Source organism: Paenibacillus sp. NRS-1781 (assembly GCF_050467745.1).
GTDB lineage: Bacteria > Bacillota > Bacilli > Paenibacillales > Paenibacillaceae > Paenibacillus > Paenibacillus terrae_A.
Window position 1 is genome coordinate 1 of record NZ_JBITPI010000037.1, and the last position, 41,317, is coordinate 41,317.

Below are 41,317 nucleotides of genomic sequence, written 5' to 3' on the forward strand. Positions count from 1 at the left end.
GCCTGCGGAGGCGCACGCGTTACGCGAGGCGGACGCCGCCGGACAGCAGCGGCGTATTCGCGCAGCCGCCGAGCAAGAGGCGGCTGTCGCAGCGCTGACGCAGGCGCGGAGCAAGCGCGAGGCATGCACCACGCGCAGCGGGGCATTGCGTGCCGAATGGGCGGCGCAGCTGCCGAACGTGGCGCCGGGCGAAGCCGCGGAGCTTTATCGCGCCATGCAGGAGCGCGATACGCGTGCGGAAGAGCTGCGGTCCCGGCTGGAGACGAGCGTGACCTTCCTCGAAGAGAAGGCGGCCCGTGTTCAGCAGATCCAGCAGAGCATCATCGAGGAAGACAAAATCATTATTGCCCGTCGTACCGGACTCCAGAATAAAGATGACTTGCTGCGCGAAAAAATGGTCCAGCTTCGCAAGTGGGTTGGAGAAGACCCTGCGGCTTCCTTGCTGGAAGAAGCGAACTCGCGCCTTCGAGGGCTGAGAAACGGAGCCGAAGCCGCCGCACGCCGCCGCGCTGAAGCGGAGGAACGCAAGCAGCAAGCCGTTCATGCTTCGCTGATTGCCCGGCAGGCATCCGATTCGGCAGAAGAAAGACGGCAGATATCGGAGTCCCGCTGGAGCAGTCGTCTGGAGGCCTCTCCTTTTGCTACCGAAGCAGAGGTCGTGGAATGCTGTCTCGGGCCGGAGGAAGCTGCACGTTATGAACGTGAAGTGAGCCTGCACCGGGAACGTGAAAAGGAGCTGTCCTCCCGTTTAAAGCATGTGGAAGAACAGCTGGATGGAGCAACAGTGACCGAGGAACAGTGGGAAACGGCCGCAGCCCAGCTGCGTGATTGCCGTACACGTGATGAAGAGTCGCTTCAGAATCGTGCCAAGGCTGAGCGTGATTTGGAGGATTTGCAGCATCGGCATGTCCGCTGGATGGAGCTGGAATCCAATCGAACACATTTGCGCAGCGAGGCAGAAAAGATGTCCAAGCTCCAGTCCGTTTTCCGGGGCAACGCTTTCGTGGAATACATTGCCGAGGAGCAGTTAATGCAGGTCAGTCAGTCGGCTTCACGCCGTTTACGTTTTCTGACCAAGCAACGCTACGCGCTAGAGGTAGACTCCAGCGGTGGCTTTGTCATTAGTGACGATGCCAACGGCGGGGTCAAGCGTCCAGTATCCACCTTGTCCGGCGGTGAAACGTTCCTGACCTCCTTGTCGCTCGCACTCGCGCTGTCGGCCCAGATTCAATTGCGCGGCCAATACCCGCTGCAATTTTTCTTTCTGGATGAAGGCTTTGGAACGCTGGACCCTGAACTGCTGGACACGGTGATCACCTCGCTGGAAAAGCTGCATCACGATCAACTGTCGGTCGGCGTGATCAGCCATGTGCCCGAGCTGCGGGCCCGTCTGCCGCGCAAGCTGGTCGTTCTTCCCGCAGAGCAGGCTGGAGGCGGCTCCCGTGTGGTTATGGAAACATTTTGAAGCAACGTGACACAGATCACAGATACAGTTTCAAAGTGTTGTTATAATACAGCTAAGCCGACAAGTTAATCATACAGTACCCCGGCGGACGTATGCTGCGGAAGGAAACTTCCCGTCATACGTCCGTTCAGAGGGGCTCTACCAAGAGCCTCCGGGGTGCTTCTTTTTTTGTTTGCAAGCCGGAATTCGCCCAATTTGATGTAGCACATAGCCCATTTTTGAATAACATACGGTATACATGCAAGAGCCTAGGAGGAAACAACCATGGAAAAAAGTATGACCAACGAAAAAGGGACTGCACCAGAAAAAATGGATGCTAAAATGCTATGTCAACAGCATATGCACCGCTACGTATGCGTATGGGTGAAGGATGGAACGATGTATGATGGAATTGTGGAGCATGTGGATGATGAGAAATTATATTTGGCAGTTCCCGTGGGTGAAGCAGAGAACGTAAATCTCCCTTATCCGCCTAACAATTGCGGCTGCGGTTCCCGTGCTTATGGTGGCTTTGCTTCCTACCCTCCATATCCGTACCCAGCCCCGGTACCCGGCATAGGCTACGGATATGGTTTCCCATATGGACGTCGGCGCTTTAACCGTCTGATCCTGCCGCTTGCTGCGCTGACCGCAATCAGCCTGCTCCCTTATTATTAAACCCCTGTTTTTTAATCGCCATAGTAGGGTCATCATGACACACTTAAGGCTGCTTCTTCCGCTAAGAAGAAACAGCCTCTTTTTTTCTACCTATAACATGCCCTCAGCTATCTCAACAATCTTTCTTTTCCAGCTCACTTCTCTATAAGCGACTATGTTTTAGTAGAGTCTGCACGAAGCGATACTGTCTTTTTCCGGCCCAAATAATTGGTTCCGATCACCCCGGCTATGATCAGTAACGAGCCAATCAGATGGTACACTGTTATTTCTTCGCCAATAAACAAAGCCCCGGCTGCGATAGACACGATGGTCGACAGATTGGTAAATACGCTCATTTTCGACGCTTCTATTTTGGACAAGGCATAATTTGCGGTCAGTGAAGTGATAAGCGAGGCCACCACGCCAAGATATATAATGGACAGTACGAAAGTGCCGTTGCCGGACAATGCGACAAACTGGCTCAGCGTTCCACCTTGAATATGTTTCGTGAGCGATACGACCAGAAATGTAATAAATCCGATGCTCATCATAAAATAACTGATTTCCGCCGGACTAAAATGCTTCGACAGAGAGCGTGCCAAAACGCTGTATCCGGCAAAAGCTACACACGTCAGGAAGAGCATGGAGAGCCCGCCCAAATTGGACAAGTTAAAGCTGCTCCCTTTCATGATAAAGATGAACACAACGCCGAACACAGATAAAAAGATCGACAGCTTCTGTAAAAGGGTCGTTGTTTCTTTTAAAAATAGGGAAGCGATGATCATCGTAACAACGGGTGTGAAGGCATACATAATACCTCCCTCAGCGGAGGTTGCGTGTTGTAATCCAAATGCTTGTAGCGTGAAAAATCCCAACGGGTACATCAAAGCCAGCAGCAGCGCTTTAAATATGGGTTTGCCCCGATAAGATAACTTGATCCACCCCAAGGCCACCGGAATCGACAGAACTATAAAAGAAGCCGCAAACCGATAAGTCAGCGTATCGATGGGATGGGCATGCACCAGGGCCATTTTAGTAAATAAAAACGAAAATCCAATAATTGCAGCATTCAGCACCGCAAAGAAATAAGCCAGTTTTAATCCTTTTGTTTGGGTGTCCATAAGTTGCCTACCTTTCTTTCATGCTTTGGGACCATGTTCGCTAACGTCCTCTCCGATGAACTAAAGGTACAACAATGGACGAGCCTGTGGGATATCAAATTATCATAACTGTATCGGTACAATTTTATAAAATGGGGCATCCTTGTTATTCATAAAGCATGTTAATATCAACCGTATAAAGAAGTAGGAAGTGAAATAAACAGGCAGGAGGATCATTGTGAAAAAATATATTTCAATTCTATCGGATATAGAGCTTAAAATCCGCGAGGGGCAATACAGCTCGGGTCAGAAGCTGTCTTCGATCCGAGATGCTTCAGAGTTGTACGGGTGCAGCAAAAGCACGATTTTGCGGGCATACGCCGAACTTGAAAAAAAACACGCCATCTATTCCATTCCGCAAAGCGGATATTATGTGGTGGAGAACTCCGGCGATTTGCGTCATAGCCGTAGCCAAGGTCATATTCAGGAAACGATTGATTTTGCTTCGGCCTCCCCGGATTTAAACGTATTTCCGTATCTGGACTTTCAGCACTGTCTGAATCAGGCCATTGATACGTACAAATATCATTTGTTCACCTATGGAGATTCGCAAGGACTGGAGACATTGCGTCATACGCTTGTTTCTCACTTGGCCGATAATCAGGTATTTGCAAAAATGGAGCGGATTATCGTCACTTCTGGTGTTCAGCAGGCACTGGAAATCCTTGCTAAAATGCCGTTTCCGAACGGCAAAAAGACGGTTTTGGTAGAACAGCCGAGCTACGATATTTATTTGCGTTTTTTGGAGGGAGAGAGCATACCCGTCAGCACCATCGCCCGAACAGCGGCAGGTATGGATTTGCAGGAATTGGAGCATCAATTTAAGAACGGTAGCATCAAGTTTTTTTACACCATGTCAAGATATCATAATCCCCTTGGAACCTCCTACAACACAGAGGAACGCAAGGCTATAGCCGCATTAGCTGCCAAATACGATGTGTACATCGTAGAGGATGATTACATGGCTGATTTGGGGATCGATCACCTGTTTGATCCTATATATGCGTACGATCAGACAGACCGTGTTATTTATTTAAAAAGCTTCTCGAAAATCATTTTCCCCGGCTTGCGCTTAGGCGTGGCGGTTTTGCCGGAAACCCTGTTAAAGACGTTCAGCGCATACAAAAGATACGTCGACACCTCCATTTTATCTCAAGCCGCACTTGATATTTATATTAAAAATGGAATGTATGAACGCCACAAGCACACGATATGCAGCCTGTATGCGGAACGCATTCGCATTTTAAATCAGGCGGTGGAGCGATACAATCAGGATCGGGTGATTGAAGTGTCGGCTGTTAGCTCGGGAGTGTATATGCAGTTGAAGCTGCCCCGGACAGTGAACATGGAGCGTTTGGTGCAGCGTCTTGCCGTGAGAAAGATAGAGGTGGTATCTGGTAAAGGATTTTACTTATCCGATTACAAGGAACACGAAAAGTTTTTACGCATCAGTATTTCGCGTGCTCAGCCAGATCAAATTGATGAAGGGGTGAAAGCTATTATAGAAGAAGCGGGAAGAGGGAACTGGTATTAAGCCCCTTTTTCCGTTATGATACATATAGAAACATAGGTATAACAAACCATAACTGTATATGTTTAATTCGGTTGTGGGAAATACATAACTTTGAATGCCGATAGCAAAGGTTCTGTACTTTCGAATCTGATGATCGGCTCACTGCCAAAGGAGGGTTTTGAATGGACGATTTGTTTTTGAAAATTGTGGATGGAACCATCCCCAGCAAAAAAGTGCTGGAAACCGACAATGTGCTTGCATTTCATGACATCCAGCCTGCGGCGCCAGTACATGTGCTCATTATTCCGAAGAAATATATTCCTTCAATGAATGCTGTGACGGAAGAGGATCTTCCTCTGATTGCGGAGATTCATCGTGTTGCGGTTGAGGTGGCGAAAAAACTGGGTATCGCTGAATCGGGTTACCGGTTGATTAACAACTGCGGTCCGGATAGCGGGCAAGCGGTTGGACATCTGCATTATCATCTGTTGGGCGGTGCCCCATTGGGTGCCTTGACGGGTATTTCGGACTCACATTCTTAAAAATGACAGTGCTTGTCTTTCAGTAATACGGACGTAATGGAGAAATATGTATCCTTTATTTATTCATTTTTTCTTATAGGTTGACACCCGGTTTCCGTTTCACCTATAATAAAATTTGATGAACCGTGTTATTGCTCTTGGACGGTCTGGTCGGAGGGAGGGAAAACTGGTGTCTGAAACTAAAGTTCGCAAAAACGAGACAATTGATGCTGCACTTCGTCGCTTTAAACGTTCCATTGCTAAGGATGGCGTATTGGCTGAGGTGAAGAAACGCAAGCATTATGAAAAGCCAAGCGTAAAGCGCAAGAAAAAGTCCGAGGCTGCTCGTAAGAGAAAGTTCTAGGAGGATCTAAGCAATCATGAATTTGAGCGAACGATTGAACGAAGATATGAAGCAAGCAATGAAGAGTAAGGACAAGTTCAAACTCTCCACCATTCGAATGGTTCGTTCTACGATTAAAAATCTTGAAATAGATTTGAAACGGGATTTGGACGACAACGAAGTGCTTGATATTCTGAGTCGTGAGATCAAACAGCGAAAAGATGCCCTCCATGAATTCGAAAAAGCCGGTCGTGATGAACTTGCGACAAGCACTAAAGCAGAAATAGAGATCATCGCTCAGTACCTTCCCGAACAACTTTCTGAAGAAGAAATTAAAGTTATTGTACAGCAGACCATCCAGGAAACCGGTGCTTCTTCGAAAGCCGAGATGGGGAAAGTAATGACGGCCTTGATGCCTAAGGTAAAAGGCCGCGCTGACGGTAAGCTCGTGAACCAAGCGGTTCAGCAATTTCTGCAATAAACCTGCGACAAACAGGAAAGCGCAGCACCCTCTGTTTACAGAGGGTGCTGCGCTGGTTTTAGGCTGCTGTTATTATAAATAGTTCTTTTTTTGTAAGCGTTATCTATAATCATTTGAAACGTGATGTCCATCGGGTGCGTAAAGTACATGACAGCCATCAGGATAGCAGCATACTCAAGAATTTCACAATAAATCCTGAAAATTGTATGGTTTACCTGACAAAATTTGATATGCTATAACATAGAAAGATCGAAAGGGGGGAGAGTAATGCATAGAGAACATCACCACTCCAGCCGCAAAATGATCTTTTGGAGCATGTGGATCATGATATCTGTTTTGCTGTTGCCATTATTTCATTCGGGATCAGCGGCGGCCGCTGTGAAAGGCGGTGCTGTGTTTGTTATACCGGTGGATCAGGAAATTGAACAGGGACTGGGCAGCTTTATGGAACGCGGCTTTGCAGAAGCGGCGGAGTCCAAAGCGGGCCTCATTGTGCTGGATGTTAATACGCCAGGCGGACGTGTAGATACGGCGGAAAAGCTGGGCAAGCTGATTAAGGACAGTACGATTCCGACGGTTGCCTATGTAAGAGGCGAAGCGGCCTCTGCGGGGAGCTATATTGCGTTAAGCGCAAACAAAATTGTTATGAAGCCGGGCAGCATCATTGGAGCAGCAGCACTGGTGGACGGCAAAGGGCAAGCTATCACTGACCCAAAAACGGTGGCTTGGTGGAAGAGCAGCATGGCATCTGCTGCAGAATCCGGCGGACGTAACCCGGATATTGCGAGAGGTATGGTAGACTCCAAAATTACTGTAGCTATACCGGAGCTGAACTTTAATAAAGAAAAAGGACAGATCATTTCTTTAACCAGCGAGGAAGCGCTTAAACTGGGCTATGCGGATCACATCGCATCTTCAGAACAAGAAGTTATCCAGTGGATGGGCTATAGCACGGATGATGTATTTCACGTGGAGCGAACATGGGCTGAAAAAGCAGCCGAGATATTGACCAACCCGATTGTACAGACATTGCTTTTATTTATCGGTATCGCAGGTGTTGTCATTGAACTACTCGTACCGGGCTTTGGAGTGCCGGGAATTTTAGGTGTGCTCGGATTTGGTTTGTACTTTTTCGGCAATTATATTGCTGGCTTTGCAGGCTCCGAGACGTGGCTGTTGTTTATCATCGGTCTGGCTTTGCTTATACTTGAAATGTTCATTCCAAGCTTTGGCATTCTGGGTATTTTGGGTTCCATCAGTCTTGTGGCCGGAGTTGTTCGCGCGGCCTACAACATGCAGCATGCTTTTATATCATTGGGTATAGCCTTTGCTGCTGCCGTTGCTGTGGTGGCGATCATAGGGATTGCTTTCAAGGATCGGGGAATATGGAACCGTTTTATACTTAAAGAAAGTTTGACGGCTGACCAAGGCTTTTCTTCAGTAGTGAATCGGGAATTGCTATTGGGACAAAGAGGTGTGAGTCTGACACCGCTTCGTCCAGCAGGAACCGTGCTTATCGCTGACGAACGTGTGGACGTCGTGACGAACGGCGAGTTTATCGCTACGGATATGCCCATTATCGTATCCAAAGTAGAAGGTGGACGCATTGTGGTCAAGACGGACACCAGCGTCTAAAACGCGAAAACAAACGAAGAATTAGATTAATGGAGGATGATGCGAGTGTTCGAATCGGGTATTGTCAGCGTTTTGCTGATTGCCGTTGTAGTGATTATTGTGTTAAGTGTATTTTTCAGTTTTTTCCCGGTGATGCTGTGGATTTCAGCGTTGGCGTCAGGGGTGCGGATTAGCATCATTACACTGGTAGCTATGCGGTTACGTCGTGTAACGCCAAGCCGGATTGTGAATCCGCTGATTAAGGCAACCAAGGCTGGTCTGGGCTTAAATATCAACCAACTGGAAAGTCATTTTCTGGCGGGTGGTAATGTAGACCGAGTGATCAATGCGCTGATTGCTGCGCAGCGGGCCAACATTCCGCTCGAATTTGAACGCGCAGCTGCGATTGACCTTGCGGGTCGGGATGTTCTGCAAGCGGTCCAGATGAGCGTTAATCCGCGTGTCATCGAGACACCTACTGTCGCTGCGGTAGCCAAGGATGGTATCGAAGTGAAGGTTAAGGCTCGTGTTACAGTGCGTGCCAACATTGATCGACTCGTCGGGGGTGCCGGAGAAGAAACGATTATTGCGCGGGTCGGTGAAGGGATCGTTACGACTGTCGGCTCCAGTAATTCGCATAAGGACGTGCTGGAGAACCCGGATTCCATTTCGAGAACGGTACTATCCAAAGGTTTGGATGCTGGGACGGCGTTTGAAATCTTGTCTATTGATATTGCAGACATTGATGTAGGTAAAAACATTGGCGCCTTCCTGCAGACCGAGCAGGCGGAAGCTGATAAACGGATTGCGCAGGCGAAAGCGGAAGAACGGCGTGCAATGGCGGTGGCGCAGGAGCAGGAAATGAAGGCGCGCGTCGTAGAGATGAGAGCGCGTGTGGTTCAATCCGAATCCGAAGTTCCGCTGGCAATGGCTGAGGCGCTGCGTGGCGGAAAGCTTGGCGTTATGGACTATATGAATTTGAAAAACATTGAGGCAGATACGCAAATGCGTGGCTCTTTGGGGAAACCGAATGAAAACTCGGGAAATGACAACAAAAACCGGGACTAACCATAGGATATAGCCGTTAAATTGCGGCAGCAAGGCGGTGAGTTATGAACTTTATCAGCTGGATTTTTGAGCATTTGTATATCCTGATTGTGATCGGCTTTGCGTTGGTGTCTTTTTTGGGCAAAAGCATGAAAAGCACAGAGAGAAAAGCGCCGCCGGGAAAGGGTATGCCTACGTTTGGTGGCGACCACGGCTCTCGCGGACCTTCGTCACCCTCGGGACCTTTCTCTACGGAACACAGGCAGGAGCAGCGCCAGCCGCAAAGACAGGATACTGTCGGAGAATTGCAGCGTCAGTTTCCTGATGAACGGCGTGTAGTTGTGGAAGCTCGGCATATGGATGAACCAATGAATAATTGGACGGAAACAGAGCGGCAGACGGATCGGGATTCCCTCGATAACGGTCCGACTCTGGAGGATCGAATCCGGGTCATGGAAGAAGAGCGTAGATCGGTTTTAGCCCGTCTCGACCGCATATCCAATGCAAGGGAGTCAGGAGAGATTACAGATGCCTCAGAGGGGGCTTCGCAGGAGCGTAGTACAGTAACTGCGGCTGACCTGCGGAGAGGCGTGATCTGGGCAGAAATATTGGGTCCACCGCGTTCCAAGCGTTATATGGGTGGAGGAAGACGTTAAAAAGACATGAGTTGGTATCGTTTTATTTAAGCAGTTTGCATGAATGGTTTAGTCTGCCCCGGCTCTAGCTGGTGCGGACTATTTTTTGTGCTAATACATAGGCTAGTTCAGAATAAAAATCAGTTTAGCGATAGATCCTCTTTTAACCTGATATAAGATGTGATGAACCCTGTAATAGCAAGGGTTTATCACATTTTTTTGTAAGCTGAAATCCTGTCATTATGTCTACCTTAATGATGAATTTTGCTTGTTCAGAAAAAAGAGCATTGATCAGCTGCTTGCTGCAACGCGGGGTGAAAAAGCACTTAAGCATCCAGACTCTTGCTATGCAAAATCAGGGCTACGATGAATTGTTAGTTTCGTTTCATAAATATGGCGGCTGGATCATAAAGTGTACAGTACAGATATCTGTGGCGCTGCTGTAACGACGCCCATATCTAAGCGGCATCGGCAATTTATAAAAAAGCATCGTAGTTGCCATGAAAATGACTAAGATTATGATCTACTGGATGAACATAACAGAAAATGAAAATCAGCAGCGTAGCTGCCATAAAAGCAATGATTAGCCGTTGGGTAACAATTGTTTTTATGACAGGAAAGGAGATTCCCTCGTATGAGCCGGATGAGCCGCAAACTGCGAAAGTGGGCCAGTGAGACGCTGGAACTTCCGCAGGACATTCTATTTGACCTGCCGAGGTTAACTCTCATTGGCAGCCGCCAGCTTTATGTGGAGAATCACCGGGGCGTCGTGGACTTCACGCCAGATCGGCTTGTACTTGCGCTTGCGCAGGGCAGGCTGCGGGTGATGGGGCATGGGCTTGTCATTACGTCTATTGTGCCTGAGCAGGTAAGTGTGGAAGGACACATTACGGATATCCAATTGGAAGGAACGGAGGAGGGCTCATGAAACATCCCGCTTTAACAAAGTTGCGTGGCACGGTTACCCTTGCTGTCAAGGGCGAGAGCGTGGAAGCTTTCATTAATCTGCTCACTGAGCATCAAATACCTGTTTGGAACGTGCGGCCGATGGGTACAAAACATGCAGAAATGAACCTTCTGCTCCCGCACGTCTTCCTGTTGCGTCCGCTTTTGAGAAGGACAGGCTGCAAAATGCATATTTTGAAGCGACAGGGAATTCCCTTTACTGTTGCGCGGCTTGCAAAACGCAAATTTTTCCTGGTTGGACTTGCTGTATTCTGGGTAGGCCTGTTCCTGATGTCTTCGCTCATCTGGGACGTTGAAGTCAAGGGAAATGACAAGCTCTCAACGGAAGCTGTACTTAAGGCTGCCCGTCAGGAGGGGCTATATCCTTTTCAATGGAGCTTCCGTGTTTCCAGTCAGGACAAGCTTTCGCGTGCGCTCATGCAGAAGCTCCCTGAGGCGTCCTGGATCGGTGTGGAGAAACAGGGCACCTCGGTGACGATTCAGGTCGTTGAGGCCTCACAGCCAACTCCTGAGCCGCTCTACAATCCACGTCATCTCATCAGCAAGGCAGATGCGGTAGTCACTGAAATTTTTGCCGAGCAGGGTCGACCTGTCGTGCATAAAAATACACGTGTCAAAAAAGGAGCCATTCTTATCTCGGGAACGCTCGGAGATGAGGAGAATCAGCAGCAGGTTGTAGCCAAGGGGGAGATTAAGGGCCTCGTGTGGCATGAGTACGAAATCAGCAGTCCGACGGTGCGACGCAGCAGCACATATACTGGAAACCATCACGAACGCCTGTATCTGGTGCTGGGCAACCGCGCGGTGCAGCTATGGGGATATGGAAAAATCCCTTTTTCCACGCATAAAACCACAGTTGAGCATGACCCGCTGATGTGGCGCTCCTTCCGTCTTCCAGTCGGTTGGATGACCGAAAACGTGAGGGAGACAAAGATACATGAGGATAAGCTTACAGAAACGGAAGCCCAAAATAGGGGAATAGAAGGGGCGCGAGCCGATATTTTAGCCAAATACGGTAGAGGAACGAAAATAATGAGCCAAAAAATTTTGCATGAGAAGAGAGAGAATGGTAAAGTTTATATGAAAGTGCTTTTTGAAGTGGAACAGAATATTGCGGAAGAACTTCCGCTAGTTCATAACCAAGGAGAATGAGGCTATTTGGCAGAACAACAACGCAGCATACAAATTGCATTGAACAATGCGGGAGAAGGACAGGCGCTGTTCGGCCCGCAGGATTCCTTTTTAAAATTGATTGAAGCGGCTGTTCCTGCAAAAATGGATTCCCGTGAGGCGGAAATCAATATTTTTGGCAACGCCCATGAGGTGGAAGTACTCGAACAATTATTCGATGTACTACTTCAGTTAATTCGTAATGGATATATCCTGACCGAAAGAGACGTCCATTATGCGATTGAGTTGGCAAAAGATTTACGCGCCGATCAATTGCTTGATCTGTTCAAGGGAGAAATCACGACCACCTTCCGAGGCAAGCCGATCCGTGTCAAAACAATTGGACAAAAGCACTATGTAACCACGATAAAAAAACGTGATATCGTATTTGGAATTGGCCCGGCGGGTACGGGAAAAACGTATTTGGCCGTGGTACTGGCCGTAGCAGCCCTGAAGGAAGGTTCGGTCAAGCGTATTGTATTAACCCGTCCTGCGGTGGAAGCAGGCGAGAATCTAGGCTTTTTGCCAGGGGATTTGCAGGAAAAGGTTGATCCGTATCTGCGCCCGTTGTATGATGCGTTGTACGATGTTATGGGACCGGAGCAGACAGCAAAGGCACTGGAGCGCGGGTTGATTGAAATCGCGCCGCTGGCCTATATGCGGGGACGTACGCTGGATGATTCGTTCATTATTTTGGATGAAGCGCAAAACACCACGCCGGAGCAAATGAAAATGTTTTTGACCCGACTTGGCTTTGGCTCCAAAATGGTCATCACTGGTGATGTTACGCAAATTGATTTGCCTCGTGGCAAAAAATCCGGTCTGATTGAAGCAAATGCGATTTTACAGGGAATTGAGGAAATAGGCTTCGTACATTTTGCACAAGAGGATGTTGTCCGTCACTCCCTGGTTCAGAAAATCATCGTGGCTTACGACCAGGTTGCCGAAAATCAGGGATAAGCCTTCATATCACGGATGTGAAGCTATCAGAAGTATGAAAATAAGCAGCGTAGCTGTCTTGAAAAAGATGATGGAGAGGGATTGTTTCAGATGACCTCGAAGGAATTGTCTAAGGGCAAAACGTTCCAGCATAGAATGAGCGGATGGAAGTATAGCGTGGCAACACGCTATCTTCTGTTTTTATTTTTAGTGGTTCTTTTTTACATCGGTTTAGCCTCAAAGCTGCTTCCCGAGCGCTATGACATTCGGGTAAACCAGCCAAGTGAAAAGGAAATTGTTGCTCCGATGCAACTTCCCAACAGCAAAGCGACGTTAAAGGCTCAGGAAGAGTCTGCCGAACGGGTACAGCCCATGTATACGATTGTACCGATTCGCAACGATAACCTGATTACTGGTATTTTGGACCGAATTGAACGACTCAATCAGGATGACCAGGTTTCCAGATCTGATAAAATTTCCATTTACAAAGACGAGATTCCTCAGCGTGCGCGGGAATTTGTGCAAAATTTTGTGAACAATAGCCGTAATGCCGATGCCTATCCGGAAAAGCTATTGGACGAAGTGCTGAAAAAAACAAAAGAGCAAACTTACCGCATTCCGGAGGAAACCTTTATCAAAATTCCGCGTCTCACGTCTGAGGATATTGCAGAGATGCGGCCGGTTGCTCGTGAAATCGTGACCGGATTGATGAACGATCAGATTACAGATGCACAAACAGCCCGGGCCAAGGTGGCCGAGCGGGTCAGTACGAGTACGCTTACCAAGCGCACCTCTCGTGAAGTCGTTCAGGAGCTTGCAAGGCTTGTGATTACGGCCAACAAGTTTTATGATGATACAGCTACGAAGGACGCTAGGGTACAGGCCCGTGAAGATACACCGACAGTCTACATCAAACAGGGTGAAGTGCTCGTCAAGAAAGGCGAGATTATTACCCAGGAAATCTACACTTTACTGGATGAAAACGAGCTTCTAAAGGATAAGATCAACTATTGGCCGCAATTTGGCCTGTTGATGCTGTCTGCGATGCTGGCCTTGGGACTGTTTATGTATATTCGCCAGTTCCAATCACGAACACGCCGTTTCAAGTATAACAATGCACAGTTGCTCATGCTGGTGTTGATTTTTGTGATCACGGTAGGCGCAATGATGTTAACCGCCATATTGCAGGACAGTGAACGGTCTTATCTCGGCTATCTGGCGCCGATCGCGCTTGGAGCCATGCTCGTAACGTTGTTACTCGATATGTCGCTGGCCTTCGTTTGTGCCGTTATATTCAGTATATTGGCAAGTGTCATTTTGAATGTCCGACAAGGACAAATTTTTGATTTTAACTTCGGATTTTTTGCCCTTGTGGTTTGTCTTGCGTCGATTTTCTCGACGCATCGAGCCAGTCAGCGTTCAACGCTGTTCAAAGGAGCGATTATGGTATGCTTGTTCGGCGCCGTGTCGGTCTTCACTCTGGCTCTGATCGACCAAAGCAACTGGACTCAAACGACGACGCTCTATGCGGTAGCTTTTGCTTTTGCGGGCGGTTTGATTACAGCAGTACTTGTTATTGGTCTAATGCCATTTTTTGAGTCTACCTTTGGCATTTTGTCAGCGTTGAAGCTGGTTGAGCTGTCTAACCCGAATCATCCGCTTCTGCGCAAGCTGCTTACAGAGACGCCGGGTACGTATCACCACAGCGTAATGGTAGGTAATCTGTCAGAGGCAGCAGCGGAGGCTATAGGTGCTAACGGCTTGTTGTGCCGTGTCGGTTCGTATTATCATGACATCGGTAAAACAAAGCGGCCTTCATACTTCATTGAAAATCAGAACGGTATGGATAATCCGCATGATACGATAGAGCCGAAGCTAAGTAAGTCCATCATTATTGCCCATGCCCGTGATGGTGTGGAAATGCAATTGGATTACAAGCTACCCAAGCCGATTCGCGATATTGCCGAGCAGCATCACGGAACGACATTTCTGCACTATTTTTATCATAAGGCGCTGCGTGAGGCGGAAGAACAGGGCGTAGAGCCGGACTTTACCGAGGATGATTTTCGCTATCCTGGGCCAAAAGCCCAGTCTAAGGAGGCTGCTGTAATCGGGATTGCTGATAGTGTGGAAGCAGCCGTCCGTTCCCTGCGGAAACCAACAGTGGATCAGGTGGAGTCGATGATTGAAAAAATTATTAAAAGTCGTCTTGATGATCACCAATTCAACGATTGTGAGCTAACGATGCGGGAGCTTGATATTGTTGCTCGAACTCTTAAAGAAACCGTGATGGGAACTTTCCATTCCCGTATTGAGTATCCCGAAGAAAGACCAAAGCCTGAGAACGGGAAAGCGTAACATCATAGGCTTGTGCATGAAGTGTGGCGGAGCATTAGAATTAAAAGGAGCGGTTGGCATGAGCCTTCAATTAGCTTGGAATAATGAACAAAACGATATGGTAATCCATGAATCCTTGATTGCTTTGCTGAACACTCTATTGGAGGAAGCGGGCAAGGTGGAAGGGGTGACGGAAGGTGAGGTGGCCCTCACCTTCGTGAATGATGAGCAAATTCATGAATTAAACAGGGATTATCGGGGAATCGACCGTCCAACCGATGTGCTGTCATTTGCCATGAAGGAAACACTGGATGAAGAGCTTGAAATCATCTATGAGCCGGACGACGAAGGACCGCTGGAGGATGTGCCGGATGTGCTGGGGGATATTATTATTTCCGTGCAGACAGCTCAGGCTCAAAGTGAGGAGTACGGTCATTCCATTGAGCGTGAAATCGGATTTTTGTTTGTTCACGGCTTCTTGCATTTGTTGGGCTATGATCATCAGGATGAAGCCAGTGAGGCTGAAATGATGGGCAAGCAAGAGGCGGTACTGGCTCAAGTGGGGTTGACACGGTAATGAGACGGCAGTCTTGGAGAAAGACCTTTCGTTATGCCGCAGAAGGCGTGATGTATGCTCTGCGCACGCAATTAAATATGCGGATACATGTGGTCATGGCGTTTCTCGTCATCGCAGTAGGCTCAAGCCTGCGCATCTCCCGGCTCGACTGGTTATTTGTCTCTATGGCGATTGCCATGGTAATCGTAGCCGAGCTGATCAATACCGCTGTTGAAGCAGCGATCGATTTAATCTCGCCTGATATCCATCCGCTGGCCAAAGCGGCTAAAGACACCGCCGCCGGAGCTGTGCTCCTGGCAGCGGTTTTTGCTGTAATTATTGGTATATTTGTGTTTTACATGCCGTTGTTGTCCCTGATTAGTCAGCTTTTTTAATGGAAAAGACCTAACCCAAAAACCAAAAAATAGGCGCTTAATAGTGCTGGAGGAAACGAAATGGCTAAGAAACACTTTAAATCAGGCTTTGTTGCGATTGTCGGCAGACCCAATGTAGGAAAATCAACTCTGATGAACCATGTCATCGGCCAGAAAATCGCCATTATGTCGGACAAGCCCCAAACCACGCGTAACAAAATACACGGGGTATTTACTACAGAGGACACACAAATTGTATTTTTGGATACACCGGGCATTCATAAGCGTCAGTCTAAACTGGGTGACTACATGAATCAGACGGCCTTTAATACGTTGGGCGAGGTTGAGGCTGTACTTTTTCTTATTGATGCCGCTGAAGGATTAGGCGGAGGCGACCGTTTTATTGCCGAGCAGCTGAAACAGGTAAAAACGCCAGTTATTCTTGTTTTAAATAAAATTGACCGTATTGAGCCGGAAGCACTGCTGCCCCTGATTGAGCAATATCGCAAGCTGTACGACTTCGCAGAAATTGTGCCGATCTCGGCTAAAATGGGCAACAATGTGAACCGTTTGCTGGAGCAGGTACAAAAATACTTGCCTGAAGGCCCTCAGTATTACCCGGATGACCAAATTACCGACCATCCAGAGCAATTTGTTATTGCCGAGCTGGTACGGGAGAAGATTTTGCATATGACTCGTGAGGAAGTACCACATTCAATTGCAGTCATGATTGAAGACATGAAGGTACAGGACAACGGCGTAGTGCATATTATGGCTGTTATTTTTGTGGAACGGGATTCCCAGAAGGGTATTATTATCGGTAAGCAGGGAGCCCTGCTCAAGGAAGTGGGCAAACAGGCACGCATAGATATCCAAAACCTATTGGGTTCCAAAATTTTCCTGGAACTGTGGGTAAAGGTCAAAAAAGACTGGCGTAACCAGGATCGTGTACTGCGTGACCTCGGCTTCCACCGCGACGCTTAAAAACAAATAAGTTGAAACTAAATATGTTTGGTCTTTTAAGCACCAAAAAAGCCGTCCCGACTAACCTTACCTGATACATGAGAAGTGTAGTGTCTTCGGTATTCAAAAGCGCCGCGAATGTGCGGCGCTTAACTCTTGGTACTTCCCATACCCTCATTTCCAGCACTGAAAAAATGAATGCTTTTAAAAAAGGTTGTGTAACTGTATGTACGCTGTAGCGGAGCGTCTCAGCAGCGCCTCAGTAGCAGCCTTTTTAACAGCAACCCATTTATTTCATCGCATACTTCACCTCTCTTCGCATCATTCTAATTTTGAGATGCAAACGTCATTTCCGAAGAAAGGATGAATACGATTGCGAGATTTTTCGTGGAAGTATTTTGCGATGACTGGGGATGTCGGTGCGTATCTGTTATACAGGGAGAGCGCCGTGACATGGGAGCAAGACACGGATGAAGGAGAGTCGGACGAGCATGAAGAAGCCCGTGAATAGCGCGAGTCACTGGCTTCTTCGCGAATGTTTGGGGGAAGAGGCATGCTTTACAGGGTGGAAGGAATCGTCATCCGCAGCATGGATTACGGTGAGGGGAACAAAATTATTACGCTTTGCACCGAGAGCGGTGGTAAGACAGGCGTGCTGGTCAGAGGGGCCAAGAAGCCCAAAAGCCGTCATGCCGCTTTAACGCAGCCGTTTACGTATGGTGAATTTGTTTTTTTTCGAAATACCGGCTTAGGCACGTTGAATGCTGGTGAAATTATCCAATCCCACCATACACTGCGCGAGGATATTACCAAGGCCGCTTACGCCTCATATGCCTGTGAATTGCTCGACCGGGTACTACATGATGAAGAAACGGGCACCTTCTGGTTTAAGCATCTTAAAGCATGTCTGGAAGCGTTGGAGAGCGGCAAAGATCCGCTGATCGTCATGAGCATTTATGAATTTAAAATATTGCAGGCGGCCGGATATGCTCCCCAGCTTGATGCCTGTATTTCCAGCGGACAAGAGTGTGCTGATGAAGATATGTTTATTAGTCCAAGGCTGGGTGGAGTTTTGTGTCGAGGCTATAAGCATTTTGATCCGGCTGCATTGAGTGTCACACCGCGTACATTGAAGCTGTTACGTTTGTTTGCGAGAATGGATTTAAACCGGCTCGGCAACATTGATGTGAAGGACTCGACCAAGCTGGAAATCAAACATGTCATGCGACAGTTCATGGATATGCAGCTGGAGGTCAAGCTAAAATCCCGTCATTTTCTGGATCAGCTCGACAAGTATGATATGTGAAACCTCTTGCTCCCTTGACTATGCTGCTGAAAACGTGTAATATTCTACTATATATCTCCTTTGGGAGCAGAGGCATTGAACGAGAAAGTAGCGGAGTTTATTCTCTAGAGTAAGCGAGTCGGGGATGGTGCAAGCCTGGCGGGAAATCTTCGTGAATAAGGCACTCGGGAGCATCTGATTGGACACGGAAAAGAGGATTACGGTCTGGTTGGTGATGAAGGACTGCAATCAAGTAGGGTGGAACCGCGGGAGCCAGCTCTCGTCCCTACGTCTGTACAGGCGTAGAGGCGGGGCTTTTTGCTGTCTCTGGCGATGCTTGTTGGAAATTGGCGGCCCTGTACATAGAAGCTTTACGAAGAATGATCACCACCATTTGAGGTAATTTGGAAGGGAAGTGTGTACCATGAATTTTCAGCAGATGATTTTGACACTGCAACAATTTTGGGCTGAGCACAACTGTATTATTGTACAGCCGTATGACACGGAAAAAGGGGCAGGAACAATGAACCCGATGACGTATTTGCGTTCGATTGGACCTGAGCCGTGGAATGTAGCTTATGTCGAGCCGTCCCGCCGCCCCGCAGATGGACGTTATGGAGAGAACCCTAATCGTCTGTATCAGCATCACCAGTTTCAGGTTGTTTTGAAGCCATCCCCTGATAACATTCAGGAGTTGTATCTGGAGAGCTTGAGCCGCCTTGGTATTAATCCGCTGGAGCATGATATTCGCTTCGTTGAAGATAACTGGGAAGCGCCAACGCTGGGAGCATGGGGATTAGGCTGGGAAGTATGGCTGGATGGTATGGAAATTACCCAGTTCACGTATTTTCAGCAAGTGGGCGGTATTGATGCCAGTCCGGTTGCGGTTGAAATTACGTATGGTATGGAGCGTCTTGCTTCCTACATTCAGGACAAGGAGAACGTGTTCGATCTGGAGTGGGTGAACGGCATCACGTATGGTGATGTTTTTCACCAGCCTGAATTTGAGCATTCTAAATATACGTTTGAAGTATCTGATGTCAAAATGCTATTCACCCTTTTTAATATGTTTGAAGAAGAAGCGAATAAAGCCATGGCGCAGCACCTTGTATTTCCAGCCTATGATTATGTGCTGAAATGCTCTCATGCGTTTAACTTGCTGGATGCCCGCGGGGCAATCAGTGTAACGGAACGGACCGGATTTATTATGCGTGTGCGGAATTTGGCCCGTCAGGTGGCTGCAACTTATCTGGAGGAACGTGAGAAGCTGGGCTTCCCGTTGTTGAAGAAAGGAGGTGCGGCACATGTCTAAGGATTTGCTGTTTGAAATCGGTTTGGAAGAAGTGCCCGCCCGTTTTATCCCTGCTGCGATTCAGCAGTTGAAGGAGCGTATGACTGCATGGCTGGACAGCTCACGTATTGCTCATGGTGATGTAGAAGCTTATGCTACCCCTCGTCGTCTGACGGTGCTGGTTAAGGCGGTAGCCGACAAGCAGGAGGATATTAACGAAGAAGTGAAGGGTCCTTCCCGCAAAATCGCACTTGATGAAGCCGGCAATTGGAGCAAGGCAGCTCTCGGCTTTGCCCGTAGCCAAGGTGTTGATCCTGAACAGTTTACATTCAAGGAGCTTGGAGGCGTGGAGTATATTTACGCGACCAAGAGCAGTATAGGTGTACCGACAGCGGAAGTGCTGTCCGAAGGCTTATTGCATATTTTGCATGCCATGACCTTCCCTAAATTTATGCGTTGGGCCAGCTATGACTTTAAGTTTGTTCGCCCAATCCGCTGGTTGATCGCCTTGTTTGGTAACGATATTGTTAACTTGGAAATTGCCGGGGTACAATCCGGGAATGTGACAAGAGGACATCGTTTTCTCGGGCAGAATACCGTTGTGAAAAGTCCGGCAGACTATGTTGAGGCGCTTCGTAAACAGCATGTCATTGTGGATATTGCGGAACGCCAGTCCATTATTGTAAAGCAGATTGAAGCATTGGCAGCCGAAAAAGACTGGACGATCGCGGTTAAGGATGATCTGCTGGAAGAAGTGCTGTATCTGGTCGAAACGCCGACGGTACTGTTTGGAGGTTTTAATCCATCGTTCCTCAACATTCCGAAGGATGTGCTGATTACTTCCATGCGTGAGCATCAACGCTATTTCCCGGTGCTGGATCGTGCGGGAGAACTGCTGCCATACTTTGTTACTGTACGTAACGGTGGAAGTCAATCGCTGGATGTTATTTCCAAAGGGAACGAAAAAGTATTGCGCGCACGGCTATCTGATGCCAAATTCTTTTATGAAGAAGATCAGAGACTGGAAATCAAGGATGCGCTCTCCAAGCTGGAAAGCATCGTTTTCCACGAGGAATTGGGATCGGTTGGAGACAAGGTACGTCGGATTCGTCGTATTGCCGATGCTTTAGCTGAGAAGCTGCGGGTTTCCCCGGATACACTGGAGTCGGTTAGTCGGGCAGCAGATATTTGTAAGTTTGATCTGGTAACGCAAATGGTATATGAATTCCCGGAACTGCAAGGAGTTATGGGTGAGGATTATGCTCGTAAGGCTGGAGAGAAGGAAGAAGTGGCGAGAGCGGTATTTGAGCATTATCAGCCGCGTTTTGCCGGAGAAACGGTTCCTTCTACGAACGCTGGAGCTATTGTGAGTATTGCTGACAAAATAGATACGATCACCGGCTGTTTCTCCATCGGTATTATTCCGACAGGCTCACAGGACCCTTATGCGCTTCGTCGCCAGGCCGCAGGTATTGTGCAAATTTTGCTGGACCGTAATCTTTCAGCAACTTTGTCTGATGTGTTCAATATTGCACTTGACGTACACGACAACCTTGGAAATATGAAACGTTCTGCCGATGAAATTCGTAAAGAGTTACATGAATTCTTTGGTTTGCGGGTGAAAAAACTGTTGTCCGAGACGCTTCGTTATGACGTCGTAGACGCTGTGCTTGCTGCCGGATTTGATGATGTTGCTTCTGTCGTTGATCGCGGAGCAGCCCTGATGAATGCGGTACAAACGGGAGATACCTTTAAAGCAACGGTAGAGTCGTTTAACCGTGTAGGCAATTTGGCTGCAAAAGCTGTTCATGCATCAGTTAATACGGGTGAATTTACGGAACAGGGCGAAAAAACGCTCTATGAAACATGGTACGGCGTTTATGAATCTTATTATACAGCCTTGCAGGAAGGCGATGCTACGCGAGCTTTAGCACTTGCTTCGTCCATTACTCCTGCGGTGACGGCGTTCTTTGATTCCGTAATGGTTATGGCTGAGGATGATGCGATCCGTAATAACCGTTTGGCTTTGCTGGCCGCCATTGATAGAGAACTGAAGCGTTTTGCCGATTTTTCCAAACTTGTGGGTTAATCGCAGCTGTAATAGTATGAATAACTTGAAAAAATGGGTATAAATATACGGAACGGTGTAAGAGCGATCTTGCAGCCGTTCCGTATTTTACTCGAATCCGGATGGAGATGGGGGATGCTTGTGGGAATATCCGGAGGTTTATCGGATGTGCGGATCGTTGTTGACGGAGACGCTTGTCCTGTCAAAAGCGAAATTGCGGATACAGCTTCCCGTTTTCAGGTTCAGGTTATTATGGTATCTTCATATGATCATCTTATTCAGGGCAGCGGAGGCGTGACCATCGTAAAAGTGGACCGGAGCGACCAAAGCGCTGATCTCTATATTGCTAATCATATCCGTCGAGGGGATATTGTAACCACCAACGATTACGGTCTTGCGGCACTTGCTTTGGCCAAAGGCTGTGAGGTTATGTCCTTTCGCGGAACGATGTATCGAAACGATTCGATTGATTTTATGCTTGACCGCCGTCATACTTCTGCCAAGGAAAGGAAAAAAGGACGTTATGGAAAAGGTCCTAAACCGTTTACATCAGAGGATCGTGAAGTTTTTCAACATAAACTGACAAAACTTTTACTCTTCTTGCAGGAGAATGAATAACGGTATCGAATTATATTTACGTGCTAAAGAGATGAAGGTGGTTAACATGAGTGCTGGACAAGGCAACATACCGGACGATATCATTGAATCGGTTTTACAGCATCATGATATCGTAGATACGGTAAGCAAGTATGTGCATTTGACCAAGCAGGGGAAGTATATGAAAGGCCTCTGTCCTTTTCATTCTGAAAAAACCCCTTCATTCACCGTGACACCGGATCGTCAGATTTTTTACTGCTACGGCTGCGGCGCGGGAGGCAATGCCATCAAATTTATGATGGAAATCGAAGGACTATCCTTTCCCGAAGCTGTCAGAACAATGGCGGAAGAAAGTCATATCCCTCTCGGCGAATGGCAGGGACGTGAGTCAACGCATCAGCATCCTGAGTTGGACAGGTTGTTGCAAGCGTATGAGCTAACATCTAAGATGTACCATTTTCTCCTTAAGAATACGGAGCATGGCAAACCGGCGATGGAGTATTTGCGGTCACGGGGATTTACTGACAAGATCATTGATCAATTTCAAATTGGCTATGCACCTAACCGATGGGATACGATTGTCCAGTTTCTGGAAAAGCGTTCTTTCGATCCTGTTGAGATGGAAAAGGGCGGGCTTATCTCTCCCCGACATGAGGATGATGGGTATGTGGATCGGTTCAGGGATCGCATTATGTTTCCTATTTGGAACCGAAATGGCAAAGTAATTGCCTTTGCGGGCCGCATTCTTGGTGAAGGACAGCCCAAGTATTTGAATTCACCGGAAACCAAACTGTTCAACAAGAGCCGGACACTGTACAATCTCAACCATGCCAAGACTTCGATTCGCAAGCTTCGTCAGAGTGTCCTTTTTGAAGGATACGGCGATGTTATCTCAGCTTGGGAAGCAGGTGTGCAGAACGGGGTGGCCGCTATGGGCACAGCTTTGACGGAGCATCATGCTACGATGTTAAAGGGACTGTGCGACGAGGTCATTATTTGCTATGATGGTGACCGGGCAGGACAAGCTGCTGCGCTTAAGAATTTTCCGTTGTTGGAAAATGCGGGACTTCACGTTAAAGTAGCGCTGGTCAGCGACGGTATGGACCCGGATGATTTTATCCGGCAATACGGCGGGGAAAGGTTTCAGCGCCAAATTATCGAAAGTGCCGTTTCAACGGTGAAATTTAAGCTTATATATCTGAGAAAAAACCATATACTGCAAGAGGAAGAAGGAAGAATCGCGTATTCCCGCGAAGCATTAAATGTCATTGCACCTCTGTCATCCCCGACCGAGCGGGAAGTGTATTTGCGCGAAGTGTCAGCCGAAGTCAAGGTGGATTTTGAAACCTTAAAGCAAGAATGCAATTTACTCCGACAGTCCCTGCAAAAAAAACAGGACTTTGGGGATAATAACGAAAATCGGTGGAATAATGGTAGGCATAAAAAAGGGCAGGTCGTTACACCGAATTTGCTGCCGGCTTACCATGTGGCGGAACGCAGATTGCTTCACTGGATGATGCAGGATTTAGAAGCTGCACAGTATGTAGAACAGCATCTGGGGGACGCCTTTAATATTGAGGATCATGCAGCAATTGCTGCTTATCTATACGCCTATTACGCACAAGGAAAGTTACCAGATACAAGCCGATTTATTTCATCCTTGCAAGATGATCGGCTGGAGAAAAACGTAAGCTCGATCATGATGATGGATGCTCCAGGCGTATGGGCACCGCACATTTTGGACGATTATATTCATCAGGTGCGCAAATTTCCATTGCAGGAGCAACTGGATTTGAAGAGGGAAGAGATGAGAGCCGCTGAGCGCTTAGGTGAATTTTTGCGTGCAGCACAAATTGCAAGTGAGATTATAGCCCTAGAGAGACAATGAACACACAGAGGTCGGATGTTTCTAGGGAGGAGGGAGTCGAAAGATGGCGAATGATCAGCATACTGAACTGGAGACGGAACTGACACTGGATCAGGTTAAGGATCAATTGATTGAGTTGGGTAAAAAAAGTTCCTCTCTGAACTACAAAGATATCATGGAAAAACTATCGTCGTTTGATCAAGACCCCGAGCAAATGGATGAGTTTTATGAGCAACTGGGTGACTTGGGGATTGAGGTTGTAAACGATAACGACGAAGAAGTTACCAGATTGCGTCAAAACGATGACCCGGAAAACAACGACGGGGATGACTTTAACTACGATGACGATCTGAGCCTGCCTCCCGGTATTAAAATCAATGATCCGGTCCGGATGTACTTGAAGGAAATCGGCCGTGTACCGCTTCTTTCTGCTGATGATGAGGTGGGGCTGGCGAAACGGATCAACAATGGTGATGAAGAAGCCAAACGTCGACTCGCAGAAGCGAATTTGCGTCTGGTTGTAAGTATTGCCAAGCGTTATGTTGGTCGTGGAATGCTTTTCCTGGATCTGATTCAGGAAGGTAACATGGGTCTAATTAAGGCAGTAGAAAAATTTGATTACGAAAAAGGATTTAAATTCAGTACGTATGCAACCTGGTGGATTCGTCAGGCCATTACGCGCGCTATAGCTGATCAGGCAAGAACAATCCGTATTCCTGTGCACATGGTGGAAACGATCAATAAGTTGATTCGGGTATCTCGTCAACTGTTGCAAGAGCTGGGGCGTGAACCTACGCCGGAAGAAGTGGCTGCGGAGATGGAGCTGAGCGTGGAGAAAGTACGGGAAATTATGAAAATTGCCCAAGAACCGGTTTCATTGGAAACGCCAATTGGTGAAGAAGATGATTCACATTTGGGGGATTTCATTGAGGATCAGGAAGCGCTGGCGCCTGCGGATGCGGCTGCGTATGAACTTTTGAAGGAACAGCTTGAGGATGTGCTGGATACGTTGACCGAACGGGAAGAGAACGTCTTGCGTCTCCGTTTTGGTTTGGACGATGGTAGAACCAGAACCCTTGAAGAAGTGGGTAAAGTATTCGGTGTTACACGCGAACGTATTCGTCAGATTGAGGCTAAAGCGCTGCGTAAGCTGCGCCATCCAAGCCGCAGTAAGCGACTGAAGGATTTCCTCGAATAGAAGCGTAACATTGCGGACCTTCTGCGGCTTGGAGCGCGCAGAAGGTCTTTTTTTATCCCATGGCAGCCTTGGTGGAGGGGAAAAGCTTGGACCAGGAGAAAAAACGGGCAATACTGTTACATGAAATTGAGCATTGGCGGCGAAGTCGGCTGCTCCCTGAGCAATATTGTGATTTTTTGTCTAACCTTTATCGAGAGGACGAAAATCCATCACAGAGCCGAAGTCGCACTGGGACTGGTCTGCTTACATATCTTCGAAACGGACATGGAATCGTCTGGATTCTTGGTTTTGTCATTATTTCCTGCATTTGTTTGATCGGTTTTTATTTTACCGCTTTTCCGTTGGCAATGCAAATATTCTCGGCATGTGCAGTAATCGCGAGCTGCTATGGAGTAGCCGCTGTTTGGCGTTCTTCAAAGCAGAGCATGAGCGCCATGCTGAGTACCTTGGGCAGTGTGATTATGCTGGGTTCAGGTGTGTGGATTATTCAGCTTCACCAAGGTGAGTCTAAATTTTGGTTTCTTGTTCTGGTCGGTCTGTGCGGACTGGTATGGTGTCTTGTGGGCTTAACCCTGCGTATCAGCTTGCTTCACTACTGTGGCTCTATTGCGCTGCTTTTGGTGTACGCAGTACTTATAGGCCGCTACTGGCCAACGGCTTCTCACGTGATGCTGGAGGGATTTTGGATTTTACATGTAGCATTGCTGGTATGGTTAAGCTGGTGGGTACATCGTCGCTTTTCACGGCTGGCTTCGGTCTATTTTGCTATCGGAATGACACTGGTTTTCATGCCTGAAGCAGACATGATCGTGCTGCGCCATCAAGCGCCGGGAGATGTTGTATTGTACGCCTTATTGAAGTTGGCTATTGTTGTAGGAATTTTATTTTGGACTCGAAAAAAATGGATTACGTGGGTGACGTCATGAAGCTTTCTCAACGATTACAATATATTATGGAACAAATTCCTTCCGGGAGCAGATTAGCGGATATTGGCTCTGACCATGGACTTTTGCCTGTGGCTGCGGTGCGCAGTGGTCGGGTAACGCAAGCTGTGGCGGGCGAAGTCAATGATGGGCCGTTGCGAGCGGCTCAAAAGCAGGTCGCCGAAGCAGGTCTTACTGACCGCATAACCGTTAGAAAAGGCGACGGCTTGGCCGTTATTACAGCCGACGAGGTTGATGTTATTACGATAGCTGGTATGGGCGGTGCCTTAATCGCTTCCATTTTGGAGCAGGGGAAAGACAAGTTGGATTCAGTGAAGAGGCTTATTTTACAGCCAAACGTAGGCGAGGATATTTTGCGCCGATGGCTGATTGAGCATCAATGGGTATTGACAGGCGAGCATATTATGGAAGAAGACGGAAAGATATATGAAGTATTGACGGCTGTACCCGTGTTGGATAGTCCTGTGAAGCAGGAAAAGCTATACCGACCGTTAGCCCTTACCGGTAGCTCGCTAGTATTGACGCAGAATTGGCTGGAACAGCTTGGACCGTTGCTGGTCAGAGAGCCCAACGAAGTCTTTTTCCGTAAATGGAATTTGGAAATTCATAAGCTCCAAAATGTGCTTGCGCAGTTGGCGCGATCAGAGCAGGAATCGGCGCAGCAAAAGCAGGAACAATTACGCAAGCAAATTGAACAGCTAGAGGAGGTACTTGCATGTTTGCCAAAGGACAAACGGTAATTAGCTATATGGAACAGCTGGCTCCAAAATATTTGGCAGTTCCGGACGACAGAATCGGGCTTCAGCTTGGCAGCCTGAAAAAGGAAATCAAAAACATACTGGTAGCTCTGGATGTCAATGATGAGGTTGTTGAAGAGGCGATCCGCGTAAAGGCCGACCTCATTATCGCCCATCATGCTATCATATTCCGTCCACTTAAAGCATTGAATACGGATCAGCCTGCAGGCAAATTGTATGAAAAGCTGATTAAGAACGATATAGCGGTCTACATCAGTCATACGAATCTGGATACAGCAGAGGATGGTATGAACGACTGGATGGCGGAAGCATTGGGCATTCAAAGTGAAGGTACGCTGGAGGATGTCCACACGGAGCAATTGTTCAAGCTTGTCGTTTTCGTACCGAAAACACATCATCAACGGGTGTTGGATGCCGTACTGGATGCGGGAGCCGGACATATCGGCAATTACAGCCATTGCAGCTTTAACATTGATGGCTACGGAACTTTCGTGCCGGGTGAAGGCACACAGCCGTTTTTGGGTGAGCCAGGTAAAATGGAACGCAGCGAAGAGGTACGCATAGAAACGGTAGTGCCACAGGGTGTGCGCAACAAAGTCGTTCAGGCGATGCTCAAAGCTCATCCTTATGAAGAGGTGGCCTATGACCTGTACCATATGGATTTGCAGGGCCGCTCATTTGGCCTAGGACGGGTGGGTAAGCTCAAGGAAGCCCGCACGTTACGCGAGTTTGTCAATGATGTGAAAGAAGGCTTCAACGTCGAGCATGTACGTGTAGTGGGCGACTTGGACCGTACAATTAAAAAAGCAGCCGTGCTCGGAGGCTCTGGCAGCCGCTATGTAAACAAGTCGATTTTTAAAGGGGCTGACGTCTTAGTTACGGGTGATATCGACTATCACACGGCTCAGGATGCCCTTATGGCTGGCATTGCCATCATTGACCCTGGTCATAACGCAGAGAAGATTATGAAGCCTAAAACCGCAGAATGGATGCGCAAACGGTTGGGAGAAGCCCGATACTCTACGGAAGTACATGTATCCCAGGTGAACACAGAGCCTTTTCATTTTTTGTAAAATTAACTTTTATGGGAAAATGAAATCGGAATGGATTCAGGCTGTAGGTACCTTTAGCGGTAGAGATATAGATAAGCTTCATATTCCGTTATACGTGGGTCACTCTACTTATTTTGTGGCAGATGATACGTTACAAAAGAGGGTACACCCGTTTTATTTGAACAAATAAAGGAAGCTTGCTAATTTACAATATTTTCAGGGTTGTGTCGAGCGTGCGTTCCCTGTATACTATGTAATGTTGTTCGGAAAGTTTAACAGACAATCGCTGGCGGTGTGAACCGCGAGAGGAAAGTCCGGGCTCCATAGGGCAGGATGCTGGATAACGTCCAGTCAGCGCGAGTTGAAGGATAGTGCCACAGAAATGGACCGCCGATGGCCGCATGCGGCACAGGCAAGGATGGAACCGAGGTGTAAGAGACCCCGAGGAACGCTGGTGACTTCGTTCCTGGTAAACCCCATCTGGAGCAAGACCTAATGGGACACAGCTTCTTCGCGAAGTAGCCTTAGCCCGAGGCGTGTCTAGGTTGGTCGCTGGAGCTGGATAGCAATATTCGGCCTAGATAGATGATTGTCGCTTGTAGTGGGAGGGTAGTTCCCGTCTGAACCACGAATAGCACAGAACCCGGCTTACGGAAAACTTTCCACACTGCAACACCTTAAAATGTATGATGTTAACCTTTTAAATGACTATTACTTGGAATCCAAATGTATGTAATGAATTACAAAAAAGGTTCAAGCTATATTCCTTTGGGAATCAGGCTTGAACCTTTTTTGTATACCGTATTTTACGCAGCGCACATGTATGCTTAGGTCTATTTCATTCTTTTTTTTATCTACTCATTCCCTCTATCGTAAAAACGTCCGGGGATGAGGCAGTAGTCAGCGTAGGTGCCCTGCCAACCTTCATCAGCGCACGCTTTTTTCCAATCTTTCCTCTGTATACATCTTCAATGCTCGATCCAAACGGTTAACCGCTTCAGGAAGCAGTGAAGGATCGGTATGCGTAAAGTTGATCCGCATATGGTTACTGCCGCTCAGATCAGCATAAAATACTTGTCCTGGCACAAATGCGACGCCTTCCTGAATGGCCAGTTCCAGCAAGCGATCGGAACGGAAGCCTTCGGGTAAAGTGACCCACATAAACATGCCGCCAAGTGCATCATTCCATGTAATGCCTTCCCATTGACGTTCTTTCATCAGCGTTGTGAGGCGTAACATACGAGAGTGATATTCGCTGGATACGGTACGAATATGTCCATCCAAATCAAAAAAGTCCAAGAGCTCATTTAAAGCACGTTGATCGATACTGCTGGAGTGCAGATCAGCAGATTGTTTGGCCTTCGAGACTTTATTGACAATCGCTTGATCAGCAACCAGCCATCCAGAACGAACACCAGGTGCAACGGTTTTGGAGAACGTAGAGGTGTACATGACATGACTATCGCCACCTTGCTGCTGGTCAATGGATAAAAGGGTAGGGAAGTTAAGGTTTTCGTCAAATTTGAGACGTCCGTAAGGATCATCCTCAAAAATCAAAGTTCCGTATTTACGGCATAGCTCAACAACGCCTACTCTGCGGTCCATACTCCACACACTCCCCGCCGGGTTGGAGAAAGTTGGGATGACATACACGAATTTAGGCTGATATTCCTTGAGCTTGGCTTCAAGATCATCTAATTGCATACCGTTGGTGTCTGTATTTACACTTACAATGTTGGCACCATAGGACTTAAACACCTGAAGAGCTGCCAAATAAGTAGGGGACTCTACCAATACAGTATTCTGCGGATCAAGCAGCACACGCGAAACCAGATCGATAGTCTGCTGTGAGCCCGTCGTCATGATGATGTTATCTCTGGTGACGGAGATGCCTTGGGATGCCATTATGGTTGTAAGGCGTTCCCGTAGAGGAATAAATCCATCGGTTAGACCATATTGAAGCGCGGTAGTACCGCCGAGACGGAATACCCGCTCATAGGCTTGAGCAACGGCTTCGATGGGAAAAAAGGCATCGGCCGGAAGACCACCTGCCAGGGATAACACTTCTGTTCCCTGTGTCAGCTTCAAAATGTCCCTAACGATGGACGAGCCCTGAGTACGAGCCATACCTGAAAATTTGTATTCCAATGCAATCATCTCCTGTGTTCTATACTGTACTATGAAATTTATTGTATTATAACAATAACGAAGTATAACAGTAAACGTCTGAATATAACAGTTGATTGATCTATTGGAAAGCCGAAAAATCCTGATCCCAAGAAAAAATTCGACCATTCAAATCACTTTCACGTAAATCTTGCAATTATTCAGCGCAAGCTTGAAATGCTTGACAGCTTTTGAGCACACCAAAAACGTGTCTGGATCGCCCTTTGCAGCGATTATCCAGACACGTCTCTCTTTTACCTTGATATGCTATTAGTGGCTACTATCCTGTTTATTCAAACAGGGACTGGTTATTTTTAGGATGCATTTTCAAACTGACTGTTGTATAGATCGGCATAGAAGCCGCCTTTAGCCAGCAATTCCTCATGGTTACCCGTTTCGATAATGTCACCGTCCTTCATGACCAGAATCATATCGGCGTTCTTGATCGTCGAGAGGCGGTGGGCAATCACAAAGGAGGTTTTCCCTACAGTAAGCTGGTCCATCGCTTGTTGAATTAGCAATTCCGTACGCGTATCGACTGAGCTTGTGGCCTCATCTAGAATAAGCATGGGCGCATCTTCAATCATGGCTCTTGCAATGGTAATCAATTGTTTTTGACCGGCAGAGAGATTGGCTTTGTCGTCCAGCACCGTATCATAGCCCTGTGGCAGTGTTTTAAGGAAGCTGTGCAGCCCCACCGCTTTACATGCGGCTTCTACCTGTTCATGGGTAACATGCTCTTTGGAAAAGGCGATATTCTCACGGATTGTTCCTTCAAACAGCCAGGTATCCTGCAGTACCATACAGAATAAGTCGTGAATATTCTCTCGTGTTAATTGGCTAATTGGGGTTCCGTCAATATAGATTTCCCCGCCGTTCAGCTCATAGAATCGCATGAGCAAATTCACGAGTGTCGTCTTACCGGCGCCTGTCGGACCAACAATGGCAATTTTCTGGCCAGCTTCAGCTTTCATGGAGAAGTCTCTGATAATCATACGGTCTTCGTTATAACCGAAACGGACATGTTTGAATTCGACATCCCCTTTGGCGTTGTTCAGCTTCTTGGTCTTGTTGCTCTCATCCGCCAATTCCTTTTCACCTAGAAATTCGAATACACGTTCACTGGCGGCAGCCGCCGATTGCAGATTGGTTGCGGCCTGTGCCAACTGTGACAAGGGCTGTGTAAACAGACGAATATATACCATGAAGGCCACAATAGTTCCGATCGTTATAGCATGTTGGTTCACCAGCAAAGCGCCCACGACACAGACCGCTACATAACCAAAATTCCCGATGAACATCATAACCGGCATCATCAGGCCAGACATGAACTGGGACTTCCAGGCATTTGTATATAAGCGGTTGTTAATGCCATGGAACTCTTTCTTGGCTGCTTTTTCTCCGTTATATACCTTGACTACGTTATGACCGGCATAGGTTTCTTCGATATGACCGTTGATCTGGCCAAGCTCTGCTTGCTGTGCTACAAAATATTTCTGTGAATGCTTCATAATCACGGTCATCAGGGAAAAACCAATCAGCGTAGCTAAAATCCCGGTAACGGTCATGATCCAGTTTGTATACAGCATCATAATCAAGGCGCCCACGAAGGTTGCCAGCGCGCTGACAAGCGTGCCGATACTGTTGTTTAATGTTTGTCCGATGGTATCGACATCGTTGGTCACACGGCTGAGCACATTACCGTAGCTCGTAGCATCAAAATACTTCAAAGGCATATGATTGATTTTTCTGGAGAGCTCTGTTCGCATCTTCTTTGTAAGACGCTGTGACACGGTCGCCGTAATGAAGCCTTGGAAATAGTTAAAGATAAGACCAAGACCATACAAAAGCACCAAAACAAGAACAATTTTCTGGACAGCACTCACATCAACCCCTGCTACGATTCCTTTCTGGATCAGGTTGGCAATATCGCTGAGCTTACCCGGACCAATGACGTTGAAGGCGGAACCGACCAGAGCCAACACCATAGAGAGTATAATCATGGGCACATAGGCCTTGATGTAGGATAAAAGCTGGCTGATGGTCTTTTTAAAATCATTCGCTTTTTCACCAGCACCCATGCCCCCCGCAGGACCTCCACCCATGGGACCTCGCTGTTTCGTTTTCATATGCTGGCTGTCAACGGTGTGTTCATTCTTATCCATGTACGAGTTCCTCCTTCGAAAGCTGCGAATAAGCGATTTCCTGATAGGTGCTGCAGTTCGCCATCAGCTCTTCATGTGTGCCGTTCCCTACAACCTCACCCTGGTCCAGTACGATAATCTGGTCAGCGTCCTTAATGGTGCCTATGCGCTGAGCAACAATGAGTGTGGTAGCATGGTCAGTTTCTTTTTTGAGAGCTGAGCGCAGAATCCGGTCTGTTTTGTAGTCCAGTGCTGAAAAGGAATCATCGAAGATATAAATCTCCGGCTGACGGTAGATGGCACGCGCAATGGACAGACGCTGCTTTTGACCACCGGACACGTTCGCTCCACCTTGTGAAATCCGTCCCTGATACTGACCGTCCATTTTTTCGACAAACTCCGTGCTTTGGGCAATTCCTACGGCTGCTTTAACGAGTTTTTCCGAAGCTCCTTCTTTTCCGTTATCGCCATACGAAACGTTGGATGCCACCGTACCGCTGAAAAGCACGGCTCTCTGAGGGACATACCCAATTTTGTTATGGAGTGTCTGCTGCTTATAGTTTCTGACATTCACACCATCCACGAGCACCTCTCCCTCGGTCACATCGTAGAAACGGGGAATCAGATTGATCACGCTGGTTTTTCCGCTGCCTGTTGCGCCAATAAAGGCAACCGTCTCGCCTCGTTTCGCCGTAAAGCTAATGTTGCGAAGCACAGGCTCCTCCGCGTCTGGATATTTGAAGCTGACCTTACGGAATTCAACTTGACCCATAACGCCCTCTTCTCCGGCCGTCTCATGCCCGTTCATGATGCTGGATTTGGTGTTCAATACCTCCATAATCCGTTTGGCAGAAATCGAAGCGCGAGGCAGCAAGAAGAAAATCATACTAACCATCATAAAGGCCATGACCACTTGCATCGCATAAGACGAGAACACGACCATATTGGAGAACAGTGCAATGCGGTCCGGCACGGCCGTCCCGTTAATCAGGTAAGCACCGATCCAATAGATAGCGACACTCAGACCCGACATAATAAAGGTCATACCCGGGCCAATCATCGCCATTAACCGGTTCGCAAACAGGTTTGTATTCGTCAATTCGACGTTGGCCTGTTCGAACTTCTGCTCCTGATACTGATCTGCATTATAAGCGCGCACTACTCGAAGTCCGGTCAAATGCTCACGTGTTACCCTGTTCAGATTATCGGTGAGACGCTGGATTCGCTGGAAACTGGGGAGAGCGAAAATAACAATAACACTTAGCATCAGGATCAGAACAGCCACGGCCGCTCCTGTAGAGGCGGTCCACTGCCAGTTTTTATCCGCAATCTTCACAATAGCCCACACGGCCAAAATTGGTGCCTTGATGATCACCTGGAGTCCTAACGCAACGATCGTTTGAATCTGGGTAACATCGTTTGTGGTGCGAGTGATGAGGCTTGCCGTCGAAAAGCTATTCATCTCTTCCATCGAAAAGGATAAGGTCTTATCAAAGACCATCGCACGCAGACGCATCGCCAGACCTGCCGCCACCTTCGCCGCGAAATAGCCGACAATAATAGATGCAATCATACTGCCGACGGCACACAACAGCATGTAACTGCCGGGAATCAGCAGTTCCGACATAGGCGTTCCTTCCTTTTGCAGCTTGGTCGTAATTTCCGCCATATAATCAGGCAGCTTCAGATCAAGCCAGACCTGCACAACAATGAAAGCCAGGCTGAAAAGCACGAGCATCCATTCATTTTTCTTGAGATATTTGAATATCTTCAGCATTCTGTCGCTCTCCTTTTATCTGAAAATCTTAGGTGTTTGGTGCAATTTACATATGAATTCAACTTTTAGAGACAATAAGCTTAATGAGTCGGATAAATTCTCTGGCATCCTGCTCGTCCAGCTTGCGAAGAATGCTCTCGGTCCATGCGATTCCTTCATTATACTTGTCAATCATAAATTGCTTGCCTGAATCCGTAATGAATACAATCACCTTCCGTTTGTCGGTGACATCGGTATGGCGTACAACCATACCTTTCTTCTCCAGGCTCTTCAGCGCCGTTGCTACTCGTCCCGTACTGACGGACAAGTATTCGCTCAAGTGGCCCGAGGTAACCCCGTCCTGATTGATATTCAGACAGATGAGAATCCCCATTTCACCACGTGAGAAGTGTCCTCGTTCCTCTAATTCCGGTTTGCGCGATTTGACAACATACTCGAACAGTTCTTTCGCTAATGTCTTATAATCCAATGGTCACAGCACCTTCTAGCTTTTATCTTATACTATAAGATAATAATGATGTCCGGATAAAAAGTCAATTGGAGAAAATATGGAATAAATGAAGCATCCATAACTAGCAGTTCACCTGAGCGAGCGTGGAATCCGTGCAGGTGGTATGGAAAGTAATCATATTCGTATTTCCTTTTCATACACGGCCAAGGATACACTCGAAGCAGGATTGCGCAAGTTATGCCGCTTGCTGGGAGAACTGTTTGACCGCTCGGTCATCATGGAACGAAGGCCTATTTTATAAGGATATTTGCAATAGGGGGTAATCATCCAATCACAGGGAGCTCCTTCGTAATATGCTGTACTAATTCACCGAAAGGAGTTGCACATTATGAGTCATTGCCCTAACGAACCGATCGTGTGCCCGCCGATCCAATTTGTAAATCATCAATTTTTCCCACAAGTGGTGCCTGTTATTCATCCGATTGAAATTATTAACCAAACGCACATTATCCCAGTACCACACCACGTATTCCCAGTGACTGTAAAAGACCCTTCTGATCCTTGCTGTCATACCCGCAGTCATACTCGCAGTAATGGCAAGCGTCAGGTACGTAGCAGCTCTAAGCGCTAAGGGATTACAAAAAAGCAGCCATGGAGCGTACATGGCTGCTTTTTTTGAAGTCTACTCAAAAATTCCTTATGTATCAATGGTTTTGCTTACACTTTTTTCTAAACTTCAACTGGTTGGTCACACTTCTGGTCACGCAATTCTTGTTCAATTTCTAGTGGTTCAGTTTCTTCTTTTTTACTCAACAAACTGCTCAATCCTTGTGTTGCATCTGATTGCATATTCATTAACAAATGTGAATAAGTGTCTAGTGTGATGGATACGCTACTATGTCCAAGTATCTCTGAAACAACTTTTGGATGAACACCAATGGATAGCATTAGTGAAGCTGCTGTATGTCTAAGATCATGAAAACGAATATGTGGTAATTCCAATTCTTTTATAGTTCGTTGCATTAGCCTTGTGAGAGTTGTAGGAAATATAGGCTTTCCCAAGTTAGTGCAGCATACCAAGTCGTTGTCTACATACATATCTCCAGCCAATAGTTTGTCATTGTTGACTACCTCATGACGTTGCCTTAGCACTTCTATTATTTCATCCGATACACCAATTGAGCGAACGCCTGATGTCGTCTTTGCGCCTTGTTTGATTCTTTTACCATCATGCTCTAGTGTTTGGGTGATCATAATTCTTTTATTTATGAAATCGATATTCCTCCAAGGTAGGCCCAAAATTTCTCCCTGTCGCATTCCAGTGTGTATTGCTAGAAAGAAGATGATGTAATGCTTGTTATCTTTTAAGGAACCCAAAAACTTTTGTATTTGTTCGATACTCCATATTGATAATTTCTTTTTTGTTCTTCTTGGTCTATCTAATTTTTTTGCTGGATTATCTCTTATTAATTCACTTTTGATAGCGTAGTTTAGAGAATATGCCGTAATATCAAATATGCGTTGAACATATGAGTCTGCATACCCTTCATCATCATCTAATTTCTTACTCTTTACATGCTTTACAAACTTTTTAATGTCCGAAGAATTCAATTCTCCTAACGTTGTATCTTTAAAGAAAGGAGCCATGTGAGCAACAATACAAGATCGATAATTTTTAGCTGTAAGCCTAGTTATGAGTTTATTTTGTACCTTCTCCACTATCCACACATCCAACATATAATCCGTAAACTTTATCTTGCTTGGTTCGATGTAGTCACCTTTGTTCACCTGATTCAACAGGTCGGTCAATGCGTCCTGAGCATCTTTCTTTTTTTTGAATCCTCGCTCCTTTTTCTGTTTTCTGGGTTCTCCTTTTTTCCCAACGTCTACAACGTAATAATACAATCCAGTTTTCTTATCAAGTTTTACAGATCCTTGTGCCATAAACAGCCTCCTAATATTTTCTTTATTTTACTGTGTGCAATAATTAAAAGTATCATATTTAATTAGATGTGTAAATAGTTTGTTTTTGATATGAGAATATTGAATGATTAACAGAGGAGAATGGCTGTTTGACTGTTCAAGCATCCCACATAGCACCCCACATAGCACCCCACATAGCACCCTTAACAAGCTTGAGAGCGTCTCAGGTGTATATGGATTATCCATCCCTCCATATAAAACACTAATTTTACCATCCAGTTACTCCCATATTGACGGTGACTGGATTTTTTTGTATCCACATCATCCGACATCGGACGGTTTGCTGCAAGTCGTCAAATTGACGTTTCGCCAAAACATGCCACATTGGGAGATGCGATGTCGCAACCGCCAACTTTGGCGTATGAAGCTAATTATATAGCTTGGTGCAACATGAAGATTCATCGACATCGGAGAAAATTGAACGCCTAGAATGGGCTAGAGAGCTTGAACAATTGGAAAGATTGAAGGCAAAGGAACGTCAAGGAACTCGTACAGACAATGATAACAACATTGGACAAAATTTTGCCCGAAGTAATGATGTTGTAGCCGATCAAACTGGTTTTGGTAACAAAGAGACCTATATACAAGCTAAATACATAGCTGATAACGCCGATCCAGAAACTATATATGAGGGGTAAGGAAAATTTTCCTGAGGGTGAGATAGTAACGTTAGCCAAGATTTTGGCAAGGTTATATAAAAATCTCTAGTCACAGATTACTCAAAACACTGATTAATCTATTGATGTAAAATTATTTGGTGGCTGGTTAATGGGAAGGGTAGGGTCAGGGTGAATCAGGTTTGAATCATTGATTAAATAATACAAAAATAAAGGAGCAAATGATATGTATAAATCGGGACGGTTAATTAAAGGAAGACTGTACGTGAAAACGTGGAATGATGAATGGATCACCCTCAAAGCATTAGTTCAAGCCAACAGAAAGGCTGTGTAACACGGACATGGACTGGCTTGACCAATGTATAGGCAGTTGGTTAAAGAGGCAGCAGGGAAGGATACAGAGCTTGAGAGAAGGGTGGAGATTAGGAAGCAACTGACTATGATTCGACGCATGAAGAAGAAGGCCAAGGAAGAGAGGATGTGTATATAGGTCGGGGGGATGTCAAATTGTCACCCCTTGAATATGTAACTAAGCGCCTAGGGATAGGTGCTTTTTTGTTAGCAATATTATATATTCATTGATGATAAAATGATAATGATGTATAATTAAACATAAATAGATATTTTTACAATACCATCAAAGGAGCTGAATTAATGAACAGAAGAGCAGCAGGAGTTTCATTTTGTTTTATAGCAACTATACTCTATGTATCTAGGTATTTTATTGTAACAAGTGGTGTATTAAACTATGCAGATGCACCATTGTATATAGCATTGAATAGGTTAAATGGACATGATGTTCTGCTTGTACTCAGCATAATAGCTTTAATTATAGGAGTAACTTACATCATTATTGAGGAAGTTAGAAAAGGAAAGTAAGTGCTCAATTGTCAAGTAGACAGTAGAAATCTGAGCTATGATCCCTTAAATTTCCGGCCAACTAATCGTCTTAGAAAATCAATGATTAGTCCTGTCAGAAAGAAAGAGGTGAAATGGATGATATAGGCGGGAAACTGAACTTTAATAGTTACACTGTCGATTGCTAATTTTGCACTATCAAAGTCAAAAATCCAGTGTCGAAATGGCTCATATATACAATAGAATTTAGAAGTGGATTCAATCCAATAAGGAGGATATTTTTATCATCATTTCCCAAATAGCTATTCAAGCATATTAAAATGCTTATTACTGAAAACCAAAACGTTGCTTTCTTATAAGGCACAAGCAACACCTCCCCCATTATTTTCTTTTTTTATTGTATCATATCCCTTTGAGTGATTTCATTTTACATAAAACAGCAACAAAGTACATTATAGAAGAATATATAATAATAACTTTCGTCTTATTAGCATATTGAAGAGGATGATATAAAAATGAATCTAAATCAGCATCACACAATGACTTACACACTAAACAGCGGTATCAAAGGAACTGTCAATCTATCCACCATACAAATACAGGACTGGATAGAATCATATCGTGTAGGAAGTAAATATGTAACTACTGTGGGTAGAGAACATTTTGGTTTAAATCCTGAGCTTGTAGCAGATTTTAAGGTACATAATGAATTTTCTGAGCAGAGGGAACATATAACAGCTATTCAACCTACAGCAGCAAGCAAGGCCAGTGAACAGTTGGCAGACGCATACAGTCAGCATAAGACATTGATTCAAGTAGAATGTAAATGTGGAGCTTCCTATATAGAAGAGTCAGCATACAAAAGGAGTAAATGGGGATGTAAAGAATGCGGTGAGATTGTGTTTCTGGATAGTAAAAAGGGTACGGTTGATACTGCGGAAGGGAAAGCTTGGTATATGACAAATAGGTATTTCGTTGAGAGATGAGCAACTGATATATTGTCGGTTGCTTTTTTGTATTAACCCAAATAAAGAAAGAACGATTAAGAAAGATTAAATAAAAATAAAGTGTGTATATATGTCTATTTATCCTCAAATTAGCATTTAATGTTTTAAATAGATTTTTATGTTTACAAATAGGGAAAAAGTGGTAGTATTATCTCGTGTAATATTTTCAAAAATTTTCTATTTGGAGGAAGCAAAAATGAAAAAGAAAATGGTATTACCAATTCTAGCCGCTACTTCTTTATTTTTTTCTCCGTTTGCTGGGCATATTGCAAGCGCAGAAAGTGCAGACAAAACTTTGGAGGGGACTAATGGTAGGGAAATTGTAATACATAAACCAGATGACATATCTAGTGCTAAAATTAATGAACTTGTAAACCGTTTTAAGAAGGGAATCGAAGAGGACAGAGCTAGCAACCAAAAGATAAGTATGAATAAAAATGTGTCGGAAAGTGTTTATGATAATGCAATTTATGACTACACTATTATAGGTGAAGATTATGTGTACAAATATGAAGAGGTTCCCAATAAGGCTCCAGAACTTACTATTGAGAAGCCAGATGTTAAATATTTAACTGAAGGTCAAAACGACCGAATCACCACTTCTGCTTATAATATTGGGGATGGTATTGGAGGTAGACAGAACATAGTCAAAAATGGAAGCTACCTATCTACTTTGTTAAGACTTCCACTTGATTCGCAAGTTGTCCAAGAGACAGGGCATATAACTATTCTGGTTTCACTTCGGGGGCTTATGAAGCAGATATGGGGTTAGTCTATGATTCTACTGTTGGCCCTGGTTCTTTTGAAAAAGGTTGGAAACCAACAATGGTTGTAAAAAGAAATGGAGTGGAAAGTCATTCTGGCTTTGTTACAGGCTATTCAAAATGTACAATCTGCTAATGCCTATTTATCTAATTCCGATGTTGTTTTGTACGTATGGTATAATAACAATGGAAAAGCAAGAATGAAAATTAGCGGCACAGCAACATGTAGGGATATTGGTTGTTCAGATGGAACAAACACCAGTTTAATTTCTATTATGGAAACCGATAATAGTCTTAATATTAGTACTGTCGATCAATGGAAACTTTTGTCAACCGTTGTTTCTACAGGTGACAAAGGTAGAAATAGGGGGACTTACTCAAGTATAAAAGTAAATGATGTGGCGGTTCCGAGTAGTGCTTTTAGTGCTCCCCTTACAGATCATGCTTCCATTACAAGGGATGGTAATAATACAGTTACAATAATAGCTGATCAAAATTTGTGATAAGAAGAGAGCGAGTATTGTGAAAAAGAATATGTTTTTTTTGGTGGTTGTTCTTTTAATCACCTCTATTTTCTCAACAAGTATTTACGCTGCCGGAGAAGCACAAAGGGCTAACATATATGTTAATAATGAAAAACTGGATTTTAATGCACTTATAGCCTATTCAGGGGTAGCGATGGTTCCTTTTCGTGAAATATTTGAGCAATATGATATGAAAGTTAGTTGGGATAATACTAGTAAAACAGTTACTGCAAGCAGTCAGGATGGTTCGACAGTCATAAAATTAAGCCAAGATAATAAGACAGCATATGTAAATGGAAAATCATATTCTTTATCGCAAACGCCTTTCTTGGGTGAAGATATTTTATATGTGGATCTTAGGTTCATTAGTGAATCAATAGGTGCGAAAGTGAATTATGATAAACCATCACTTTCTATACACATAACTCTTCCTAAAGCTGCAAAAGAATAGAGACTTTGCCCCGGACTATTCCGGGGTTGTTTTTTTGCTTTGAACTAATTTTAAGGGATCAACAGTTACAAGCAAATAGCTGGACAGTCGGTGTTTGAGATTGGACGACGATTGAAGCATGTGAAAGAGAATGACTTGGTGCATGGTGAGTGGTATGAGTGGTTGAAGACTATTGATATTGTACCTCAAACAGCTACACGAATGATTCAGGCTTACGAACAATTTGGAAACCATCCGACGTCGTACGATTTGCCAGTTAGTAAAATATTTGAAATGCTCTCTCTACCCGAATCTGTTGATCGTTTGGAGTTTGTTGAACAGGAACACACTGTTCCTTCAACTGGTGAACAGAAGACGGTGGGTGAAATGACTGTGAAGGAATTGCGTATATGATTCGAGCTTGAGACAAATTGTATTAGGGTATATATAAATACACTCTTATTGATAATATCAAAATGACAATTATAACTCTTCCTTTCCGCGATTCTTGTTGCGATTGACGATACGTCTGTGGTGTTTTCAAAAACATAGATGAATAAAGGAAATTCCGATTTTAAGTTTCACGCAATTTAATTTATAAAAATACAATAATCCCTTGATGCATCAATCTTTTCTGAACATTTTTCTCCGATACGTACGATTGAAACCACGATACAAAGCAATTTTTCTCAAATCCCTTTGTTTATCTACCTTTTAGCTATTTTCTCGATACAGCAACGATGTAAATATAGTCAGGCACAATTTTGTTTCACTATGTCTCATAAAGCTATATGGAATCACGTCTGTTGATTAACC

Annotated in this window: 41 protein-coding genes and 1 other RNA gene; 36 read left to right on the forward strand and 6 right to left on the reverse strand. The window is 45.7% G+C overall.

Annotated features, from left to right (window positions below; all coding sequences use genetic code 11):
- Positions 1–1,465 (forward strand): SbcC/MukB-like Walker B domain-containing protein (locus ACIFO6_RS13835; RefSeq protein WP_430041236.1); only part of this gene is annotated, 1,465 nt, incomplete at its 5' end.
- A 264-nt stretch (positions 1,466–1,729) separates the two neighbouring features.
- Positions 1,730–2,122, forward strand: coding sequence for a hypothetical protein (locus ACIFO6_RS13840; protein WP_342414922.1), 393 nt, complete (start codon positions 1,730–1,732; stop codon positions 2,120–2,122).
- A 152-nt stretch (positions 2,123–2,274) separates the two neighbouring features.
- On the opposite strand, the gene ACIFO6_RS13845 is transcribed toward ACIFO6_RS13840, so the two are convergent.
- Positions 2,275–3,222, reverse strand: coding sequence for a DMT family transporter (locus tag ACIFO6_RS13845; protein WP_430041237.1), 948 nt, complete (start codon positions 3,220–3,222; stop codon positions 2,275–2,277).
- 217 nt (positions 3,223–3,439) lie between these two features.
- Between ACIFO6_RS13845 and ACIFO6_RS13850 the strand changes: the two genes are divergently transcribed.
- The 25 genes from ACIFO6_RS13850 to rnpB all read left to right on the forward strand — a co-directional run bounded on the left by ACIFO6_RS13850 (position 3,440) and on the right by rnpB (position 28,446).
- Positions 3,440–4,795 carry a PLP-dependent aminotransferase family protein gene (locus ACIFO6_RS13850; RefSeq protein WP_430041238.1) on the forward strand — a complete coding sequence of 452 codons (1,356 nt, stop codon included), beginning with the start codon at positions 3,440–3,442 and terminating at the stop codon, positions 4,793–4,795.
- A 161-nt stretch (positions 4,796–4,956) separates the two neighbouring features.
- On the forward strand, positions 4,957–5,316 hold the full coding sequence (locus ACIFO6_RS13855; protein WP_014282498.1) for a histidine triad nucleotide-binding protein: 360 nt from the start codon (positions 4,957–4,959) through the stop codon (positions 5,314–5,316).
- Between the two features lie 169 nt (positions 5,317–5,485).
- The gene (rpsU, locus tag ACIFO6_RS13860; protein WP_005547957.1) at positions 5,486–5,659 is read left to right on the forward strand and encodes a 30S ribosomal protein S21; all 174 of its coding nucleotides are present in this window, start codon (positions 5,486–5,488) and stop codon (positions 5,657–5,659) included.
- 16 nt (positions 5,660–5,675) lie between these two features.
- Entirely contained in the window at positions 5,676–6,119 is a 444-nt protein-coding gene (locus ACIFO6_RS13865; RefSeq protein WP_013311146.1) for a GatB/YqeY domain-containing protein, read from the forward strand.
- Positions 6,120–6,386: 267 nt separating this feature from the next.
- Entirely contained in the window at positions 6,387–7,754 is a 1,368-nt protein-coding gene (locus ACIFO6_RS13870; RefSeq protein ID WP_430041239.1) for an NfeD family protein, read from the forward strand.
- A 45-nt stretch (positions 7,755–7,799) separates the two neighbouring features.
- A complete protein-coding gene (gene floA / locus ACIFO6_RS13875) occupies positions 7,800–8,801 on the forward strand; it encodes a flotillin-like protein FloA (protein ID WP_430041240.1) in 1,002 nt (333 codons plus the stop codon).
- A 44-nt stretch (positions 8,802–8,845) separates the two neighbouring features.
- Entirely contained in the window at positions 8,846–9,436 is a 591-nt protein-coding gene (locus tag ACIFO6_RS13880) for a hypothetical protein (RefSeq protein WP_430041241.1), read from the forward strand.
- Positions 9,437–10,049: 613 nt separating this feature from the next.
- On the forward strand, positions 10,050–10,343 hold the full coding sequence (yqfC, locus tag ACIFO6_RS13885) for a sporulation protein YqfC (RefSeq protein ID WP_430041242.1): 294 nt from the start codon (positions 10,050–10,052) through the stop codon (positions 10,341–10,343).
- A complete protein-coding gene (gene yqfD / locus ACIFO6_RS13890; RefSeq protein ID WP_430041243.1) occupies positions 10,340–11,533 on the forward strand; it encodes a sporulation protein YqfD in 1,194 nt (397 codons plus the stop codon). The genes yqfC and yqfD overlap by 4 nt, the downstream gene beginning before the upstream one ends.
- A 6-nt stretch (positions 11,534–11,539) precedes the next feature.
- Positions 11,540–12,511: a PhoH family protein gene (locus ACIFO6_RS13895; protein ID WP_014282491.1), complete on the forward strand. Its 972-nt coding sequence runs from the start codon at positions 11,540–11,542 to the stop codon at positions 12,509–12,511.
- A gap of 90 nt (positions 12,512–12,601) precedes the next feature.
- Positions 12,602–14,848 (forward strand): HD family phosphohydrolase, encoded by a 2,247-nt coding sequence (locus ACIFO6_RS13900; protein WP_430041244.1) that lies wholly within the window; start codon positions 12,602–12,604, stop codon positions 14,846–14,848.
- A gap of 58 nt (positions 14,849–14,906) precedes the next feature.
- Positions 14,907–15,404 (forward strand): rRNA maturation RNase YbeY, encoded by a 498-nt coding sequence (gene ybeY / locus ACIFO6_RS13905; RefSeq protein ID WP_430041245.1) that lies wholly within the window; start codon positions 14,907–14,909, stop codon positions 15,402–15,404.
- The gene (locus tag ACIFO6_RS13910) at positions 15,404–15,778 is read left to right on the forward strand and encodes a diacylglycerol kinase family protein (RefSeq protein ID WP_430041246.1); all 375 of its coding nucleotides are present in this window, start codon (positions 15,404–15,406) and stop codon (positions 15,776–15,778) included. The genes ybeY and ACIFO6_RS13910 overlap by 1 nt, the downstream gene beginning before the upstream one ends.
- A gap of 60 nt (positions 15,779–15,838) precedes the next feature.
- Positions 15,839–16,741 carry a GTPase Era gene (gene era, locus ACIFO6_RS13915; RefSeq protein WP_430041247.1) on the forward strand — a complete coding sequence of 301 codons (903 nt, stop codon included), beginning with the start codon at positions 15,839–15,841 and terminating at the stop codon, positions 16,739–16,741.
- Between the two features lie 352 nt (positions 16,742–17,093).
- Positions 17,094–17,231, forward strand: coding sequence for a YqzL family protein (locus tag ACIFO6_RS13920; RefSeq protein WP_430041249.1), 138 nt, complete (start codon positions 17,094–17,096; stop codon positions 17,229–17,231).
- A 42-nt stretch (positions 17,232–17,273) separates the two neighbouring features.
- Complete coding sequence (recO, locus tag ACIFO6_RS13925; RefSeq protein WP_430041250.1) at positions 17,274–18,026, forward strand: DNA repair protein RecO; 753 nt, start codon at positions 17,274–17,276, stop codon at positions 18,024–18,026.
- 403 nt (positions 18,027–18,429) lie between these two features.
- On the forward strand, positions 18,430–19,317 hold the full coding sequence (glyQ, locus tag ACIFO6_RS13930; RefSeq protein ID WP_430041251.1) for a glycine--tRNA ligase subunit alpha: 888 nt from the start codon (positions 18,430–18,432) through the stop codon (positions 19,315–19,317).
- Positions 19,310–21,385: a glycine--tRNA ligase subunit beta gene (gene glyS, locus ACIFO6_RS13935; protein ID WP_430041252.1), complete on the forward strand. Its 2,076-nt coding sequence runs from the start codon at positions 19,310–19,312 to the stop codon at positions 21,383–21,385. Before glyQ ends, glyS begins: the two co-directional genes overlap by 8 nt.
- A gap of 114 nt (positions 21,386–21,499) precedes the next feature.
- On the forward strand, positions 21,500–21,982 hold the full coding sequence (locus tag ACIFO6_RS13940; RefSeq protein WP_430041274.1) for a YaiI/YqxD family protein: 483 nt from the start codon (positions 21,500–21,502) through the stop codon (positions 21,980–21,982).
- Complete coding sequence (dnaG, locus tag ACIFO6_RS13945) at positions 21,975–23,849, forward strand: DNA primase (protein ID WP_430041253.1); 1,875 nt, start codon at positions 21,975–21,977, stop codon at positions 23,847–23,849. Before ACIFO6_RS13940 ends, dnaG begins: the two co-directional genes overlap by 8 nt.
- Positions 23,850–23,892: 43 nt before the next feature.
- A complete protein-coding gene (gene rpoD / locus ACIFO6_RS13950) occupies positions 23,893–25,026 on the forward strand; it encodes an RNA polymerase sigma factor RpoD (RefSeq protein ID WP_430041254.1) in 1,134 nt (377 codons plus the stop codon).
- 86 nt (positions 25,027–25,112) lie between these two features.
- Positions 25,113–25,952 (forward strand): hypothetical protein, encoded by an 840-nt coding sequence (locus ACIFO6_RS13955; RefSeq protein WP_430041255.1) that lies wholly within the window; start codon positions 25,113–25,115, stop codon positions 25,950–25,952.
- On the forward strand, positions 25,949–26,710 hold the full coding sequence (locus ACIFO6_RS13960; RefSeq protein WP_430041257.1) for a tRNA (adenine(22)-N(1))-methyltransferase: 762 nt from the start codon (positions 25,949–25,951) through the stop codon (positions 26,708–26,710). Before ACIFO6_RS13955 ends, ACIFO6_RS13960 begins: the two co-directional genes overlap by 4 nt.
- Positions 26,686–27,801 carry a Nif3-like dinuclear metal center hexameric protein gene (locus tag ACIFO6_RS13965; protein ID WP_430041258.1) on the forward strand — a complete coding sequence of 372 codons (1,116 nt, stop codon included), beginning with the start codon at positions 26,686–26,688 and terminating at the stop codon, positions 27,799–27,801. The genes ACIFO6_RS13960 and ACIFO6_RS13965 overlap by 25 nt, the downstream gene beginning before the upstream one ends.
- Positions 27,802–28,047: 246 nt before the next feature.
- Positions 28,048–28,446: RNase P RNA component class A (gene rnpB, locus ACIFO6_RS13970), an RNA gene on the forward strand.
- A gap of 261 nt (positions 28,447–28,707) precedes the next feature.
- Here the strand turns inward: rnpB and ACIFO6_RS13975 are convergent.
- The 4 genes from ACIFO6_RS13975 to ACIFO6_RS13990 all read right to left on the reverse strand — a co-directional run bounded on the left by ACIFO6_RS13975 (position 28,708) and on the right by ACIFO6_RS13990 (position 34,336).
- A complete protein-coding gene (locus ACIFO6_RS13975; protein ID WP_430041259.1) occupies positions 28,708–29,928 on the reverse strand; it encodes a PLP-dependent aminotransferase family protein in 1,221 nt (406 codons plus the stop codon).
- Positions 29,929–30,260: 332 nt separating this feature from the next.
- Positions 30,261–32,111 (reverse strand): ABC transporter ATP-binding protein, encoded by a 1,851-nt coding sequence (locus tag ACIFO6_RS13980; protein WP_430041260.1) that lies wholly within the window; start codon positions 32,109–32,111, stop codon positions 30,261–30,263.
- On the reverse strand, positions 32,104–33,867 hold the full coding sequence (locus ACIFO6_RS13985; RefSeq protein WP_430041261.1) for an ABC transporter ATP-binding protein: 1,764 nt from the start codon (positions 33,865–33,867) through the stop codon (positions 32,104–32,106). Before ACIFO6_RS13985 ends, ACIFO6_RS13980 begins: the two co-directional genes overlap by 8 nt.
- A 58-nt stretch (positions 33,868–33,925) precedes the next feature.
- Positions 33,926–34,336, reverse strand: coding sequence for a MarR family winged helix-turn-helix transcriptional regulator (locus ACIFO6_RS13990; protein ID WP_430041262.1), 411 nt, complete (start codon positions 34,334–34,336; stop codon positions 33,926–33,928).
- 145 nt (positions 34,337–34,481) lie between these two features.
- On the opposite strand from ACIFO6_RS13990, the gene ACIFO6_RS13995 reads away from it, so the two are divergent.
- Both ACIFO6_RS13995 and ACIFO6_RS14000 read left to right on the forward strand, forming a co-directional pair.
- Positions 34,482–34,619 carry a hypothetical protein gene (locus ACIFO6_RS13995; RefSeq protein WP_430041263.1) on the forward strand — a complete coding sequence of 46 codons (138 nt, stop codon included), beginning with the start codon at positions 34,482–34,484 and terminating at the stop codon, positions 34,617–34,619.
- An 87-nt stretch (positions 34,620–34,706) separates the two neighbouring features.
- Positions 34,707–34,949: a hypothetical protein gene (locus ACIFO6_RS14000; protein WP_430041264.1), complete on the forward strand. Its 243-nt coding sequence runs from the start codon at positions 34,707–34,709 to the stop codon at positions 34,947–34,949.
- A gap of 98 nt (positions 34,950–35,047) precedes the next feature.
- On the opposite strand, the gene ACIFO6_RS14005 is transcribed toward ACIFO6_RS14000, so the two are convergent.
- The gene (locus tag ACIFO6_RS14005) at positions 35,048–36,262 is read right to left on the reverse strand and encodes a tyrosine-type recombinase/integrase (protein WP_430041265.1); all 1,215 of its coding nucleotides are present in this window, start codon (positions 36,260–36,262) and stop codon (positions 35,048–35,050) included.
- 419 nt (positions 36,263–36,681) lie between these two features.
- Between ACIFO6_RS14005 and ACIFO6_RS14010 the strand changes: the two genes are divergently transcribed.
- The 7 genes from ACIFO6_RS14010 (at position 36,682) to ACIFO6_RS14040 (ending at position 40,915) form a co-directional block, all read left to right on the forward strand.
- Positions 36,682–36,939 carry a hypothetical protein gene (locus ACIFO6_RS14010; protein ID WP_430041267.1) on the forward strand — a complete coding sequence of 86 codons (258 nt, stop codon included), beginning with the start codon at positions 36,682–36,684 and terminating at the stop codon, positions 36,937–36,939.
- Positions 36,940–37,572: 633 nt separating this feature from the next.
- Positions 37,573–37,797, forward strand: a complete 225-nt coding sequence (locus tag ACIFO6_RS14015; RefSeq protein ID WP_430041268.1) for a hypothetical protein — start codon at positions 37,573–37,575, stop codon at positions 37,795–37,797.
- 494 nt (positions 37,798–38,291) lie between these two features.
- Positions 38,292–38,762: a hypothetical protein gene (locus tag ACIFO6_RS14020; protein ID WP_430041269.1), complete on the forward strand. Its 471-nt coding sequence runs from the start codon at positions 38,292–38,294 to the stop codon at positions 38,760–38,762.
- Between the two features lie 217 nt (positions 38,763–38,979).
- Entirely contained in the window at positions 38,980–39,555 is a 576-nt protein-coding gene (locus ACIFO6_RS14025) for a hypothetical protein (RefSeq protein WP_430041270.1), read from the forward strand.
- Between the two features lie 69 nt (positions 39,556–39,624).
- Positions 39,625–40,050, forward strand: a complete 426-nt coding sequence (locus tag ACIFO6_RS14030) for a YrpD family protein (RefSeq protein WP_430041272.1) — start codon at positions 39,625–39,627, stop codon at positions 40,048–40,050.
- 19 nt (positions 40,051–40,069) lie between these two features.
- Positions 40,070–40,522: a copper amine oxidase N-terminal domain-containing protein gene (locus ACIFO6_RS14035; RefSeq protein WP_430041273.1), complete on the forward strand. Its 453-nt coding sequence runs from the start codon at positions 40,070–40,072 to the stop codon at positions 40,520–40,522.
- 120 nt (positions 40,523–40,642) lie between these two features.
- Positions 40,643–40,915 (forward strand): DUF3102 domain-containing protein, encoded by a 273-nt coding sequence (locus ACIFO6_RS14040; protein ID WP_430041275.1) that lies wholly within the window; start codon positions 40,643–40,645, stop codon positions 40,913–40,915.
- Positions 40,916–41,317: the final 402 nt, after the last annotated feature.

Excerpts from the sequence above, each read along its gene's own strand:
- ACIFO6_RS13840 (WP_342414922.1), top strand. The coding sequence starts at position 1,730 with ATGGAAAAAAGTATGACCAACGAAAAAGGGACTGCACCAGAAAAAATG.
- ACIFO6_RS13845 (WP_430041237.1), bottom strand. The coding sequence starts at position 3,222 with ATGGACACCCAAACAAAAGGATTAAAACTGGCTTATTTCTTTGCGGTG.
- ACIFO6_RS13855 (WP_014282498.1), top strand. The coding sequence starts at position 4,957 with ATGGACGATTTGTTTTTGAAAATTGTGGATGGAACCATCCCCAGCAAA.
- ACIFO6_RS13865 (WP_013311146.1), top strand. The coding sequence starts at position 5,676 with ATGAATTTGAGCGAACGATTGAACGAAGATATGAAGCAAGCAATGAAG.
- ACIFO6_RS13870 (WP_430041239.1), top strand. The coding sequence starts at position 6,387 with ATGCATAGAGAACATCACCACTCCAGCCGCAAAATGATCTTTTGGAGC.
- ACIFO6_RS13880 (WP_430041241.1), top strand. The coding sequence starts at position 8,846 with ATGAACTTTATCAGCTGGATTTTTGAGCATTTGTATATCCTGATTGTG.
- yqfC (WP_430041242.1), top strand. The coding sequence starts at position 10,050 with ATGAGCCGGATGAGCCGCAAACTGCGAAAGTGGGCCAGTGAGACGCTG.
- yqfD (WP_430041243.1), top strand. The coding sequence starts at position 10,340 with ATGAAACATCCCGCTTTAACAAAGTTGCGTGGCACGGTTACCCTTGCT.
- ACIFO6_RS13900 (WP_430041244.1), top strand. The coding sequence starts at position 12,602 with ATGACCTCGAAGGAATTGTCTAAGGGCAAAACGTTCCAGCATAGAATG.
- ybeY (WP_430041245.1), top strand. The coding sequence starts at position 14,907 with ATGAGCCTTCAATTAGCTTGGAATAATGAACAAAACGATATGGTAATC.
- ACIFO6_RS13910 (WP_430041246.1), top strand. The coding sequence starts at position 15,404 with ATGAGACGGCAGTCTTGGAGAAAGACCTTTCGTTATGCCGCAGAAGGC.
- era (WP_430041247.1), top strand. The coding sequence starts at position 15,839 with ATGGCTAAGAAACACTTTAAATCAGGCTTTGTTGCGATTGTCGGCAGA.
- recO (WP_430041250.1), top strand. The coding sequence starts at position 17,274 with ATGCTTTACAGGGTGGAAGGAATCGTCATCCGCAGCATGGATTACGGT.
- glyQ (WP_430041251.1), top strand. The coding sequence starts at position 18,430 with ATGAATTTTCAGCAGATGATTTTGACACTGCAACAATTTTGGGCTGAG.
- glyS (WP_430041252.1), top strand. The coding sequence starts at position 19,310 with ATGTCTAAGGATTTGCTGTTTGAAATCGGTTTGGAAGAAGTGCCCGCC.
- ACIFO6_RS13940 (WP_430041274.1), top strand. The coding sequence starts at position 21,500 with ATGCTTGTGGGAATATCCGGAGGTTTATCGGATGTGCGGATCGTTGTT.
- dnaG (WP_430041253.1), top strand. The coding sequence starts at position 21,975 with ATGAATAACGGTATCGAATTATATTTACGTGCTAAAGAGATGAAGGTG.
- rpoD (WP_430041254.1), top strand. The coding sequence starts at position 23,893 with ATGGCGAATGATCAGCATACTGAACTGGAGACGGAACTGACACTGGAT.
- ACIFO6_RS13960 (WP_430041257.1), top strand. The coding sequence starts at position 25,949 with ATGAAGCTTTCTCAACGATTACAATATATTATGGAACAAATTCCTTCC.
- ACIFO6_RS13965 (WP_430041258.1), top strand. The coding sequence starts at position 26,686 with ATGTTTGCCAAAGGACAAACGGTAATTAGCTATATGGAACAGCTGGCT.
- ACIFO6_RS13980 (WP_430041260.1), bottom strand. The coding sequence starts at position 32,111 with ATGGATAAGAATGAACACACCGTTGACAGCCAGCATATGAAAACGAAA.
- ACIFO6_RS13985 (WP_430041261.1), bottom strand. The coding sequence starts at position 33,867 with ATGCTGAAGATATTCAAATATCTCAAGAAAAATGAATGGATGCTCGTG.
- ACIFO6_RS13995 (WP_430041263.1), top strand. The coding sequence starts at position 34,482 with ATGGAAAGTAATCATATTCGTATTTCCTTTTCATACACGGCCAAGGAT.
- ACIFO6_RS14000 (WP_430041264.1), top strand. The coding sequence starts at position 34,707 with ATGAGTCATTGCCCTAACGAACCGATCGTGTGCCCGCCGATCCAATTT.
- ACIFO6_RS14005 (WP_430041265.1), bottom strand. The coding sequence starts at position 36,262 with ATGGCACAAGGATCTGTAAAACTTGATAAGAAAACTGGATTGTATTAT.
- ACIFO6_RS14015 (WP_430041268.1), top strand. The coding sequence starts at position 37,573 with ATGAACAGAAGAGCAGCAGGAGTTTCATTTTGTTTTATAGCAACTATA.
- ACIFO6_RS14020 (WP_430041269.1), top strand. The coding sequence starts at position 38,292 with ATGAATCTAAATCAGCATCACACAATGACTTACACACTAAACAGCGGT.
- ACIFO6_RS14025 (WP_430041270.1), top strand. The coding sequence starts at position 38,980 with ATGAAAAAGAAAATGGTATTACCAATTCTAGCCGCTACTTCTTTATTT.
- ACIFO6_RS14030 (WP_430041272.1), top strand. The coding sequence starts at position 39,625 with ATGGAGTGGAAAGTCATTCTGGCTTTGTTACAGGCTATTCAAAATGTA.